At 72.4% G+C, this 56,086-nt stretch carries 55 protein-coding genes (2 of these 55 running past the window's edge); 27 read left to right on the top strand and 28 right to left on the bottom strand.

From position 1 onward, the window contains the following. The 11 genes from KDN32_RS01630 to KDN32_RS01680 form a co-directional block, all read right to left on the bottom strand. Nucleotides 1–280: the 5' end (the start) of a sugar transferase gene (locus KDN32_RS01630; RefSeq protein WP_307853985.1), read on the bottom strand. 1,133 nt of this gene lie to the left of the window's left edge; only the first 280 of its 1,413 coding nucleotides appear in the window; the start codon lies at nucleotides 278–280; the stop codon falls past the left edge of the window. 2 nt (nucleotides 281–282) lie between these two features. Beyond that, entirely contained in the window at nucleotides 283–1,398 is a 1,116-nt protein-coding gene (locus tag KDN32_RS01635) for a glycosyltransferase (protein ID WP_211730380.1), read from the bottom strand. Next, nucleotides 1,395–2,405, bottom strand: coding sequence for a glycosyltransferase family 4 protein (locus KDN32_RS01640; protein ID WP_211730381.1), 1,011 nt, complete (start codon nucleotides 2,403–2,405; stop codon nucleotides 1,395–1,397). The genes KDN32_RS01635 and KDN32_RS01640 overlap by 4 nt, the downstream gene beginning before the upstream one ends. Then, complete coding sequence (locus KDN32_RS01645) at nucleotides 2,398–3,543, bottom strand: O-antigen ligase family protein (RefSeq protein ID WP_211730382.1); 1,146 nt, start codon at nucleotides 3,541–3,543, stop codon at nucleotides 2,398–2,400. Before KDN32_RS01645 ends, KDN32_RS01640 begins: the two co-directional genes overlap by 8 nt. Beyond that, a complete protein-coding gene (locus KDN32_RS01650) occupies nucleotides 3,540–4,601 on the bottom strand; it encodes a glycosyltransferase family 4 protein (protein WP_249216333.1) in 1,062 nt (353 codons plus the stop codon). The genes KDN32_RS01645 and KDN32_RS01650 overlap by 4 nt, the downstream gene beginning before the upstream one ends. After that, a complete protein-coding gene (locus tag KDN32_RS01655; RefSeq protein WP_211730383.1) occupies nucleotides 4,592–6,865 on the bottom strand; it encodes an N-acetylneuraminate synthase family protein in 2,274 nt (757 codons plus the stop codon). Before KDN32_RS01655 ends, KDN32_RS01650 begins: the two co-directional genes overlap by 10 nt. An 84-nt stretch (nucleotides 6,866–6,949) precedes the next feature. Next, entirely contained in the window at nucleotides 6,950–7,618 is a 669-nt protein-coding gene (locus KDN32_RS01660) for an acylneuraminate cytidylyltransferase family protein (protein ID WP_211730384.1), read from the bottom strand. Beyond that, nucleotides 7,615–8,754 (bottom strand): hypothetical protein, encoded by a 1,140-nt coding sequence (locus tag KDN32_RS01665; protein WP_211730385.1) that lies wholly within the window; start codon nucleotides 8,752–8,754, stop codon nucleotides 7,615–7,617. Before KDN32_RS01665 ends, KDN32_RS01660 begins: the two co-directional genes overlap by 4 nt. Further along, nucleotides 8,739–9,743 (bottom strand): glycosyltransferase family protein, encoded by a 1,005-nt coding sequence (locus tag KDN32_RS23135; protein ID WP_211730386.1) that lies wholly within the window; start codon nucleotides 9,741–9,743, stop codon nucleotides 8,739–8,741. Before KDN32_RS23135 ends, KDN32_RS01665 begins: the two co-directional genes overlap by 16 nt. A 2-nt stretch (nucleotides 9,744–9,745) precedes the next feature. After that, a complete protein-coding gene (locus KDN32_RS01675; protein ID WP_211730387.1) occupies nucleotides 9,746–10,288 on the bottom strand; it encodes an acyltransferase in 543 nt (180 codons plus the stop codon). 28 nt (nucleotides 10,289–10,316) lie between these two features. Further along, the gene (locus KDN32_RS01680; protein WP_211730388.1) at nucleotides 10,317–11,189 is read right to left on the bottom strand and encodes a glycosyltransferase family 2 protein; all 873 of its coding nucleotides are present in this window, start codon (nucleotides 11,187–11,189) and stop codon (nucleotides 10,317–10,319) included. Between the two features lie 36 nt (nucleotides 11,190–11,225). Between KDN32_RS01680 and KDN32_RS01685 the strand changes: the two genes are divergently transcribed. Together KDN32_RS01685 and KDN32_RS01690 are read left to right on the top strand one after the other, a co-directional pair. Next, entirely contained in the window at nucleotides 11,226–12,089 is an 864-nt protein-coding gene (locus tag KDN32_RS01685; RefSeq protein WP_211730389.1) for a glycosyltransferase family 32 protein, read from the top strand. Further along, the gene (locus tag KDN32_RS01690; RefSeq protein ID WP_211730390.1) at nucleotides 12,086–12,985 is read left to right on the top strand and encodes a capsular polysaccharide synthesis protein; all 900 of its coding nucleotides are present in this window, start codon (nucleotides 12,086–12,088) and stop codon (nucleotides 12,983–12,985) included. The genes KDN32_RS01685 and KDN32_RS01690 overlap by 4 nt, the downstream gene beginning before the upstream one ends. Here the strand turns inward: KDN32_RS01690 and KDN32_RS23140 are convergent. Next, nucleotides 12,976–14,871 (bottom strand): ABC transporter ATP-binding protein, encoded by a 1,896-nt coding sequence (locus tag KDN32_RS23140; RefSeq protein WP_211730391.1) that lies wholly within the window; start codon nucleotides 14,869–14,871, stop codon nucleotides 12,976–12,978. The two genes, KDN32_RS01690 and KDN32_RS23140, sit on opposite strands and share 10 nt — an antisense overlap. Before the next feature lie 70 nt (nucleotides 14,872–14,941). Between KDN32_RS23140 and KDN32_RS01700 the strand changes: the two genes are divergently transcribed. Further along, nucleotides 14,942–16,027 (top strand): glycosyltransferase, encoded by a 1,086-nt coding sequence (locus tag KDN32_RS01700; protein ID WP_211730392.1) that lies wholly within the window; start codon nucleotides 14,942–14,944, stop codon nucleotides 16,025–16,027. A gap of 28 nt (nucleotides 16,028–16,055) precedes the next feature. Here KDN32_RS01700 and KDN32_RS01705 read toward each other — a convergent pair whose 3' ends face one another. From KDN32_RS01705 to KDN32_RS01715, 3 genes are read right to left on the bottom strand one after another with little or no spacing between them, the layout of a single operon-like run. Next, on the bottom strand, nucleotides 16,056–16,910 hold the full coding sequence (locus KDN32_RS01705) for a glycosyltransferase family 2 protein (protein WP_211730393.1): 855 nt from the start codon (nucleotides 16,908–16,910) through the stop codon (nucleotides 16,056–16,058). After that, nucleotides 16,907–17,554, bottom strand: a complete 648-nt coding sequence (locus KDN32_RS01710; RefSeq protein ID WP_211730394.1) for a WbqC family protein — start codon at nucleotides 17,552–17,554, stop codon at nucleotides 16,907–16,909. Before KDN32_RS01710 ends, KDN32_RS01705 begins: the two co-directional genes overlap by 4 nt. Beyond that, on the bottom strand, nucleotides 17,551–18,174 hold the full coding sequence (locus tag KDN32_RS01715; RefSeq protein WP_211730395.1) for a PIG-L deacetylase family protein: 624 nt from the start codon (nucleotides 18,172–18,174) through the stop codon (nucleotides 17,551–17,553). The genes KDN32_RS01710 and KDN32_RS01715 overlap by 4 nt, the downstream gene beginning before the upstream one ends. Nucleotides 18,175–18,262: 88 nt before the next feature. Here KDN32_RS01715 and KDN32_RS23145 point away from each other — a divergent pair, with 88 nt between their 5' ends. Next, nucleotides 18,263–19,474 carry a glycosyltransferase gene (locus KDN32_RS23145; protein ID WP_211730396.1) on the top strand — a complete coding sequence of 404 codons (1,212 nt, stop codon included), beginning with the start codon at nucleotides 18,263–18,265 and terminating at the stop codon, nucleotides 19,472–19,474. Here KDN32_RS23145 and KDN32_RS01725 read toward each other — a convergent pair. The 4 genes from KDN32_RS01725 to KDN32_RS01740 are packed head-to-tail and all read right to left on the bottom strand — an operon-like array spanning nucleotide 19,467 to nucleotide 23,355. After that, nucleotides 19,467–20,531, bottom strand: coding sequence for a glycosyltransferase family 4 protein (locus tag KDN32_RS01725; protein ID WP_211730397.1), 1,065 nt, complete (start codon nucleotides 20,529–20,531; stop codon nucleotides 19,467–19,469). The genes KDN32_RS23145 and KDN32_RS01725 overlap by 8 nt on opposite strands. Next, nucleotides 20,528–21,415 carry a glycosyltransferase family 2 protein gene (locus tag KDN32_RS01730; protein WP_211730398.1) on the bottom strand — a complete coding sequence of 296 codons (888 nt, stop codon included), beginning with the start codon at nucleotides 21,413–21,415 and terminating at the stop codon, nucleotides 20,528–20,530. Before KDN32_RS01730 ends, KDN32_RS01725 begins: the two co-directional genes overlap by 4 nt. Further along, a complete protein-coding gene (locus tag KDN32_RS01735) occupies nucleotides 21,415–22,344 on the bottom strand; it encodes a glycosyltransferase family 2 protein (protein ID WP_211730399.1) in 930 nt (309 codons plus the stop codon). The genes KDN32_RS01730 and KDN32_RS01735 overlap by 1 nt, the downstream gene beginning before the upstream one ends. 9 nt (nucleotides 22,345–22,353) lie before the next feature. Then, on the bottom strand, nucleotides 22,354–23,355 hold the full coding sequence (locus KDN32_RS01740; RefSeq protein ID WP_211730400.1) for a TlpA family protein disulfide reductase: 1,002 nt from the start codon (nucleotides 23,353–23,355) through the stop codon (nucleotides 22,354–22,356). A gap of 222 nt (nucleotides 23,356–23,577) precedes the next feature. Here KDN32_RS01740 and KDN32_RS01745 point away from each other — a divergent pair, with 222 nt between their 5' ends. The 5 genes from KDN32_RS01745 to KDN32_RS01765 all read left to right on the top strand — a co-directional run bounded on the left by KDN32_RS01745 (nucleotide 23,578) and on the right by KDN32_RS01765 (nucleotide 28,955). Further along, a complete protein-coding gene (locus KDN32_RS01745; RefSeq protein ID WP_211730401.1) occupies nucleotides 23,578–24,321 on the top strand; it encodes a hypothetical protein in 744 nt (247 codons plus the stop codon). A 100-nt stretch (nucleotides 24,322–24,421) separates the two neighbouring features. Continuing rightward, a complete protein-coding gene (locus tag KDN32_RS01750) occupies nucleotides 24,422–25,099 on the top strand; it encodes a hypothetical protein (RefSeq protein WP_211730402.1) in 678 nt (225 codons plus the stop codon). A 41-nt stretch (nucleotides 25,100–25,140) separates the two neighbouring features. After that, the gene (locus KDN32_RS01755; RefSeq protein WP_211730403.1) at nucleotides 25,141–26,484 is read left to right on the top strand and encodes an MFS transporter; all 1,344 of its coding nucleotides are present in this window, start codon (nucleotides 25,141–25,143) and stop codon (nucleotides 26,482–26,484) included. Nucleotides 26,485–26,566: 82 nt separating this feature from the next. Continuing rightward, nucleotides 26,567–27,328: a hypothetical protein gene (locus tag KDN32_RS01760; RefSeq protein ID WP_211730404.1), complete on the top strand. Its 762-nt coding sequence runs from the start codon at nucleotides 26,567–26,569 to the stop codon at nucleotides 27,326–27,328. A 55-nt stretch (nucleotides 27,329–27,383) separates the two neighbouring features. Next, nucleotides 27,384–28,955, top strand: a complete 1,572-nt coding sequence (locus tag KDN32_RS01765) for a hypothetical protein (protein ID WP_211730405.1) — start codon at nucleotides 27,384–27,386, stop codon at nucleotides 28,953–28,955. A gap of 21 nt (nucleotides 28,956–28,976) precedes the next feature. Here the strand turns inward: KDN32_RS01765 and KDN32_RS01770 are convergent, their stop codons facing one another. Continuing rightward, the gene (locus tag KDN32_RS01770; RefSeq protein ID WP_211730406.1) at nucleotides 28,977–29,471 is read right to left on the bottom strand and encodes a hypothetical protein; all 495 of its coding nucleotides are present in this window, start codon (nucleotides 29,469–29,471) and stop codon (nucleotides 28,977–28,979) included. Nucleotides 29,472–29,627: 156 nt separating this feature from the next. On the opposite strand from KDN32_RS01770, the gene KDN32_RS01775 reads away from it, so the two are divergent. Genes KDN32_RS01775 through KDN32_RS01785 form a run of 3 tightly spaced genes read left to right on the top strand, consistent with a single transcriptional unit; the run spans nucleotide 29,628 to nucleotide 32,716 of the window. Then, on the top strand, nucleotides 29,628–31,325 hold the full coding sequence (locus KDN32_RS01775; protein ID WP_211730407.1) for a sensor histidine kinase: 1,698 nt from the start codon (nucleotides 29,628–29,630) through the stop codon (nucleotides 31,323–31,325). Then, nucleotides 31,322–31,969: a response regulator gene (locus KDN32_RS23150; RefSeq protein WP_211730408.1), complete on the top strand. Its 648-nt coding sequence runs from the start codon at nucleotides 31,322–31,324 to the stop codon at nucleotides 31,967–31,969. The genes KDN32_RS01775 and KDN32_RS23150 overlap by 4 nt, the downstream gene beginning before the upstream one ends. Before the next feature lie 48 nt (nucleotides 31,970–32,017). Then, complete coding sequence (locus KDN32_RS01785; protein WP_211730409.1) at nucleotides 32,018–32,716, top strand: hypothetical protein; 699 nt, start codon at nucleotides 32,018–32,020, stop codon at nucleotides 32,714–32,716. A gap of 12 nt (nucleotides 32,717–32,728) precedes the next feature. Here the strand turns inward: KDN32_RS01785 and KDN32_RS01790 are convergent, their stop codons facing one another. Both KDN32_RS01790 and typA read right to left on the bottom strand, forming a co-directional pair. Further along, a complete protein-coding gene (locus tag KDN32_RS01790) occupies nucleotides 32,729–33,391 on the bottom strand; it encodes a hypothetical protein (protein WP_211730410.1) in 663 nt (220 codons plus the stop codon). A gap of 4 nt (nucleotides 33,392–33,395) precedes the next feature. After that, entirely contained in the window at nucleotides 33,396–35,288 is a 1,893-nt protein-coding gene (typA, locus tag KDN32_RS01795; protein ID WP_211730411.1) for a translational GTPase TypA, read from the bottom strand. Nucleotides 35,289–35,559: 271 nt separating this feature from the next. Between typA and KDN32_RS01800 the strand changes: the two genes are divergently transcribed. Together KDN32_RS01800 and KDN32_RS01805 are read left to right on the top strand one after the other, a co-directional pair. Next, entirely contained in the window at nucleotides 35,560–36,327 is a 768-nt protein-coding gene (locus KDN32_RS01800; RefSeq protein WP_211730412.1) for a hypothetical protein, read from the top strand. Between the two features lie 138 nt (nucleotides 36,328–36,465). After that, nucleotides 36,466–37,257: a hypothetical protein gene (locus tag KDN32_RS01805; protein ID WP_211730413.1), complete on the top strand. Its 792-nt coding sequence runs from the start codon at nucleotides 36,466–36,468 to the stop codon at nucleotides 37,255–37,257. A 16-nt stretch (nucleotides 37,258–37,273) separates the two neighbouring features. Here the strand turns inward: KDN32_RS01805 and KDN32_RS01810 are convergent, their stop codons facing one another. Together KDN32_RS01810 and KDN32_RS01815 are read right to left on the bottom strand one after the other, a co-directional pair. Next, a complete protein-coding gene (locus KDN32_RS01810; RefSeq protein ID WP_211730414.1) occupies nucleotides 37,274–37,597 on the bottom strand; it encodes a hypothetical protein in 324 nt (107 codons plus the stop codon). Nucleotides 37,598–37,620: 23 nt separating this feature from the next. Continuing rightward, nucleotides 37,621–38,175, bottom strand: coding sequence for a class I SAM-dependent methyltransferase (locus KDN32_RS01815; RefSeq protein WP_211730415.1), 555 nt, complete (start codon nucleotides 38,173–38,175; stop codon nucleotides 37,621–37,623). A 76-nt stretch (nucleotides 38,176–38,251) separates the two neighbouring features. On the opposite strand from KDN32_RS01815, the gene KDN32_RS01820 reads away from it, so the two are divergent. From KDN32_RS01820 to KDN32_RS01830, 3 genes are read left to right on the top strand one after another with little or no spacing between them, the layout of a single operon-like run. Beyond that, nucleotides 38,252–39,559 (top strand): protealysin inhibitor emfourin, encoded by a 1,308-nt coding sequence (locus KDN32_RS01820; RefSeq protein WP_211730416.1) that lies wholly within the window; start codon nucleotides 38,252–38,254, stop codon nucleotides 39,557–39,559. After that, nucleotides 39,556–40,059 (top strand): O-acetyl-ADP-ribose deacetylase, encoded by a 504-nt coding sequence (locus KDN32_RS01825; RefSeq protein WP_211730417.1) that lies wholly within the window; start codon nucleotides 39,556–39,558, stop codon nucleotides 40,057–40,059. Before KDN32_RS01820 ends, KDN32_RS01825 begins: the two co-directional genes overlap by 4 nt. 51 nt (nucleotides 40,060–40,110) lie before the next feature. Continuing rightward, the gene (locus KDN32_RS01830) at nucleotides 40,111–41,106 is read left to right on the top strand and encodes a DNA topoisomerase IB (RefSeq protein ID WP_211730418.1); all 996 of its coding nucleotides are present in this window, start codon (nucleotides 40,111–40,113) and stop codon (nucleotides 41,104–41,106) included. Between the two features lie 44 nt (nucleotides 41,107–41,150). Here the strand turns inward: KDN32_RS01830 and serC are convergent, their stop codons facing one another. Further along, the gene (gene serC / locus KDN32_RS01835; protein ID WP_211730419.1) at nucleotides 41,151–42,272 is read right to left on the bottom strand and encodes a phosphoserine transaminase; all 1,122 of its coding nucleotides are present in this window, start codon (nucleotides 42,270–42,272) and stop codon (nucleotides 41,151–41,153) included. 110 nt (nucleotides 42,273–42,382) lie between these two features. Here serC and KDN32_RS01840 point away from each other — a divergent pair, with 110 nt between their 5' ends. From KDN32_RS01840 to KDN32_RS01855, 4 genes are all read left to right on the top strand, one after another. Beyond that, nucleotides 42,383–42,814: a zinc ribbon domain-containing protein gene (locus tag KDN32_RS01840; RefSeq protein WP_211730420.1), complete on the top strand. Its 432-nt coding sequence runs from the start codon at nucleotides 42,383–42,385 to the stop codon at nucleotides 42,812–42,814. Then, on the top strand, nucleotides 42,807–43,292 hold the full coding sequence (locus KDN32_RS01845) for a GNAT family N-acetyltransferase (protein WP_211730421.1): 486 nt from the start codon (nucleotides 42,807–42,809) through the stop codon (nucleotides 43,290–43,292). Before KDN32_RS01840 ends, KDN32_RS01845 begins: the two co-directional genes overlap by 8 nt. A 121-nt stretch (nucleotides 43,293–43,413) precedes the next feature. Continuing rightward, nucleotides 43,414–44,034, top strand: coding sequence for a VldE C-terminal domain-containing protein (locus tag KDN32_RS01850; protein WP_211730422.1), 621 nt, complete (start codon nucleotides 43,414–43,416; stop codon nucleotides 44,032–44,034). Between the two features lie 35 nt (nucleotides 44,035–44,069). Beyond that, on the top strand, nucleotides 44,070–44,525 hold the full coding sequence (locus KDN32_RS01855; protein ID WP_211730423.1) for a thiol-disulfide oxidoreductase DCC family protein: 456 nt from the start codon (nucleotides 44,070–44,072) through the stop codon (nucleotides 44,523–44,525). A 37-nt stretch (nucleotides 44,526–44,562) separates the two neighbouring features. On the opposite strand, the gene KDN32_RS01860 is transcribed toward KDN32_RS01855, so the two are convergent. Continuing rightward, entirely contained in the window at nucleotides 44,563–45,666 is a 1,104-nt protein-coding gene (locus KDN32_RS01860; protein ID WP_211730424.1) for a citrate synthase 2, read from the bottom strand. 88 nt (nucleotides 45,667–45,754) lie between these two features. Between KDN32_RS01860 and pdxH the strand changes: the two genes are divergently transcribed. The 6 genes from pdxH to KDN32_RS01890 all read left to right on the top strand — a co-directional run bounded on the left by pdxH (nucleotide 45,755) and on the right by KDN32_RS01890 (nucleotide 53,752). After that, entirely contained in the window at nucleotides 45,755–46,402 is a 648-nt protein-coding gene (gene pdxH / locus KDN32_RS01865) for a pyridoxamine 5'-phosphate oxidase (protein WP_211730425.1), read from the top strand. 506 nt (nucleotides 46,403–46,908) lie between these two features. Beyond that, on the top strand, nucleotides 46,909–47,487 hold the full coding sequence (locus KDN32_RS01870; protein ID WP_211730426.1) for a TetR/AcrR family transcriptional regulator: 579 nt from the start codon (nucleotides 46,909–46,911) through the stop codon (nucleotides 47,485–47,487). After that, nucleotides 47,488–49,221 (top strand): ABC transporter ATP-binding protein, encoded by a 1,734-nt coding sequence (locus tag KDN32_RS01875; protein WP_211730427.1) that lies wholly within the window; start codon nucleotides 47,488–47,490, stop codon nucleotides 49,219–49,221. After that, on the top strand, nucleotides 49,221–51,209 hold the full coding sequence (locus KDN32_RS01880; protein WP_283093352.1) for an ABC transporter ATP-binding protein: 1,989 nt from the start codon (nucleotides 49,221–49,223) through the stop codon (nucleotides 51,207–51,209). The genes KDN32_RS01875 and KDN32_RS01880 overlap by 1 nt, the downstream gene beginning before the upstream one ends. Before the next feature lie 486 nt (nucleotides 51,210–51,695). Further along, nucleotides 51,696–53,297 (top strand): MDR family MFS transporter, encoded by a 1,602-nt coding sequence (locus tag KDN32_RS01885; RefSeq protein ID WP_307853613.1) that lies wholly within the window; start codon nucleotides 51,696–51,698, stop codon nucleotides 53,295–53,297. Between the two features lie 11 nt (nucleotides 53,298–53,308). Further along, the gene (locus KDN32_RS01890; RefSeq protein WP_211730428.1) at nucleotides 53,309–53,752 is read left to right on the top strand and encodes a MarR family winged helix-turn-helix transcriptional regulator; all 444 of its coding nucleotides are present in this window, start codon (nucleotides 53,309–53,311) and stop codon (nucleotides 53,750–53,752) included. A 158-nt stretch (nucleotides 53,753–53,910) separates the two neighbouring features. Here the strand turns inward: KDN32_RS01890 and KDN32_RS01895 are convergent, their stop codons facing one another. Continuing rightward, nucleotides 53,911–55,506, bottom strand: a complete 1,596-nt coding sequence (locus KDN32_RS01895; protein WP_211730429.1) for a glycoside hydrolase family 13 protein — start codon at nucleotides 55,504–55,506, stop codon at nucleotides 53,911–53,913. Between the two features lie 34 nt (nucleotides 55,507–55,540). Continuing rightward, nucleotides 55,541–56,086 carry the 3' portion of a hypothetical protein gene (locus tag KDN32_RS01900; RefSeq protein ID WP_211730430.1) on the bottom strand. Its footprint extends 255 nt past the window's final position, so the window shows 546 of its 801 coding nt (coding positions 256–801); its start codon lies beyond the right edge, outside the window; its stop codon occupies nucleotides 55,541–55,543.

The raw sequence follows: 56,086 nt of genomic DNA on the forward strand, positions 1-56,086 counted from the left end.
GCGCGCCGGTGAAGAAGGACGCGTTGACGACGAGCTTGAACTCCTCGGTGCCGGCACCGAAGACGTCGCGCTCGTAAGCGCCGAAGAAGGCGAGCATCACCAGCCACGTCGCGACGAAGAACACGCTCGCCAGCGCGGTGTTGGTGAGCACGTCGCCGGCCGCGTCGAAGACCGACAGCGTCAGGCGGAAGCGCAGCGCGAGCACCGTGGCGACGCTGATCATCACGAGGTCGACGCCACCGACCAGCCAGGGGAGCAGCCGCTTGCCCTCCGGTCGCACGCTCAACCGACTCTGCCTTCCTGGAACGCCACGGCGCGGATCCGCTCGATGAAGCGCCGCTCGCCGAACTCCTCTGCCCGAGCCCGCAGTCTTGCACCGTCCCACGTCTCGGCGTCGGACCGCTCGAGCCCGGCGGCGATGAGGTCGGGGTCCGGGCGGTCGACGAAGACGCCGGTCTCACCCTCGAGGACGGTCTCGAGGAAGCCGCCGCCGCGCAGCGCGACCGCGGGCACCCCGAAGGCGGCGGCCTCGAGCGGCGCCAGTCCGAAGTCCTCGTGGCTGACCGCGACCAGCACGCCGGCGTCGCCGTAGACCTGCCGCAGCTGGGCGTCGGGCAGTCCGCCGAGCAGGCGTACGTTGTCGGGCAGGGTGGCGCGCAGCCGCGCCTCCTCGGGGCCGCGGCCGACGACGACGAGCCGGCGTCCGGTGCCGCGCACCGCCTCGATCACGGCGTCGACGTTCTTGTAGGGCAGCAGCCGGGAGACGACGAGGGCGTAGCCGGGCTCCCAGCCGTCGAGCTCGGGGACCGGCTCGCGGGGTGCGTCGGCGTCCATCCCGTGCGGCGGCGGCAGCAGCTCGGCGTCGCGGCCGTAGGTCTCGCGGATCCGACGCTGCACGACGCGGCTGTTGGCGAGGTAGACGTCGACCCGGTCGGCGCGGGCGCGGTCCCAGCGCTTGAGCATCGGGCGCAGCGCGAGGACCGGCGGCCCGAGCGGCGAGCGCCACGCGGGCCCGCCGAGGTACTCGTCGGTCTGGTAGAGCCAGCGGGCCGGGTTGTGGCAGTAGACGACGGTGCGGGCGCCCTCGGGCGTGTCGAAGCCGTGGGCCCAGCCGCTGCTCGACGCGACGACGACGTCGGCGTCGACGCGCAGCCGCGACGCGGCCGGGGCGAGCAGGGGGAGCGCGAGGCGGTGGTCGCGCCGGAACGAGCTCACCCGGTTGAGCGGCGAGACGCGGACGTCGGCGCTGGCGAACTCCGGGTAGGTGCCCTCGGGGTCGTAGAGCGTGGTGTGCACCGCGGCCTCGGGGAAGGCCCGCATGAGCGTCAGCACGACCCGCTCGGCGCCGCCGCGCTGCGTCAGGTAGTCGTGGGCGATCGCCACCTCGGCGCGGGTCATCGGTCGAGCTCCTCGAGCAGTCGGCGTACGCGCTCCCGGCCGGCCTGCGGGGAGTACTCGGCCTCCCAACGCGCGCGGGCGCGGTCGGTCACGGCGCGCACGACGTCGGGCTCGGCGGTCAGCGCCAGCTCGAGCACACGGGCGAGGTCGTCGACGTCGCCGGCCCGCGCCACCCACGGGTGGTCGGGCCCCGCGACCTCGGGCATCGCACCGGCGTCGGACACCACGAAGGGGACCCCCGCGGCCATCGCCTCGGCGACGACCAGGCCGAAGGACTCCGGCACCCGGCTCGGGAACGCGACCACGTCGCAGCGGTCGAGGAGGTCGGCGGGCGCGACCCGGCCGAGCAGCTCGACGCGACCGCACAGCGCGGCGAGGGCGGCGCGCACCGGTGCCCGCTGGTCCTCGGGGACCCAGCGGTCGTCGCCGCCGACGACGAGGGTGCCACCACCCGCGGCGACCGCGCGGGCGAGCACGTCGAGCCCCTTGTCGGAGGACAGGCGTCCCAGGAAGCCCACGCGCCGTCCGGCTGCGGGCCGGGGGCGGAGCGCGACGTCGTCGGTCCAGTTCGCGAGGACCTCGGCGCCGCTGACGCGACCGGCGAGGTACGCCGACGGGACCAGGACGCGGTCGCTGCGGGTGCGGGCGACGCGCAGCGCGGCCCACTGCTGCGGCGAGCGCGGCAGCTGGTGGAGGTGGACCAGCCGTCGGCGGTGGCCGGCGGTGGCGAGCGCCGGCACCAGGCCGTGGCACCACAGGACCCCGTCACGTCCGGTGCGGTCCCAGGCGCGCAGCCGTCGCAGGTGGTCGCGGCGTCCGTCGGCGCGGATCGCGACGACGTCGGCCCCGACCGCGGCCGCTGCGTCGAGGACGTCGGTGGGGGAGTCGGGCGCGACGACGGTGACCGGACGTCCGAGGTCGACGAGCGCCGCGGCCGTGCGGACCAGCACCTGCTCGCCGCCGCCGAGGTCGGCGTTGTTGGCGGCCAGGAAGACCCGCTCAGCCATCGGGTGCCTCCCGTGGCTGCAGCGCGCGGCCGAGGGCGAACCCCACCGCGATCGCCATCGGGGTGTCGAGCAGCACCTCGCCGAGCGTGACCGCCATGACCGCGACGCCGAGGATCGCGGCCTGGGCTCCGGCGGCGGAGAGGTCGCCGCGGCGCGACTGCGCGGAGATCCGCAGGAACGCGAAGACGAGCAGGCCGAGCACCAGCAGCAGCGCGGCCCAACCGCCCTCCTGCCGGGTGGCGAGATAGCTGTTGTGGAAGAAGAACTCGAGGTCCTTGATGTTGACCTTCGCGGTGCCCGGTCCGTGGCCGTACCACGGTGCGTCCGAGAGCTGGACGCGCTCCTGGGCGATGATCCGGTCGCGCAGCTTGTCGCTGCCGGAGCGGTCGGAGAAGGGCCCGAAGGTGGTGAGGGACTTCGGGATGTTGCCGACGATCCAGACCAGCCCGCCCGCGGCCGCGGCGCCGCCGACGATGCCGAGGCGACGGCCGAGCAGCACCCAGACGAGCACGAACGCACCGGCGAGCAGGCCGGTGCGCGAATAGCTCAGCACCAGGCCGGCCACGACCGGGACGGCCAGCGCGAGGCGGACCTTCCAGCGCTCGTCGGCGAAGAAGACAGCCAGCGTGCCGAGCACGGCGATGAAGTACGCCCCAGCGTTCGGGTCACCGAGGAAGCCGGTGAGCCGGCCCTCGTAGGCGCTGCCACCGATGCCGACGAGCGCCAGACCGATCACCCCGACCAGCCCGGTCGCCAGGCCCAGCCCGGCCGAGCGCAGCGACACCCGTCCGGTGCCGAACGCCCACACCAGCCCGGCGAGGATCGCGACGTGGCCCATCCGCCGGGTCCAGTCGACCTGGTTGGCGATGCCCGACCAGAGCAGCACCGCGACCAGTGCGCCACCCAGGATCACCACGGGCGACGGCAGCTTCGCGCCCGCGCGGGCGGGACGCAGCAGGCACAGGCCGACGAGCGCCGCCATGGTGAGCTCGTTGAGCGGGTAGCCGGCGACCTCGACGGTCCGGAACGGCAGGCTGGCCAGCAGCACGAAGTCGGTGATCCGGACCTCGCGGTCGGCCTCGTCGGCCCGGTCGGCGGTCCGGTCGGGCAGGTTCCACGGCGACTCGACGCGGCTCATCGGCCCGCTCCCGCCGCGGCGTAGACCTCCGCCGTCCGGGTGCACATCTCGGCCACCGTGGGCCAGCCGTCGAGCCCGGGGCGTACGCCGGGCTCCAGCCCCTGCGCAGCCAGCGCCGCCGCGACCCCGGCAGCGTCGTCGGCGCGCACCAGCGACCGCTCGGGCAGGATCTCGGGGTTGCCGCCGACGTCGCTGGCGACGACGCCCATCCCTCGCACGGCGGCGTCGAGGAGGGCGTAGGAGCAGTTCTCCCAGACCGACAGCATCGCCAGCACGTCGTGCTCGGCCATCGCCCGGTCGGGGTCCACGAACCCGGGCAGGCGTACGGCGTCGCCGAGCCCGAGGCGCTCGACCTGCGCCCGCAGCACCGGCTCCTCGGGCCCCGTGCCGGCGAGGGTCAGCGTGGCGTCGGGGTGGTCACGGTGCAGCGCGGCGAATCCGTCGACGAGGGCCGGCAGCCGCTTCTCCGGGGACAGCCGGGCGAGCGACAGCACCCGCAGCCCGGGCTCCCTCGCCGGTCGAGGTGCGAGCGGGTCCACCCCGTTCGGCACCACCGTCACCGGCACTCGCGGTCGCCACTTCTCGGCCATCGCCTCGGCGGTCGCGCGGCTGACCGCGATCGCGCCGTGGAAGCGACGCATCCGTGCGGTGTGGGCCGCTGCCATCAGCCGGGTCTTCGCCCCCGAGCGGTGGTAGACCACGTCGTCGCGCGCGATCCCGTGCTCGGTGGTCATGAGCCGCGGGCCGCGACCGACGGCGAGGGCGGCCACGATGTCGGCGTGGGCGAGGTGGGTGTGGACGACGGCGGGCCGCTCGCGGCGCACGGCGTCACGCAGGGTGGAGACCGAGGCGCGCAGGCCGTGGTCGGGGCCGAAGGGGCCCTCGACCACCGTCGCGCCGAGATCGCGCAGCCGCTCCGGCAGGGCGCCGGGAGGTGCGAGGAACACCAGCCGCCATCCCGGGATGCCCTCCCGGGCCACGTCCAGCACGTGGCGCGCGACCCCGGCGAGGTCGCTGACCGGGATCGCCCACAGCGCGGTGGGTGGGGTCAGAACCATTGCTCCAACCGCTCCAGGGCGATCCAGAAGCCCTCGCCGTCGTTGACGTGGCCCTGCCAGATCTCGGGGATGAAGCTGACCCCGGGCGCGAGCGCGTCGAGCTGCTGGGCGAGCACGGCCCAGTCGATCTCGCCGTCGCCGACCTGCACGCCCTCGCCGTCGACGCCGGTCGCGTCGACGAGGTGGAGGTGCTCGGTGTGGGGCGCGAGCAGGTCGGTGGCCTCGGCGAAGGACATGCCGAGGTAGTTGGCCGACAGCTTGGAGTGGGAGACGTCGAAGCAGAGGCGGCGGTCGTAGGTCTCGGCGAACGCGGCGGTGTCGCGCGGGTCGACGAAGAGGTTGCAGTAGAGCTGGCCGCCCATGTACCACGGGTAGGGCGGCAGCGTCTGCGCGCAGAGCCGCACGCCGGAGTCGTCCACGCGCGCGAGGCCCTCGGCCACGCGGGCGTACATCCGCTCCCGCTCGGCCGGGGCGACGAACGCGTCGGTGGTGAAGCCGCCGAGACTCGCCACGATCACCGGACCCTCGGTCTCGCCCTTGGCATCGGCGTGCTTCGCGAAGTGCTGCTGCATCTCGCGGGTGGTGTCGACGACGCGCTGGAGCTCCCGGATCGAGCGCTCCCAGTGGGCGTCGTCCTCGGACGCGAGGTTGAGCAGGAAGTCGCCGGCGAAGAGGTCGGGCGAGTGGGTGGTGAAGCCCATCGGCAGCGCGCCGTCGTAGGCGGCGAAGACGTCGGCGACGGGGAGGTCGAGGTCCTTGTAGGAGAAGTGGAACTCGAGGAAGTCGGGGGTCGTGTCCTTCGTCATCGCGACCACGTCGTGGTAGCGCACGGCGAGGCCCCACGGGCGACGGAAGTCGTAGGCGCGGCCCTTCGGCGCGGCGTCGCCGAGGTCGGTGGCGTAGAAGAAGTCACCCGCCTCCAGCACGCGGGTCGTGGTGCGGCCGACCAGCTTGTCGAAGGCGTTGGGCTGCAGGCCGCGCCCGGGGCTCTTGATGTCGACGTCGGCGGCGGTGAGGACCTCACCGACCTCGATGCGGCGGGCGGCGACGAGCGACTTGGCGAGGTTGACCCGGTTCATCATCTCGCCGGTGGAGACCGCGCGCGGAGCGGCGGTGCCGAGCGCCTCCTCGACCTCGCGGACGCGCTGGACCATCTCCTTGAACTCCCCGGGGAGCAGGCTGACCTTGTGGTCGTTGCCCTCGAGGTCGCGGTCGATCGTGAAGTGCTTCTCGATGATCCGCGCGCCGAGGGCGACCGCGGCGACGGGGACGTGGAAGCCGCGCTCGTGGCCAGAGTAGCCGACCGGCGCCTGGGTGAGCTCGGCGAGGCGGGTCAGGTAGGCCAGGTTGACGTCCTTGAAGGGCGCCGGATAGGTCGACTGGCAGTGCAGGAAGGCGTGCGGGACGCCGGTGGCGCGGACCACGTCGACGGTCTCGCGGATCTCGCCCTCGGTGGACATGCCGGTCGAGATCACCATCGGGGTGCCGCTGGCGGCCATGTGGCGCAGCAGCGCGTGGTTGGTCATGTCGGCCGACGCGACCTTCAGCGACGGCACGCCGTAGTCGACGAGCCGGTCGACGCTGACCGGGTCCCACGCGGTGCACATGACGTCGACGCCGACGTCGCGGCAGTGGTCGAAGACCTCGAAGAGCTGGTCGGCCTCGAGGTTGTACTTGGCGAGCAGGTCGAGGGTGTACTGCGGGCCGAGGTCCTCCCCGCCGGACCCGGAGGACCCCTGGCGGTAGACCGACTCCATGTCGCGCAGCTGGAACTTCACCACGTCGGCGCCGGCCTCGACGGAGAGGTCGACGAGCTGCTTGGCGAGCGAGACGTCGCCCTGGTGGTTGATGCCGATCTCGGAGATCAGCAGCGTCGGGGCGTCGGCGGCCACGACGTGGCGCCCGATCCGCAGCTCGTCGGCGCGGTTGATCGCGACGGCGACGAGGTGGCCGCGGTCGTCGACGAGCGCGACGTGGTCGATGCCGGAGCCGAAGGCGTGCGAGATCTCCGCCGGGCTGCTGCCGATCGGCAGGCTGCGCGGCGAGGTGTTGGCGGCCTCGATCGCCGGGACGTCGACGGTCAGGCTCGCGGCCGTGCTCACCCAGCGGCGGAAGTCGCCGTCGGACAGGACGCCGTCGAGGTGCCCGTGGGAGTCGACGAGGAAGATCACCCGCGCCTTGTTGGCGGTGATCTTCTCCAGTGCGCGCAGGACCGGGTCGCCCGAGTAGACGACGTACGGCGTGAGGTCACGCTCGATGATCAAGGCGGCTGCCTTCCTTCGGTGTACGTACGTGTCCCACGGTATCCAGCACGGGCACGACGCGCGGGGACTTGGCCGGGAAGGGGCTCAACGTCCCAGCAGGCGAGCGGCCAGGGCGACGTCGAGCTCGGTGTCGATGTCGATCCCCTCGTCCTCGGCCATCACGAACAGCCCGATCCGGCCGCCGAGGCGGTTGTCGTGCTGTTCGTAGACCTCGGTGCGGGTGAGGTAGAGCGATCCGGTCTCGCGGTAGCGCCGGCCCTCGGGGGTCAGGTCCTGGCGGCGCGGACGGGCGGTGACGTCGTACGCCGCGGTCGGCGGGTCGCCGGCCTGCCAGACGAACGGCGGCTGCTCCACGACCCCGACCATCGAGTCGACGCCGGTGGCGGCGAACTCGGTCAGCGCGCGGGCGAGGGTGTCGTCGTGGCGCACCGGCGAGGTGGCCTGCAGCAGCATCACCGCGTCCGGCCGCCCCCGCTCGGCCGTGACCTGCTCGATCGCGTGCCGCACGACCGGCTCGGTGGGGGTGGTGTCCTGGGCGAGCTCGTCGGGCCGCAGCCACGGGACGCGGGCGCCGGCGTCCCGTGCGACGGCCGCGATCTCCTCGTCGTCGGTGGAGACGAGGACGTCGAGACCGGGGGTCGCGAGCGCCTGCTCGATGGTCCAGACGATGAGCGGCTTGCCGCCGACGTCGAGCAGGTTCTTGCGCGGCACGCCCTTCGAGCCGCCGCGGGCAGGGATCACGCAGAGCGTCACGACGCGGCCTCCTGCACGACCTCGGCGACGCGCCGGGCCGGCTGCACGGCGGGACGGTCGGGGGCGGGCGTGGGGGAGTCTCCGAGACGGTGCATGCGATAACGCTCCCAGAACTCGCCGAGCCACGCGGGCGGACGCGGCAGGTCGACCCAGGCGTCGCGGCCCCGCGCGGCCGCCTCCAGGACGCCGGTGGAGAAGACGCTGACGATCGGCGCGTCGAGATCGACCAGCGGCGGCCCGTCGGTCACGACCCGCACACCGGCACGCTCGAGGGTGCGGAGGACCGCGCGCGAGGTGACGTCGCGCTCGGAGGGGTGCGGGCGGTAGACGGCGCCGTGCGCGCGACAGGTGGTGAGGGCCGCGTGCGCGAGCCGGGCTCGGGAGATCTCGGCGGCGTGCCCCTGGCCGAGGTAGGTCAGTGGTCCGCTGCTCCCGCTGGACGTCGCGCCGACGCCTCCGTTGGTCGAGGAAGGCGCTCTGGCCGAACCGCTGGTCGAGGAAGGCGCTCTGGCCGAACCGCTGGTCGAGGAAGGCGCTCTGGCGCCTGTCACGAGACCCGCCCGCCACAGCAGCTCGCTGCCGACCACCGTCACGTCGACGTCCCGCCGGCCGGCCGTCCAGAACGCGCCGTCCTGCTCGCTCCACGCGAGCAGCCGCGCGACCCGGGGCAGTGGCGGGGCGTAGGGCGTCAGTGCGCCGTGCTGGGAGACGTGGAACGGGACGTCCCGCTCGTCCGCCAGCGCGAAGGCGGCCGCGCCGATGGGCGTGTAGTGGCCGGCGGCGAGCACGGCGCGCGGCGAGAGGTGGGCGCCGAGGTCGTCGAGCGCGACCGAGGTGCGGCGGTGACTCGCGTACGCGGCGGGCGGCTGCCACCCGGCCGGCGCGACGACCGCCGTGGTGGCGGCCGCCAGGTGGTCGAGCGGGGCGATGACCGCGCGGTCGACGCTGGCGTGGGTCGCCTCGACGGCCACGAGCACTGCGACGTCGCCGTCGGGCAACAGCAGGTCGGCGACGTCCGGCGCCACGGGGCGTACGCGCGACCGTGCGGTGCGCGCCGCCCACCGCACCGGGTGGCGCGACTCGTGCCACCGGCGCCAGGCGACGAGGTCGGCGGGGTGCCTCAGACCGTGTCCCACGAGGCCTCCAGGACGGCCGCGCGTCGGTCGAAGGTGTGGTCCGCGAGCGTGCGTGCGCGGGCCGCGCGGCGGATCCCGTCGGCCCAGTCGCGGTCGCGCTGCACGCGGCGGCACAGCTCGACGAGCTCGTCGCCGGTGGTCCAGGTGAGGACCTCGGTGCCGGGCTCGTAGAGGTCGCCGACGTCGTCACGGTCGATCAGCTCGACGCCGCCGACCCCGGCGGCCTCGAAGGTGCGCATGGTGAAGCCGTCCTGGTCGCCGTGCAGGTTGAGGGTCGCGGCAGACGAGGCCATCACGTCGTAGGCGCGGGCGCGCGACAGGTCACGCTCGGCCGGCACCGTCGGCGCGCCGAACCGCCACGTGCGGAGCCGGTCGACGGGGTGTCCCGACCAGTCTCGGCCGTAGGCGCGCACCGGCACACCCTGCTCGTGGAGCAGGGTCAGCACGGCTTCGCGGGAGGCGTAGCGCGCGCCGACGAAGCTGACCTGCGCGGTGCGCAGCGTCGTGGGCTCCGGCACCAGCCGGTGGTCGAAGGCGAGCGGCAGGTGGCGCACCACGTGTCCGCGGGCGGCGAGGTGGGAGGCGTCCCTCATCGAGTACGAGGCGAGCGGGCCGGCGGCCAGGAGCCGCTCGGGCGTCCAGCGGGTGCGGCGGACCTCGTCGTAGAGCCAGGTCACGCGCGGCAGGCCGGCGAGGGCGTCCCAGAAGTCGTCGCCGAGGGTGTCGCCCTTGACCACCACGACCGCCTGCGGGCGGGTCCGTCCGACCGCGGCCACCGCGCCGGCGGTCTGCTCGCGGCCCAGGCTGCGCAGGCTGCCGGCGCCGATCTTGTGCGGCAGCTGGTGGCGCAGCTGGTGCCAGCTGCGTCCCGCGATCCCGCCGTTGTCGTCGTAGAGGTGGGTGGTGACGAGGTGGCCGCGCTCGGCCAGCGAGGTCGCGATCGCGGCGTGGTAGCCGTGGAAGCGCGGGCTGACCAGGAGGACCCGCACGCTCAGCCGCCGACCGGGCGCGCCGGCACGCCCACCACGGTCTGGCCGGGCGCGACGTCGCGGGTGACGACCGCGTGCGCTCCGACGGTGGCGCCGTCGCCGATGGTGACGCCGCCGAGCACGACGCAGCGCTGGCCGAGGAAGACGCGGTCGCCGATGGTGATGGGACCGGAGCCGTGCACCTGGTGCCGGTCGTCCCGGTCGTGGTCGGAGGACGCGACGAAGGCGCCGTCAGCGATCACGCAGTCCGAGCCGATGGTGACCGGGTCGAGGGCGTGGAGGTGGACGCCGTGGCCGAGGTAGGTGCGGTCGCCGATCCTGAGCTCGCCACCGCCGGGCTCGCTGGCGAGCCACGCGTCCTCGAAGATCGAGCAGCCGTCGCCGATGTGGATCCGCTCGACGCCCTGGAGCTTGTGGGGCCGGACGATGACGGTCCCGGAGCCGAGGCTGCCGAAGGCGCGGCGGTGGACCAGGTCGGTCACGGCCCTGCCCGCGTGCCAGCGCAGGCGCGGCCTGGCCTCCGAGAGCCTGCGGGCGATGGTCACAGGCGTCACTCTAGTGAGGCTCGGGCATTCACGGAGCCGGACTGCCCAGGCGTCTGGCCTCGACGAGCTTGCCGGCCTCGAAGGCCATCACGGTGAGCCAGCTGCGGCGCTGGTCGCCCGTGCCGCGCCACGGGAAGCCCTTGAGCAGGAGCAGCTCGTGGTGGAGGCGGCGAGGGACCGACTTGGGGACGACCTCGGCGGGGCGGAACTTCGCGTAGAGCGTGGCGGTGCCTCGCCCGGAGTCGTACTGCTGGCGCAGCACCCCGCGCAGGTCGGTGCGGATCCGGTAGTGCACGAGGGCGTCGGGGACGTAGACCGGCGTGTATCCGTGGTCGATGGCACGCCAGGCGAAGTCGATCTCCTCCGCCCCGGCCGGATAGTTCTCGTCGTAGCCGCCCACGGCGTCGAAGACCTCGCGCCGGAGAGCCGTGTTGCCGCCGAAGGTGTAAGGCCGGTTCCCCCACGTCGTCAGGAGGTGGGTGGTCTGCGTGTCGATCGGGCTCCAGTTCGCGGACGCACCCGAGAGCCGGGCCGTCTCGACCGGACCGCCCGCCATGGTGTGCGTGTCGAGGGCCTTCACGAGGGCAGCGACCCATCCCGGACAGACCACGTCGTCCGCGTCGCAGATCAGGATCCGGTCCGTGCGGGCGTGCTCGATGCCGACGTTGCGCGCCACCGACACGCCTTGGGCGCGCGAGGCGTCGACGACGCGGAGGTCGAGCCGGTCGGCCCACGCGCCCGCGGCCGCGGCGAGGTCGTCGGTCGAGTTGTTGTCGGCGACCACGACCTCGAAGGGAGGCGCGTCGACCTGGGTCGCGAGGGCCTCCAGCTGCTGGCCGATCAGGTGCGCGGCGTTGTAGGTGGGGATGACCACCGAGCACACGACATCCCCAGGCGGCATGCTGCCTACTGTATGGGGGTCCGCGAGGATGTGGGCATGGATCCGCTCCGGGCTGCGCGCCAGGCCAAGCACCTCGCCTTCGTCGCCGACAAACGATCGCGCAGAGCGCTGAAGAAGGCGAAGTTCGACCTCGCGACCCTGGCCTTTCGTCAGACGGAGCGAATACGTCCCTTCTCGTATGACCCATCGCGTTATGCAGACACGTTCCTCGCCCGCTCGGTGCTCCCTGATCGGCCGAGCGCATTTCCCGAACGTGTCTTCGCAATATGGGCTGGCGAGAACGAGCTGACCGACAACAGGAAGCGCAACCTCGAGCTCGTCCGGAGTCGCATCGGGTTGCCGGTGGAGCTCGTCACTCCCGCATCCTTGGGGCGGTGGCTTGTTCCCGGACATCTTCTCCACCCGGCGTACGAGCACCTCTCGCTGATCCATCGCTCCGACTACCTGCGTGGCTACCTGATGCATCACCACGGTGGCGCCTATGTGGACATCAAGCGGCCGCTCGACTCATGGTCCGTGCCGTTCTCGGTGATGGAGCGTGATCCGCATGCCTGGGTGACGAGCTACTCAGCGGCGCACGCCAATTGGATCGGGAAGCTCCCAGGCCGGATGGGCAGGGACATCCTGATCCACTACCGAGTCACCTTCGGCAAGAGTGGCTTCATGATGCGATCGCAGACACCGCTCACGTCAGAGTGGATGGCGGAGATGGATCTACGTCTGGACGCGGCACGCAGCGCGCTCGCCGCGCATCCGGGCGGAGTCTTTGGGGACGACCCGGAGTACCCGCTGTCCTGGACGGATCTGCTCGGCCGCATCCTCGATCCCCTGACCTTGAAGTACCTGGCGCATGTCCGACTCGACGACCGCCTGCTGCTTGACTTCGAGGACTACCGATGACCGATTCCATCCCTCGGGGAGTCCTCCCACGGCTCGTCCACGGGCTCCGGCAGGTCAAGCTGTTCCTCTTCGTGGCGAAGAAGCGCGCAGGCTGGCGATGGCACATGGCGTGGGTTCGTCCCGCGGACCCGCCGTGGCGGCTCTACCAGCGCCTGCGCCCATTCCGCTACGACCCGTCCCGCTACGAGGACACCTTCCTGGCTCACACCTCGGACGCGGCCGCCGACACGGAGGCAGATGTCCCGCGGCGGATCTTCGTGGTGTGGACCGGTCCTCACGCGTTGACGCCCAATCGCCAACGCGGCTTGGACAGCATCAGAGGCATGAACGCGGACCTCGAGGTCGTGCTCGTCACCGACGACAACCTGAGCGACTGGTTGGTCGACGGGCATCCGTTGCACCCGTCGTACGAGCACTTGTCCCTCAATCACAGGTCGGACCACCTCCGCGCCTACCTGCTCCACCACCACGGTGGCGGCTACAGCGACGTGAAGCCCGTGCGAGAGCCGTGGGCACCCGCGTTCGACAGGTTGGACGCCTCACCGGCTTGGCTCGTCGGGTACACGGAACACCGCTTCGACATGGTGGCCAAGGTCCCAGGCGTGCTGGGACGGGACCTGGTGCGCGCATCAACACAGGTGTTCGGGTGCGGCTCGTTCATCTCGCGTCCCCGTACGGCATTCACCGACGAGCTGCTCGCCGAGCAGTACCGGCGGCTGGACGAGTGGGCTGACGACCTACGACGGACGCCAGGTGGTGACCGGGGCCAGGTCGATGGCTACGTCGTGCCCTGGCTCGGGCTCATGGGCAGCATCGTCGGGCCCCTGTGCCTGAAGTACCAGTCCCACCTGATCCACGACAACACCATCAAGGTGGTCTTCGAGGACTACCGCTGAGCTTCCTCGGTGGGCTGTCCGTGAACAGGTACGTCGAGCGAGCCGAGCCGCACCATGTGAGCGAAGCTGGGGTTGCTCTCGCGCACCTCGTCGAACGTCCCGAAACCCTCGATCCGACCTCCCTCGAGGTACGCGAGCCGGTCGCAGTGGCGGACCGTGGAGAGTCGGTGGGCAACGATGACGAGGGTGATCTCCCCCTGCAGCGCCCCAACGACGTCGCTGATCTTGCGCTCTGTCACGTTGTCGAGGGCCGAGGTCGCCTCGTCGAGCACGAGCACGCGCGGTCGTCGGTAGAGAGCACGCGCGATGCCCACCCGCTGCCGCTGCCCGCCGCTGAGCCGAACACCGTCCCCGTTGAGCTCCGTCATCAGACCATCGGGCAGGCGAGCGACGAGATCGCCCAGCTGAGCCTGCTCAACAGCCGCCGCGAGCCGAGCGTCATCGATCTCCGGACCGCGCGCGTCGAAGGCGATGTTGGCAGCCAAGGTCCCGTTGAACAGCACCACCTCCTGCGGGACCATCGCGAGGTTGTCCTGCCAGTCGAGCATGTGGTCCGAGATGTCGACGCCGTCGACCGTGATTCGACCGGAGGTGGGAGCGAGCAGGCCGAGCACCAGATCGACGAGTGTCGACTTGCCGGCGCCCGATGGACCGACCAGCGCCAAGCTGGTGCCGGGGCTGATCGATAGATCGACGCCGCGCACGACCTCCGGTCCCGTCTCGTACCCGAAGCTCACGTGCTCGAGCTGCACAGCCTTCTCGAAGGGAAGTGGCACCCGGCTGCGGCGGGGGTCGGGCAGACGCTCCGTCGTGCGCGCTGCGATCGCGAGCTCTGGCAGGACGATGTCGAGTCCCTTGGCTCCTACCCTGATTCCTCCGGTGGCCTGGATGAGGCGGCCGAGGCTCGGCAGCATCCGGTAGCCGGCCACGGCGAAGAGTGCGAGCTTCGCCACAGCAGACTCGGCGCCCTCCTGGGAGATCAACAGCGCGGCGGAAGCGGCGACGCCGAGGATGAAGAGCACCTCCAGAGCCAGCCGCGGCAGCTCGGAGAAGAAGGTGCTCGAGCGGCGGCCCCGGATGCCGACCATGCGGGCCGCACCGAACTCGTCGACGAAGTGGCGGGCGGAGTCACGGATCTTGATTTCCTTGACGCCGGCGAGTGCGTTGTGTGCCATCACGTACGAGACCGCGCTGCTCGTGAGCATTGCCTCACCGCCCTGCGCCACGCGCCTCTGGGTGAATCGCAGGAGGACGGTCGCTGCGACGCCGAAGTAGGCGATCGCGGCAAGGGTCGGCACGGGCATGGTGATGAGGAGGCCGGTCAACAGAAGGGTCAGAGACACGGTCTCGGTCAGGAGGCTGATCGTTGCGGACACGGCGGCGTAGGACTGGCCGACAGCGTCGCCCACGATGCGGATGAGATCTCCCTGTGACCGCCGGAGGTGCACCGTGTAGGGGCCGCGGAGGAGGTGCGTGAGCAGCCGCTTCGACGTCCCCAGCTCTTGCGTCGCAATGAAGGTGAGAGACCACCAACGGTAGGCCGCGGTGACGACCGCCTTCAGCACGAATCCGACCACCACGAACAGTGCGAGGTAGACGGCCAGCTGTTCGCGGGAGGGGTTGCCGAGGAAGCTCGAGACCTTGCCGAGGGCGCCTGTGTCCTCCGGCGCGCCGGTCATGAGCTGGATGAGAGGGAGGATCGCGAGAACGCTTGCGACCTCCAGCAGCGCCACCGCGATCGATCCGAGCAGCGCGAGCAGAAGCTTGCGTCGCGTGCTTCGGTCGAACAAAAGGCCCAGCCCGTGCCGGCGACCGTTGAGCGAGGTGATGCGTTGCCAGCGGCTTGTCGGCGTGGCATCCACGACTGGCTCAGTGGAGTCGGTCACGGGCCAACTGTGCCACGCGAACCAGGGTGCGCTCGGCCAATCGCAGTGTGGACCGCCAGCCGATGCCAGTATGGGCCGAGTGATCCGCTTCATGGCGCCCGACCTGGCCTCCCCGAGTGGGGGCATCAAGGTGATCTACCGCTACGTCGAGCACCTGTGCGCCCTCGGCCACGACGCCCGCGTCTGGCACGGGACACCGGGCTTCGCCTACGAGTCGTGGGGCTCGACCGCACCGGTCGACACCGGCACCGAGCTCGACTTCGCGGCGGGCGACGTCTTGGTGATGCCCGAGACGGGCGGGTCCAAGTGGAGCTTCCTGTCGCAGGGCCAGCCGGTGGTGATGCTGTGCCAGGGCATGGACTTCGTCTTCTCCAACAGCGACTTCCTCACCGACGAGCCCGGCGCCTACCCGGGCTGGCCGCAGGCGACTGCCGCCCTCACGGTCTCGGACGCGATCCACACCTTCCTCGAGCGGGCGTGCCACGACGGTTTCCCGCTGCACAACGTGCCGGTCCAGATCGAGGACTGGTTCGAGCCCCGCCCCAAGGAGCGCCGGATCGCGCTGATGCCGCGTCGCCGGCGCGAGGACCTCCTCGGCGCGGTCCAGCTCGTACGTCGCTCCGGTCGCCTCGACGGGTGGGAGATCGTGCTCATCGACGGCATGACCCAGCAGCAGGTGGCCGAGGAGCTCGGACGGGCCGCGGTCTTCCTCTTCGGCGCCGAGCGGGAGGGCGTCGGGCTGCCGGGCGCGGAGGCGATGGCGTCGGGCTGCTACGTCGTCGGCTTCACCGGTGACGGCGCCAAGGAGTACATGCTCCCGGAGCACTCGTCGGTCATCGCCGACTCCGACGTCGTGGGCATGTGCGACCGGACCCTCGAGGCGATGGACTGGTTCGACCACGACCGCGAAACCTTCGATGCGAGGGCCGAGGCCGGGCGCACGTGGGTGCGCTCGCGGCACAGTGCCGAGCTGGTCCGTACGCGGCTCGACGAGGCGTTCACCGCCATCACCGCCGAGGGCTCGCCGTCAAGGCTCCCGCACGACGTGCGGATGCAGCACTACCAGGCGCACGCACCGCGCTACGGCGCCGCCGGACGCGCGTACGTCTCCGCGAGGCGCGTCGCGCGTCGGGCCGTGGACCGCGCCCGGGGTTGAGGCGCAGGCGATCGGTCGCGGGGGCCTCTCAGCCTCGTCGCACGTGACCGCGAAGTCGCGCCCGGAGCGCGAGCACCAAGTCAATCGCCTGCTTCTTCACGTCATTGATGCGTCCGTATCGCTTGGTGAAGTAGTTGAGCTCCACCTGCTGGCGCCACAGCCGCTCCATCACCACGTCGAGGTGCGCGGCCCAGACGTCGGGGTTGCGGCGCACGATCTCGAGCTGCTGGGCCAGCTTGTCCTCCCAGGTCGTCGTGGCCGTGGCCTGCGCGGCATGGATCCGGTAGTGGTACTGGATCGCGTCCAGCGTCACCGTCACCCCGCCGAGCGCCAGCACGCGCAGCCAGAAGTCGTAGTCCTCGAACCAGCGCAGGTCGCCGAAGCCGCCGACCTCGACCCAGTCCCGTCGGCGGAACACCGAGATCCCGGGGACGACGTTGTAGAAGAGCATGTCCACCAGGCCGTTCGGGGCCCCGCTCGCGGAGTCGACCGCGTCGCTCGCCCCGAAGCACTGGATGTCGGTCGTCACGATGCTCACGTCGTCCCGCTCGTCGAGCACCTCGGTCGCGAGCGCGGCGTAGGTCGGCTCCACCCGGTCGTCGCTGCCCATCGCGAAGACGTAGTCGGTGTCGAGGGCCTCGATCCCGGTGTTGAGCGCCAGGCCGGGCCCGCGGTTGACCTCGTGGCGCAGGAGACGGGCCGACGTGGTGGCGGCAATCTCCTCGAGCGCCGCCACGGTCGCCGGCGACGTCGAGCAGTCGTCGACCAGGACCACGTCCACGGGGACGGTCTGGGCGAGCGCGGAGGCGAGGGCCTCGCTGAGGTAGCCGGGGTCGGTGTCGAAGACCGGCACGACGATGCTGACCCGTGGCCCGGTCGTCACCGGTCGGTCACCGCCCGCGAGACGACCTCCATGGGGTCGTCGTGGTCCATCAGGACGGTGACGATCGAGTCGCCGGTGGTCTTGAGGTGGTCGGAGAACTCCAGGCCGATGCCGAGCTCGCGGAACTTCGCCTGCGCCTCCTCGCCGAGGTAGTCCTTTGCTCCCGTCCCGGACAGGTACGACGTCGCGCCGACCATCTGCAGCTGCTCGAGCACCCGGTCGGCCGCCTTCTCGGTCGGCGGCTCGGTGACGACGACCTCGGTGGTGATGCCGAGGTAGTCGCGCATCGCGAGGATCAGCTGGTGGTTGATGTCGGCGAGGTTGTGGGAGTCGACGGCGTGGACCATCGCGAGCACGTCGCCGCCCCGGTCCTTCCAGTGCCGCGCGCCGCGGTAGCGACCGGTGATGGAGCTCTCGAGGTGGTCCTGCCAGCCCGGCTTCACGATCGTCTCGTTGATCGGGATGAGGTGCGGCTTGGTCTCCAGCGGCAGCGTGACCCACGACCCGCGCATCATCACCCGGCGCTGCACCCAGTGCTTCTGCAGCTGGTCGTGCACGGCGAGCACGAAGCGGTCGCTGTGGAGCATCTTGAACCAGAAGCCGGGCCAGGGGAGCAGGTCGGGCTGGTGGATGGCGACCTTCACCGGCGCACCGTCCGCACGAGGGCGTACTGCTCGGCGTAGGGCACGAGCCGCACCTGGCCGAGGGCGCCGGCGATCTGGCGCACGCTGTTGATCGGGTGCACCTCGGTGGGGATCTCCGACTGGTAGGCCTGGCAGGCGGCCTCCTTGGCGGTGATGTGCTCCTCGGTGAGGGCCTCGAAGACGTTCCACCGCAGGTCGGTGGGGTAGAGGTTCACGTCGTAGACGGCGATGTCGTAGACGTAGACGCTCGGCGGGAACCAGTGGTCGAGCGACATCGACACCCGGCACGAGCGCATCCCCGCCTCGTAGACCGCGATGTGGTCCTGGTGGAGCGAGGGGTAGGGGAGGTAGAGCTCGTCGGGCTTGAGCTCGGCCATGATCGCGTCGATGGCGCCGACCATCTCGGTCATGTGCTGCGGCGTCTCGCCGTCGGGGAAGCCGAGCACCTTCGACTCGCCCACCCCGAGGATCCGCATCGCCTCCGCGTGCTCGCGGGCGCGGACCTCGCCGCTGTCGGTCATCACCACGACGACGCACTCGTCGGGGTGCTTGGCCATCAGGCCCCCGCAGCCCATGGCCTCGTCGTCCATGTGGGGGGCCAGGATCAGCCGAGTCGTCATCTGAGCTCCTCCGGTCGCATCGCCGGAAGTCTAGGTGGCGCGGGCGTCCCGGCGACGCGGATCACGCCGGTCTGGGAGGATGCGACCCGTGGGCAGGCCTCGGGTGGTGCTGATCAGCATGTACGTCGGCCACGAGGGCGTGCCGCACGCGGGCGGTCGCTACCTCCTCGAGCTCCAGCGACTCCTCGACGCCGAGACCGACCTGACCATGCTCACCGTCGGCAACAGGCTCAACCGCGAGGTCGTGACGAAGCCGGGCGTGCCGCGTCGCACGCTGCTGCTCGGGCACGAGACGGGGCTGGGCCTCGTGGGGCGCGGGCTGAACCGGCTGGCTGTCCTCGTCGAGGGCGCGTGGCGCCACCGTCGCGACCCGGGCATGCCCTTCGTCGCGTTCGTGCTGGGCCTGGCCCGTTCGCGGGAGGCCCGGCGGGCACTCCGCGAGGCCGACGTCATCGACCTGCAGTACTCCGAGTCGATCCGCCTGGTGCGGCTGCTGCGCCGGCTCAACCCACGCGCGCGGATCACCGGCACCTTCCACGACGTGATGAGCCAGTCGTTCTCCCGCGAGCCGCAGGACACCCCCGAGGAGCGGGCCTACTGGCAGGGCGTCGCGCAGCGCTCGCGCCGGCACGAGGCCGCGATGGTGCGCGCGCTGGACGAGGTGCTGGTGTTCAGCGAGAAGGACGCCGAGCTGCTGGGCAGTCCGCCGCACACCGTCGTGCACCCACCGCTCTCGGACGGATCGGAGCCGCGCCACGCGACGGCCGCCCGACCGGTCGTGGTCGTCGTGTCCTACCTCGCGCGCGACGAGAACGACAAGGCGGCGCTCTGGACCCTGGACCACGTGTGGCCGCAGGTGCTCGAGCAGCGACCTGACGCCGAGCTGCGCCTCGTCGGCGGCGGCGCCACCGAGCGGCTCCGCGCACGGGTCGCCGCGCTGCCGGCGGGCAGCGGCGTGGTGCTCACCGGCTTCGTCGACGACCTCGACGCGGAGTACGACGCGGCCGCCGTGTCGCTCGTACCGGTCCTCCAGGGGGCCGGCGTGAAGTTCAAGACCGTCGAGGCGCTCTGCCACGGCGTCCCGGTGGTCACCACCACGGTCGGTGCGGAGGGCATCGACGGCGACGACCTCTACGCCGGGCTGGGCGACGACCCGACGCACCTCGCCGATGCGCTCGTCGAGGCTCTCCGCGACCCGTCAGCGGCGCAGTCGCGGTCGGACCGCGTGCAGGGCTGGGCGAAGCAGACCTACGGCCGCGCACGGTTCGAGGAGACGATCCGCGGCACCTGGGTCAGATGAGGCCCCGCTCGACCATCACGCCGGCGAGCTCGGTCCACATGTGGCGGGCGTTGAACCGGGTCTCGACGCTGCGCCGGGCGGCGGCGCCCAGTCGCTCGCGCTGGGCCGCGTCGTCGCGCAGCTCGGTGAGCACGGCGCGCCAGCCGGCCACGTCCCCCTCGTCGACGAGCCGCGAGTCGACGCCGTCGGTGAAGTAGTCGCGCATCGCGCGGGTGCCGGTGACGGCGACGCAGGCGCCGGACGACGCCGACTCCAGTGCCACGCTCGACCCGGTCGGGTACGCCAGGTCGCGGGTCGGCACCACGACGACCTGGGCCCGCTGCAGCAGCCGGCGGTAGTCGGTCAGCGGCACGGTGCCGTGGACGCGCACGTTGTCGGGGACGTCGAGGTCCGCGAGGTTCTCCGGCTTGCAGACCACGTCGAGGACCAGGTCGGTGCCGCGGACGGCGTCGAGGAGGGTGCGGTAGTCGCGACCCCGGTCCTGCCCGACCGCGAGCAGCGCGATGTCGCGCGGTCCGTCGCCCGGGACGTAGAACTCGTGGCTGACCCCGTAGGTCACCGGGAACAGGCGTGACTCGTCGATCCCGAGGTCGGTGAAGATCTCGGTCTCGTGACGCGAGAGGTGGGTGATCAGGTCGGCGCCGTCGAAGCGGCGCGCGAGCCGACGGCGCTGCTCGGGCGTCGCGGAACGGAGGTCGTCGGCCAGCCAGCACGACCACACGACGAGGGGTGTCGAGCCGTAGGGCGGCACCTTCGCCCGCCGCAGCAGCGCGGCGGCGGCACCCTGCTGCTCCAGCAGCGCCAGGACCACGTCGGCGCGGCGTGCCTCGCCGGAGCCGCGCAGGGCCCGCTCGACCGGGAACCCGGCGCGGTGCTCGACGAGGTCGCGCCAGCGCGACCACCGCGGGTCGACCGCGCGCGGGGCGCCGTGCAGCGTCCAGCCGAGGTCGGTCAGTGCGTCGACCCCGTACGGCAGGGGAGCCGGCACCTCACCGGCACGGAACCGCTCGCCCCACGACCCGAGGTCGTGCTCGGACAGGACCAGTGCGCGCGTCATCGTCGTCCCCGGATCATCGACAGCTCGGTGCGGGCGACCTCGAGGGGGCGGACGTCCCGACCGGCCGCCCGGCGCCCGGCGTTGACGAGGAGGTTGACCCCGGTCGCTGCGGCGAGACCGGCCTGGAGGCGCCGCCGGGCGCCCCACTTGTCGGCGTAACGCAGCTCGCCGTCGACCAGCCAGCGCCGGCGCGACGCGGACGGCGACGAGCCGCCGCCGGCGTGCACGACGGTCGGGGCGCGCAGCGCGACCGAGCGCACGCCCCGCGCGCGGAGCCGGCGCTGGAGGTCGATCTCCTCGGAGTTCATGAAGAACCGCTCGTCGAAGCCGCCCGCCGCGCGGAAGTCGGCGAGCGGGATCCACATCGCGGCGCCGACGACCCAGTCGACCTCGACCTCGCCTCCCGCCCCGTGCGCGCGGACGTCGTGACCGACCGCGCGGTGCCAGGCCGTCGTGCCGCGCCACCGGGCGAGCGGCGTGAGCCACGCCGCGACCTGGTGGCGCACGCGTGGGAAGGCGCGGCCGGTCCACGCCTCGCGCCCTGCCTCGTCGACCACCCGCGGCGACAGCACGCGGCGCGGGTGGCGCTGCGCGGCGGCGACCATGTCGGCGACGAAGGTCGGCTCGACGGTGAGGTCGCTGTTGAGGACCAGGATCGCGTCGCCGGACGCGACGGCGGCGCCGCTGTTGACGTTGGCCCCGAAGCCGCCGTTGGTGGAACGGCGCACGACCTCGACGCCGTCGACGTCGGGGAACGGGATAGGGGAGGCGTCGTCGGCGACGACCAGCCGCGCGGGATGGGTCTGCGCGGCCAGCTGGGCGAGCAGCGCTTGCGTGGGTGCGGGGTCGCCGTGGTGCGGGACGACGACCGTCACGTCGACCATCAGATCGCCCCGTCGGTGACACCGGTGCGGTGCCCGGCGCGGGCGGCGGCATCGATGGAGAGGGCCACGGCGCGCGACGACACCGCGGCCGGGACGACGCGCGCGACCGCGTCGATCGCCGCTCCCAGTGCCCGGGCACTGCGCTCGCCGAGCGTGCCGGCCAGCAGTGCGACCAGCCGCTCCCAGGCGCTTGCGGGCGGCCGGGGGCCGACGGGCAGGCCGTGCTTGGCCTCGAACCGACGCCGCGCCGCGCCGGAGTAGAAGGCGCGCTGCAGGCGCATCGCCGTCGTCGTCGCCGCGATCCGGTGCTCGGTCTCCAGCGCCGGCACGAGAGTGATCGCGACGCCCGACTGCTGGAGCCGGTAGCCCCAGTCGACGTCCTCCCACCCGTAGGCGCGGAACCCCTCGTCGTAGGGGCCGACCCGCTCCCAGTCGACCCTGCCGACCGAGACGTTGCCCGCCCAGTAGCGCCACGCCTGGTCGGCCGGCACGGCGTACGCCTCCTCGCGGAACCGGCGGTCCCACGCGCGCCCGTAGACCCGGGCGTAGGTCGTCTCGGGGTAGACGTTGCGGTAGAGCCCGACGACACCGACGGCCGCGTCCGCGTGGGCCGCGGCATGGGTGGCGAGGTAGTCGGGCGCGGGGACGAGGTCGTCGTCGCAGCGCACCAGCACCGTGCCGCGGGCGGCGTCGAACCCGGCGTTGAGGGCGGCCGACCGCCCGCGGTTCTCGGGGAACGTGACCACGCGGACCGGCAGGTCGCCGGCGACCGAGGCGACGACGTCCGCCGAGCCGTCGACGTCCCCGTCGAGGACCACCACGGCCTCCCAGTCGACGCCACGCTGGGCCCGCAGCGCCCGCAGGAGCACCGGCAGCCGGTCCGCTCCGCCGCGCGAGGGCACGACGACCGAGACGAGGGGGGAGCTCACCCGACGATCCTAGGAGCCGACGGTGTCGTCGGGTGCGGGTTCGCCGGTGAGCTCGACGATGACGTCCTGGACGAACTCCTCGATGTGGCGCTCGCCGGCGACCGGGCCGCCGGCCATCAGTCCGTCGGCGCCGAGCAGGACAGCGCCGGGGGTCCCGACCGAGAAGACCCGCCGCACGTTGAGCTCCGGCTCCCATGCGGCGAGGGCCGGAGCGTGCTCGGTCTGTGCGCTCGCGGACTCGTGGTCGGGGTAGACCGCCACCACGCCGACCGCGGGCGCCAGGCGGGTCGCCCATCCGTCGAGCTTCTCGGCGGTGCGGACGCACGGGCCGCAGCCCGGGTTGAGCACGACCACGAGCCTCGCCTGGCTCCGCCCGAGCTCGACCAGGGTGGTGGCCGTGCCGTCGGCGAGGGTCAGCGCGCCGAACGGGATCGCCTGGCGCTCGTAGTCGAGCAGCTCGACGTCCGGAGACGCCTCTTCAGCGCGCGGACCGCCGACGACCAGGGCCGCCACGACGGCCGCGGCTGCCGACGCGACGAGCGTCCACCACCCCTCGGCGTCGAGGTCGGAGACCGCGGACGGCACCGATCCGCCGGCGAGGGCTGACCACAGGACGACGGCCGCCACGGCACTGAGCAGGACGTTGCGCGCAGCCGTGGTGCGGTCGACGTCGTGCCGACCGATGCTGCCGAAGCAGGAGCATCGGACCGGCTGGTCGAACCCCAGCGCCCGCACGACCAGCGCCGTGTAGGTCAGCATCAGGACGAGTGCTGCTGCAGCCACCGGGACCAGCCAGCCGGTCGGCGCCAGGAGCAGGAGCACGGCGAGCACCAGCTCGGCCCACGGCAGCGCCCCGGCCGCGAGGTCGGCCGGCACGACCCGCGGCACGCGGAGCGCCGTGAACGCGTCACGCGTCGCCTGGCGGTCACGCGCCTTGGCGACCCCGCTGGTGGCGAGCACGCCCGCCAGCGTCAGGGTCGCCACGAGCGCGGCGACCGGTGCGGAGGACATGGCCCGCATCGTAGGCGGCGTCGGAGCGCGTCGTCGGGCGCACGGCGACCTCGGCCGCCCATCGGTAAAATCTTTGGATCGCTACCACAAAGAGTCGTTCTGTAACTGATCCGTGGTTTTCTCCCCCCTACCTTGGAGGAAGTTCGCGTGGGGCGAGCACCTTGGGGGGACAGCATGACCGAGACCATCGACCGGAACCTGACGACGAGTCGTCGCACGCTGGTGCGCGGCGCCGCCTGGAGCGTGCCCGTCGTGGCCGCCGCTACCGCTGCGCCGGCCTACGCCGCGTCGCCGTGCGACTCGATCGCCGGCACCGTCGACTGGGGCAACACGGGGCGCTACACCCGCTCGGGCGCCACCAGCGCCTCCTACGCCATCCCCGACCCCGACGGTTCGGGCCCCGGTCAGCCCCTCACGTTGACCGTCTCGGTCGTCGAGACCGGTTCGAACACGCAGCTCGGCTCGCAGGCCGGGGCGAACGACAACCTGAAGACCGACACTGGCGTGGGTGGTTCCTCGAACACCGTGGCCAGCCTGACGCTTCACCAGTCACCGGTGAGGGACCGCAACAAGGTCAACACCTGGACGACCACGTCCAACCGGTCCATCACCCGTTTCACCTTCTCGCGCCCGGTCACCAACCTGGTCTTCACCTTGCGCGACATCGACTCCGCCGCGCAGGACTTCCTGGACGCCATCGCGATCGTCGGGGCGGCGTTCACGCCCACCATCGCCAACCCGACGCTGATCACGGGAGACGGCTCGACTGGCAATCCCCTGCGGTCCGCGGGTGCCAACGCGCCGGTCGACAACAGTTCCGCCGACGGCAACGTGACCATCTCCATGCCGAGCGTCACGTCGTTCGACCTCTACTACTGGAACCTCTCGGACACCTCCAACAACCAGATCGACGGCGACCAGAAGGTGTTCCTGTCCGCAATGTCGTTCGGTTGGAAGCCCTGCTGATCTTCGGGGTGGGTAGCCACGCTCGGTGACTCGACGCGGCCAACCGTCGAGCCTCTACCCTGATCGGTGAAGGAATTCCCTCACCGCTCGGAGTGGTGGCATGGACGAGGTCATCAGCACGTCACGTCGGACACTCGTGCGCGGCGCCGCCTGGAGCGTCCCGGTGATCGCGGCCACCACGGCGGCGCCCGCCTTCGCCGCCTCGCCGTGCCCGGCGGTGACCCTCAGCTGGGCGTCGCTCGGCAACGGGACGACGTTCAGCAGCACGACGGTCGGCGGCGTGCTGGTCACCCTGACGGTGTCGGGGCAGACCGGCGCCGCCAACAACCGGACCGTCTCCACCACGCAGACCGGTGGCCAGACCAGCAACCTGCGGTTCTACAGCACGAACGCCCTCAACAGCTCCCAGACCGCGACGATCAGCTTCACGCGGGACGGCCAGCCGGTCAGCGTGCTCAACCTCGCCTTCTCCTTCCTCGACATCGATTCCGGCGGGACCGCCTGGAACGACAACGTGTCGGTCGCCACCGGCGGCTTCGCCTACGTGATCGCGAACACCACCTACGTCCGCGGCGCCGGGACCACGGCGAACGCGTTCCGCGCCAACGGCAACGACACCTCGTCCAGCACGCAGGGCACCTCCACCAACGGCAACGTCGCGGTCAGCTGGTCGTCCGCGGTGTCGTCGGTGTCGTTCACCTACGCCCAGTCGCTGGCCGCCACCGGCTCGCCGTTCATCGGCATCTCGAACCTGTCGTTCCAGCCCGTCATCTGCTGACGCAGGAATGAGTCGCCCGGGCGGGTGGTTGTCACTCCTCGATGACCTCCACCAGCGCCGCCCACCCCGCGACCACCCTCCCGGCTGACGACTCCCGCCGGGTGGCGACGCTGCTCGGGCTGCTGTTCGGCCTCGCCGGCATGGGGTCCTCGAGCGCCGCGGTGACGCTGCCGCTCCTCGGTCCGGACCTCGGCGTCGGGTCCGGCCTCGCGGCCTGGACGATCAGCCTGTACGTCCTCATGCTGGCCGTCACCACGGCGCTCTACGGCCGGATCTCCGACCTGGTGGGCGTGCGCGGACCGCTCCTGGCCGGGCTGGTGCTGATGTCGGTCGGCGCGCTCGTCGCCGCCGTCGCGCCGACGTTCGAGGTGCTCCTCGGTGCCCGCGTCGTGCAGGGCGCCGGCGCCGCGGCTGTGCCCACCCTCGGCGTCGCGATCCTCTCGGCACGCTACGAGGGCTCCGTGCGGGGCCTGGCCTTCGGCCGGCTGGCCGGGACGGCGGCGGCGGTGAGCTGCCTGGGGCCGCTGGTCGGGGGACTGGTCGAGTCCGTCGGGGGCTGGCGTGCGGTGATGGCGCTGCCGGTGCTCGGCGCCCTCGTCGTGCCGTTCCTCTGGAGCGCGCTGCACACCGGCGGCAGCGGTGCCCGCCTCGACGTGGTCGGCGCGGTCCTCGTCGCCCTCACGGCGTCCGGGATGGTGCTGCTCGTGCAGTCGCCGTCCGCGGGACTGCTCGTCGCCGGCATCGGCGCGGTCCTGCTGGTGGCCGGCGTCCCCGCCGTCCGCGCGTCGGTGCGCCGGCGCCCGGACGGGTTCCTCCCGGTCGAGGTGATCCGTAACCCGGTGGTGATCCGCAGCGCGGTCGCCGCCGCAGCCGTCCCTGCGTCGTGGTTCGCGATGCTGATCGCGATGCCCGCCGTGCTGCTCTCGCACGGCTGGGAGGCGTGGCAGGTTGGCCTCGCCATGGTGCCGAGCGCTCTCGTCGCGCTGCTCGTGCCGCAGGTCACCGGCCCCCTGCTCGACCGGGTCGGCGCCGCACGCGCGCTCGCCGTGGCCGGGCTGGTGGCATCCGCGGCCCTGCTGGTCGCCGCGCTCGGCGCCGGCCTGGTCAGCGCACCCGTGCTCGTCGTCGCGATCATCTTCGTGACCTTCGCCTTCGGCCTGGGGCAGCCCGCCCTCAGCGCGGCCGTCGGCGACGCCGTGCACGAGGAGGTGCGGGGCGTGTCGCTGGGCGTCTCCACCCTGCTCTTCCTCGTCGGCGGCAGCATCGGGTCGGCCGTCGTCGCCGGCCTCGGCGGGACCGTGGGGATGGCGGGAGCGCTCGTGGTGCTGGCGGTCCTGCCGCTGCTCGGGCTGCTGGTGCTGACGCCCACGCTGCGTCGCGGCTGACCCTCACGGCTCGTGGTTGTCCTGGCGCTCTAAAGTAAAGACGTTCTCACTTAGGTACTCGGGACCCTTCGAGGAGATCGTCATGACGTCGCCGGACGCCACCCACGTCAGCACCAGCCGCCGCAGCCTCGTCCGCGGCGCCGCATGGAGCGTGCCCACCATCTCGATGGTGGCCGCGGCGCCGGCGTTCGCCGCGTCGCCGTGCGACCCCCAGACCTACCGCATCGACTGGGGCACCACGCCGTACACCCCGCCGGGAAGCCTCACCGCGAGCCCCAACGTCGGCACCGCCGTCGTCGCGGGCAGCGCGGGCGGCCAGTCGATGAACGTGACCTTCGCGAGCACGCTGGGCGGCACGGCGACCCGGTACGACGCGAACCTCACCGTGCTGTCGACGCTCAACATCGGCGGTCTCGGTGCCAACGAGCGCGGGCTCGCGGTCCGCTCGACCAACACCTCGCTCGTCAACGCGAACCGCCAGACGATCACGGTGACCTTCGGCCGCGCCGTCAGTGCCCTGAGCTTCACCGTCGTCGACGTCGACCTCGCCGCGAACTTCGCCGACCGGGTCAGCTTCAGCCCGCTGCCGACCCGCTACACCCGCGCCGCCACCGTGGCCGGGGTCGGCAACTTCGGGCTCGAGACCACCACCAACGACGGTGCCTTCCGCTACACCGGGCCGTCGGGCGGCATCGACGACACCAGCGCGGCGGGGAACGTGACCATCACCTACGACGGCGGCCCGTCCTTCACCTCGTTCCAGCTCATCTACTGGAACGCCGGGACCCCCGGCCCGCAGGGCATCCTGCTGAGCGACTTCACGTTCACCGCCAACGGCTGCTGAGCCAGGCGCACGGATCGGCGGACGAGCCGCATCGACCGTGACAGACTCCGGGCCCGTGGGGGACACGGACACCGCGACGTCGTCGCGCGGGACGATGGGCACGCGTCGTGCCCGGCTGCTGGTCGTCGCCCTGTTCACCACCACCCTCGCCTTCTGGGGGCTCGTGCTCAGCCGGTCGATCCTGTCGCTCGACGACCTGTCCTTCATCCTCCGTGGAGGACGGCTCGCCACCCCCGGGGACGTCGCGGACATGCTGCGCCACGACCTGGTGGTGCAGAACGGCCGGATCGCCGACTCCGTGTTCTCGCTCGTCGCGTCGGCGGGGGAGCCCGCCGCCCGGGCCTACGTCGCTCTTGCCTGCGCGTCGCTGTTCCCCACGATCCTCGTCCTCCTGTCGCTGCTGGTGCCGGCGGCGGACCGCGCACGGCTGCCGTGGTACGTCCTCCCGGTGCTCGCAGCCGTGACGCCGTTCGTGCTGCTGGCGCTGGACCGCCGACTCATCGGCCAGCTGGTGCTGTTCGGGGCGGCCTCCTCCGGCTACCTGACGGGGCTCTTCCTCGTCACCGTCGGGCTGGTCCCGGTCCTGCGGGCGGCAGCCGGACGCCCGGTCGCACGTCGCTGGGCCGTTGCCGCGTCGGTCCCGCTGGTGGTGGGCTGCCTGTTCCACGAGGTGCTGGCCGGGGTCGTCGCGGGCGTCGCGGCAGCGACGGTGGTCGTCGCCGTGCGGCGGCCGGACCGCAGGCGCCACCTCGTGGCGCTGCTCGCGCCCCTGGCGGTCGCCGTCGGCCTCAAGCTGGCGACGCCCGGCCTGTGGTCCCGCGCGGCCGACTCCGACCAGCGCCAGGCCGGCGATCAGTCGCTCCTGGCCCGGGCCGACGTGGCCCTCGCGTTCATCGTGCTCGCCCTCGTCCCCCTGCTCGGGCTCGTCGTCGCCTCGGCGGTGCTGTGGTGCGCCCGGCGCGGGGTGCCGCCGCGGGCTCTCGTGCCCGCGGCCGGTGCGCTCGCGCTGCTCGGGGTGCTGGGCGTCGGCCACCGAGCCCTCGGCGGTCTCCCGCTCGACGGCCTTGTCGTGGCGGCCGGCCTCGCGGCGGCGGCCGCAGTGGCGATCGTGCTGTGGCGGGCACGGATCGAGCCGGTCGACATCGCGGTCCTCGGAGGTGTCGCCGGGGCGGTCGCCTTGCCGGTCGTCGGAGGCCTGCTCCCGGGACGGGGGTGGGCCTTCGGTGAGCTCCTGCTCCTCGTGTGGGCCGTGTCGCTGCTCGCGCGCGTCGTGGCGTCGGGACGGGTGTTGCTGGGCTCGTCGGTTGCTGCCGTGCCCGGGCCGTGGCTCGCTGCGGCCGCGCTGCTGGGGTCGGGTCTCGTGGTGGCCCCGGCCCTCGCGTTCGAGATGCTCGACAAGGTCGGGGACAACCACGCCTGGACCACCCACGTCGAGGCCGAGGTCGCTCGGCAGGAGGTCGACGGGGCCGTCGAGATCCCGTGGACCTATCCGTGGGACGACATGCGCCCGTCGTTCGCCTTCGACTCCGACCACGAGGAGTTCGAGGGACTCGCCCGGGACTACTACGACATCAGCGACGACGTGGACGTCGTGTGGACCTCGAGCGTCGACTGGGCGTCGCGCTGACGCCGGAGCCCCCGAGCTCGCTCAGGAGGTCGTGAGCCAGGAGATCGTCACCGCGAGGAAGTTGGCCAGCGGGTTGATGACCGCGAACGCCAGGCCGATGAGGCCGAACAGGCGCGCCGGGCCGGCGAGGGGGACGGTGCCGCGCGTCAGGCCGGCCAGCGCCGCGGCTGCCGCACCGAGGAGCGCCGGCATGCCGCACCAGAAGAAGGCGAGCGCGGGCACCGACAGCGCGCCGAGGGCGATCGCCCCGACCCGGCGCTGCCGCTCGGAGCGGAGGAGCCGCACGGCGGCCATCGCCACCACGAGGCCGAGCGTGCCGAACCCGAGCACGCCGGCGAGCTGCTCGCCGAGGGACCGCGGCTGGTCGCCGCTGCCGGTGTAGCCGAACACCATCTCGGCGACGATGCTCACGGACATGCCCACGACACAGATGCCGTAGGCGATGCCCACGAGGACGGGGAACGGAGGGACCCTGGTCCGGGTGGTGCTCGCTGAGCCGGCGTGGATGGTGCTCACTGGTTCCTCCTGCGGCGGTCCGGGTCTGGTGGTCCGTCCACTGTGCGGCCGACGGTGTCCCGCGGGCGAGGCCCGGGCGTCCCGCCGTGTCCCGAGGGCGTCCCGGGCCGTTCCCGACACCTTCCTGCCGCGGTCGGCGGCCCGGATACTGGGCGCATGACCGCGGTGCCGGCCGGAGCGACGGACGCCCGCCGGACGTCGCCGAGCCCGACGAGCGACGTACCGGGGGAGGTGCTGCTCGCCCTCGGCCTGCTGGCGCTCGGGGTGCTTCCCGCGCTGTTCGTGCTGCCCCACGACCGCCTCGCGGCCTCGGCCGACCTGCCGCTGCTCGCCTGGCTCCCGCTGGGCATCGCCGGCGTGGTGGCGATCGACCGCGTGCCGCGCGGGATGGTCGGCTGGACGGCCGTCGCGGTCGCCACCGCGACACCGGTCGCCGTGGTGGTGTCGACCCTGCCGGGCGTACGCGGCCCCGCCGGCGGACCGGGATGGGTGCTGCCCCTGCTCGCGGTCGCCGCGGCCACCGTCCCGGCCCGCTCCCGAGCGCAGCGCCGCTGGCGGACGTGGATCGCGCTGTCCGTCCTCGCGGGCGTCGTCGCCTCGTTCGCGGCGTGGGAGGTCGACGAGCACACGACGTTCGGCGTCGTGGCCAGCCTGGCGTTGCTCGGCGTCGCGGCGACGCTCGTGGCATCGGTCCTGGTCCGGCACCCGAGACCGGTCCGCGAGCCGCTCCTGGAGGCGGGTCTCGTGGTGGGGGTGCTCGCCGTGGGGGTCGCGGCCGGCGGTGCGACCTGGTCGTTCGCCGTCCACGAGCGGATCTTCGCGGCCGAGGTGGTCGGCGCCCTCGCCGCAGCGGTCTCGATCATGATGGCCACGCCGGCGGCGATCACGCTGCGGCGGCGCTACCTCGCCCGTCGCTACGGCACCGGCCTGCTGAGCGTCGCCGACCTCGCGACGCTGTCGGGCGACCTGGGGCGTGACGCGGATCCGCGCACGCTGCTCGCCACGGCAGGCGAGCTCGTCGGCGCGGCGAGCGGCGCGGAGGCCGTCGAGATCGTGCTGGACGAGGTCGACGGACGCCCCGGGTGGGCGGCCTTCCCCCTCGTCGTCGGGGACGAGAGGGTCGGCACGCTCTCCGTGCTCGCGTCCCACACCGAGGGGCTGGAGCCCAGGCAGGAGCGGGTGGTCCGCCAGCTCGCCCCGACCGTGGCGCTCGCGGCCCGCGCGGTGGACCTCGCCGTCGCGGCCCGGCATGCCCGTAGCGACGTGATCCACCAGCGCGACGCCGAGCGGGCGCGGATCCTCGCCGACCTGCACGACGACCTGGGCCCGGCGCTCGCGGGTATGGGCATGCGGGTCGAGGCGGCGCGTGCCAGCGGCGGCGACGTCGACCTCGCCGCGCTCGGCGCCGAGATCGCCGGGTGCCGGGCGGACCTGCGCCGCATCGTCTCGGCCCTGACGCCCCAGGTGCTGGTCGGCACCGACCTGCGGTCGGCCCTGACCAGCATGGTCGGCTCCTTCGCCACCGCTGACGGTCCCGGGGTCACGCTCGTCGGCACCGAGGTCGTGGAGGTCGAGGGGCCGCGCGCCATCGTCGCCTACCGCTTCGCGGCCGAGGCCGTCACCAACGCCGTGCGCCACGCCGACGCCAGCCGCGTGGAGGTCCGTGTCACGCGCTCGGCAGGCGGCGTGGTCGTCTCGGTCGAGGACGACGGCCGGGGCGGTCCCGTCGTCCCGGGGGTGGGGCTGACCTCGCTCGACGCCCGAGCCCGGGAGGTCGGGGGAAGCCTCGAGTCCGGTCCCTCCGAGCTCGGCGGGGTCGTCGTACGCCTGGTGCTCCCCGGCGCGGCCCCGTGATCGGGGTGGTCGTGGTCGACGACCACCCCGTCGTGCTCGCCGGCCTCTCGGCGCTCGTCGAGGCCGACCCCGGCATGCAGGTGACCGCGGTGGCCGGGTCCGTCACGGAGGCACTGGCGCTCCCCGCTGACCTCGCACCCGACGTGTGCGTGCTCGACCTCCACCTCCCGGACGGGGACGGCGTCGCGCTGGGTCGGGCCCTGCGCGAGCGGTGGCCGTCGACCCGGGTCGTGGTCCTGACCATGACGAGGGAGCCCGCGACGGTGCTGCGCAGCCTCGCCGAGGGGGCCGACAGCTACCTGCTCAAGGACGCACCGCCCGACGAGCTGGTCGGCGCGATCCGCGCGACGGCTGCCGGTGCGGTGGTGCTGAGCAGCGGCGCGAGCTCGTCCGTGCGTCTCGCCGCCAGGTCGCTGCCGGACGTCGACGGTCTGGCGGCACTCGACGCGCGCGACCGCGAGATCCTCGGGTTGCTCGCCGAGGGCCTCGGCACGCACCAGGTGGCCGCGCGCCTCTTCCTCGCGCCGAAGACGATCCGCAACCGGGTCTCGGAGATGCTCGCCAAGCTCGGCGTGGAGACGCGCGACGAGGCGATCCGGATGGCGCAGGCAGGGGGGTTGGCCGGGGGCGAGGGACCGACGTAACGTGGATCCCGATCCCCCGTGCCGTCCGGCAACCTGAGGGGATCGCGCATGCCCACCACCGACCAGCACCGTCCGTCCCGTCGCACCGTGGTCCGCGGAGTCGCGTGGAGCGCCCCCGTGGTGAGCACCGCGGCCGCGGCGCCCGCGTTCGCGGCGTCGCCGTGCCAGCGGACCGCGCTCCAGCCGGTCACGTGGACCGCCGGCACGACCACCAGCCTGACCGGTGCGGCCAGCGGCGGTGCCGGCGTGAGCGTCTCGGCGTCGTACACGGCCGGCCTGGGTGGCGGTCGGATCGACACCCCCAACCTGTCCGTGCAGTCCGTCGCGTCGACGAACGACGCGTTCCTGCTCGCCAACGTCGCGCCGACGCTGCTCGCGGACGCGAGCTATCAGACGGTGACCTTCACCTTCGCCCGCCCGGTCCACGAGCTCACCTTCGCCGTCGACGACGTCGATGCCGAGAACGGGTGCCTCGACTGCGTCGCCCTCGCCGCCACCCCGGCGGAGACGCCGGCCTCGACGCCCGGCTCGGCCATCACCGGGGCCGGCACGGTCGCGAACCCGTGGCGGACGACGGGCGGAGCCGGCGACAACGCTGCGACCCAGACGGTCGGCGTGACGTACGCCGACGGGCTGGCCGGGGTGACGTCGCTCCAGGTGCGCTACTGGAGCTCGACCGTGATCGGTCTGGGCACCGGGCGCCAGCAGGTCCGGGTGCGGCAGATGCGGTTCCGCACCTGCGTCTGATCGGTCAGGCCGTCAGCGCGTCGGGCGCGACCGCTCCGCGAGCGCGACGGCGGCGCGCTGCACGACCGGCTGCTCCTCGGGGTCGCGGGCGACCTCGTGCGGCACGTCCCCCGACAGGAGCGCGGCGGGGGAGGTGAGCCAGGTCCACACCCGCCACGGGTCCACGCGGGCGGCGAGCAGCGGCTCGAGGACGGTCAGCAGCTCGGCGCGCACCTCGCCGGCGTCGTCGAGCTGGAAGGTCGGCACGAGCACGCGGCCCTCGTGCGGCACCAGCAGCAGGGCCCGGCGCTCGGCAGCCTTGTGCACCGCGAACCGCGCGGCGTTCTCCGAGACGCCGCGCCTGGCCGCGACGCCGGCGTAGTCGAGCCAGCCGCCGTCGAGCAGCGCAGCCCGAAGTCGTCCCTCGCGGCGCAGCCGCACCAGCTCGACCGGCACGCCGTGCGCCGGGTCGTCGCCCACCGAGCGCAGCATCGCGTCGAGCTCGAGCAGCCGGTCGTCGGGCAGCGGCTCCCCGCTCAGCGGGTCGCGCCACGACACGGCGTCGCCGTCGCGGACGTAGGTCGGCAGGCCGGCCGCGGTGAGCTGCTCGGCGAGCCCGAGGTCCTCGAGCCAGGACGCGAGCGCCGCCCCGACCGACGCGGGGTCGGTGGGGGCGGCGGCGTCGTCGTGCGGCACGGGACTACTTGTTGGCCTTGCGGGCCCGCGAGGCCGTCTTGGCGCGCGCGTTGGCGTCGAGCACGACCTTGCGGATGCGGACGGTCTCCGGGGTGACCTCGACGCACTCGTCCTCGCGGCAGAACTCCAGGCACTGCTCGAGGGACAGCTTCTTCGGCGGGATCAGCTTCTCGAAGTTGTCGGAGGTGGCGGACCGGATGTTGGTCTGCTGCTTCTCCTTGGTGATGTTGACGTCCATGTCGTCGGCGCGGGAGTTCTCGCCGACGATCATGCCCTCGTAGACCTCGGTGGTCGGCTCGACGAAGAGCACGCCGCGCTCCTGAAGCGACGTCATCGCGTACGCCGTGGCCGCGCCGGCGCGGTCGGCGACCAGCGAGCCGTTGTTGCGCGAGCGGATCTCGCCGGCCCACGGGAAGTAGCCCTCGGAGATGTGGTGGGCGATGCCGGTGCCGCGGGTCTCGGTGAGGAAGTCGGTGCGGAAGCCGATCAGGCCGCGGGCCGGGACCACGAACTCCATCCGGACCCAGCCGGTGCCGTGGTTGGTCATGCCCTCCATGCGGCCCTTGCGGACGGCGAGGAGCTCGGTGATCGTGCCGAGGTACTCCTCCGGGGCGTCGATGGTGAGCCGCTCGAACGGCTCGTGGACCTTGCCGTCGACCTCGCGGGTGACGACCTGCGGCTTGCCGACGGTGAGCTCGAAGCCCTCGCGCCGCATCTGCTCGACGAGGATCGCCAGCGCCAGCTCGCCGCGGCCCTGGACCTCCCAGGCGTCGGGGCGCTCGGTGGGCAGGATGCGCAGCGACACGTTGCCGATGAGCTCGGAGTCGAGGCGGTCCTTGACCAGGCGGGCGGTGACCTTGGCGCCCTTGACCTTGCCGACCAGCGGCGAGGTGTTGGTGCCGATGGTCATCGAGATGGCCGGCTCGTCGACGTGGATGAGCGGCAGCGCGACCGGGTTCTCGGCGTCGGCGAGGGTCTCGCCGATGGTGATGTCGGGGATGCCGGCGATGGCGACGATGTCGCCCGGGCCGGCGGACTCGCCCGGCTTGCGCTCGAGGCCCTCGGTGACCAGCAGCTCGGTGATCCGGACGTTCTTGACGTCGCCGTTGCGCTGCATCCAGGCCACGGTCTGGCCCTTCTTCAGCGTGCCCTGGTGGATGCGCAGCAGCGCGAGGCGGCCGAGGAACGGCGAGGAGTCGAGGTTGGTGACGTGGGCCTGCAGCGGCGCGCCCTCGTCGTACTGCGGGGCCGGGATGGTCTCGAGGATCGTCTTGAACAGCGGCTCGAGGTCGGTGCCGTCGGGCATGGTGCCGTTCTCGGGCTGCTCGAGCGAGGCGATGCCGGCCTTGCCCGAGGCGTAGACGACCGGGAAGTCGAGCGCGTCCTGGCTGTGGCTGTCGTCGAGCAGGTCCATGAACAGCTCGTAGGACTCGTCGACGACCTCGCTGATGCGCGCGTCGCCACGGTCGGTCTTGTTGACCACGAGGATCACCGGCATGTCGGCGTTGAGCGCCTTGCGCAGCACGAAGCGGGTCTGGGGCAGCGGGCCCTCGGAGGCGTCGACGAGCAGCACGATGCCGTCGACCATCGACAGGCCGCGCTCGACCTCGCCACCGAAGTCGGCGTGGCCCGGGGTGTCGATGATGTTGATGACCATCGGCTCGCCGCCACCGGCAGGGCCGGCGTAGTGGACCGCGGTGTTCTTCGCGAGGATCGTGATGCCCTTCTCGCGCTCGAGGTCACCGGAGTCCATGACGCGGTCGGCGACGCTCTCGGCCTGGTGGGCGGTGAACGCACCGGCCTGGCGGAGCATCGCGTCGACGAGCGTGGTCTTGCCGTGGTCGACGTGGGCGACGATCGCGACGTTGCGCAGGTCGGAGCGGGACTTCGTGGACATGCAGGAGCCTTCCGGGCGGAGACGAGCGGCCGAGCGGCCGGGGGCGCGGCCGACACGGCCGCAGCGCGACCGAGTCTAGTGCGGGAGGGCGGAATCACGGATTTGGTGCGCGCCCGCACCCATCCGTCCGGCGGAGGTGGACGAAGAAGGTGTCGCACGTCTCACGCCGGTGCAACTCGTTGTTACCGGCGCGTGACCGAGCGCCGACTAGCGTTGTAGTAGAAGGCGCAACTACCCCCGCACGAGCGCCCATTCCCCCGGAGAACCTGCCTTGAAGTACGACGACGTCACCTCGAACGACCTGCGCCCGTCGCGCCGCACGGTCACCCGCGCCGCCGCGTGGAGCGTCCCCGTGGTCGCCGCGGCTGCCGCCGTTCCGGCGTATGCCGCATCGTGCACGCCGCTGACCAACGTCAGCATGCCGATCCCCGCGACCGGGACGGTCACCAACAACGGTCGTGACTACTCCCTGACCTACACGCCGCCCTCGGGGCAGTTCGCTGACCCGGTCACCATGACCATCAAGGCGAGCTACGTCGGTCGCATGGCGCCGGGCAGCGAGTCGCAGAACGTCCCGCTCTACACGACCTTCAACCCCGTCGGCGGGCTGGGCACGCGAGGGCTCGGACTGATCCAGACCGTGACCGGGAACTCGACGGTCCCCGGACGGAGCGCCCGCGGCATCTACACGATCGGGTTCACCAAGCCGGTGACCAACCTCCGGTTCTGGCTGACGGACATCGACGTGCTCGCCGGCGACTACGACGACCGGATCGAGCTCTCCAACAGTGGTTGGTCCGAGGTCGTCACGTCGCGCGGGAGCGGGATCTCCGGCCTCGGGACCGAGGCGTCCCCCTGGCGTGGAGCCGGCAGCTACAACGACAACACCAGCGGTGCAGGCAACGTGCGGGTGCAGTTTGCCGGCCCCGTCTCCAGCTTCGACCTCACCTACTGGAACAACATCGGTTCCTTCAGCGGCGTCGACCGCAACCAGGGCGTCTTCCTGACCGGCATCACCTTCGACTACCAGCCCTGCTGAGTCGCTCCGACCTACGGGCCGGAGCCGGTCTGGACCTGTCCTGGCGTTCCCTCAGGAACGGCGTACGCCGGCCGATGACCGCTCTAGCGCAGGCCGTGGAGGCCACCCCCGAGCACCGGGCCTGCGTCGGAGACAACGATGACGCTCGACCTCGACCACGACGCGCACCTGCGCCCCACACGCCGCACGATCACCCGCGCGGCCGCCTGGACCGTGCCCGTGATCGCCGCTGCTGCGACGGCGCCGGCGTACGCCGCGTCGCCGTGCGACGTGCGCATCGGCCAGGTCCTCGACTGGGACGGCGCCAACGCGTCGTTCAACCGGGCCAGCAACACCGCCGCGACGCTCACGCTCGACCCGGACGGCTCGGGTCCGGTGCTGCCGATGACCCTCGACGTCGCGGCCGCCTACACCGGCAACATGAAGCCCGGGTCGGAGACCGCGGGCTCCACCCCCAACCCGAACTTCCGCGTCACGCCGCGCGTCGGCGGGCTCGGCATCTCGGGCCTGAGCCTGTGGCAGGCGACGACGTCCAGCTCGCCGCAAGGGCTCAGCGACCTCGGCACCTACACGTTCACGTTCTCCAAGCCGGTGTCGAACCTCGAGTTCACCATCACCGACATCGACTCCCAGGACACCGACTTCCTGGACCTGCTGCGCATCAGCGCGAGCTACACCGTGCTCAGCAAGTCGTCGAGCATCCTCACGACCACCGACAGCCAGGGCCGCGAGTACTTCTACCAGAGCTACTACACCAACGCGGTGGACAACGCTGAGGGCTCCGGCGGCAACCTCACGCTCCGGCTCCCCGGGCCGCTGACATCGTTCCAGATCGCCTACAGCAACTACGCGCGCAGCTTCGACAACACCCTCGACCAGGACCAGGCGATCTACGTCAGCGACATGACGTTCGACTACAGCCCCTGCTGACGACGGTCGCGCGTCGTCAGCGCGCCCAGACGTCGACGTACGGGACAGTGACGTGCCCGTCGCGCTGCTCCAGCAGCCACTGGGTCAGAGCGGTCATCCCGTCACGCACCGCCTGTCCCGGGGCGAGGCGCACCATCTCCCGGCCCAGGTTGTCGAAGACCCGCAGCTCGCGACCGGAGGCGGCGAGCAGGTCGATGAGCCGCGCGACGTCGTCGCGGTCGCCCAGGGTGCCGGCCGGGTCGTACTCGAACCACAGCGTCTGGCACGCGGAGGCGATCACGTCCCAGTGCTCCACGAGGACGTGGACGTCGAAGCCGTCGATGTCGCTCTTCCAGACCACCTCGTCGAAGGCGTCCGCGTCCTTCAGCAGCGCCTCGGGCGTGATCCAGTCGGTGATCTCCGTCCCGTCGGCCTCGCTGCCCTGGAAGCTCCCGTGGAGTCGTTGGCCCGGAAGTGCACGCGGGAGCCGACCGGCCCCACGAAGCCCTCCAGCACCCGGCCGCGCGGGCCGAACTGCTCGAGGTTGTGCCGGGCGTAGGAGGCGAAGCCGGCGTCGCCCTCGACCGCGACCACCTCGATGTTGGGTGCAGCGGCGAGCACCTCGACCGCGGTGTCGCCCACGTTGGCGCCGACGTCGACCACGAACATGCGCTCGACCGGCTCGGCGAGCTCGCGCAGCACCGCGCCCGCGTAGGTGTCGTAGGTCGGGTCGCGCCGCTGGTAGAAGGGCAGGTCGTGGCCCGGGGGGAGCAGGACCGGGTGCCCGCCGATCACGTGGGACTGCTCCTGCCCGCGCACGACCCGCCAGCGTCGGCGGACCGGGTTCAGGCCGTATCCGGCCATGCGGGAGATGAAGCGTCGCTTGCGCATGCTGGCCATGCGGGAGATGAAGCGTCGCTTGCGCATGCTGAGGGCCACGACCGGCAGCCTAGGTGGTGGCGAGCGGCGGGGTACGGCCCTTGTCGATGTCGGTGCCGGGGAGTAGGACAGGCGCATGACCTCTCGGGAGCACACCCCCTGCACCTTCATCCCGCCCTGGCTGGCCGAGCGGGTCGGGCAGGCCCAGGCCGCCGACGACCGCGCGCTGCGCGAGCGGCGGGCCAGCGCCGACCGCGCCGTGCGCCCCGCGCTCGCGGCGGACGCCGCGGCCTGGACCGTGCACGACGCCGGCTCGACCACCGAGCTGCCGGGCTCGCCGGCGCGGCGGGCGGGCGAGGACGCCACCGGTGACGTCGCCGTCGACGAGGCGGCCGACGGCATCACCGCGACCCTCGCGATGTGGGCCGAGGGCTTCGGCCGCAGCTCCTTCGACGACGCGGGCGCCCCGGTCAGCCTGACCGTCCACTACGGCGTCGACTACGACAACGCCTTCTGGGACGGCACCCAGCTCGTCTTCGGCGACGGCGACGGGCGCGTGTTCGAGCGGTTCACCAAGCCCGTCGAGGTGCTGGCCCACGAGTTCGGCCACGCGGTCGTCGAGCACACCTGCGACCTCACCTACTCCGGCCAGTCCGGCGCGCTCAACGAGTCGGTCGCCGACGTGTTCGCCTCCTGCCTCAAGCAGCGGCTGCGCGGTCAGGACGCCGCCGAGGGCGACTGGCTGATCGGCGAGGGCATCTTCACGCCGTCCGTCCAGGCTCGTGCGCTGCGCGACATGGCCGCACCCGGCACGGCCTACGACGACCCGGAGCTCGGCGCCGACCCGCAGGTCGGGCACATGGACGACTACGTCGACACCACCGACGACAACGGCGGCGTCCACCTCAACTCCGGCATCCCCAACAAGGCCTTCCAGCTCGCTGCCGTCGCGATCGGCGGCAGCGCGGTCGAGGGAGCCGGCCGCATCTGGTACGCCGCGATCTCCGGCGGTGACGTGCCGTCCGACGCGGACTTCGCCCGCTTCGCCGCCGCCACCGTCGCGGCCGCCGGCGACCACGCCGACGCCGTCACCGGCGCGTGGGAGCAGGTCGGGGTCCGCCCCGGCGCCGCCGCTCCGGGGACGTCCCCCGGCACCGCTCCGGCCGGCCGCCGGCTGCGGGTCGAGCGCAGCGGCGGGTTCGCGGGCCGGACCGAGACTGCTGAGGTCGACCTCGACGACCCCGCGGTCGCGGACCTCCGCCCCTTGGTCGACGGGGCGGGCCTGACCGACCTCGGCGGCTCGGTCTCGCCGCCGAAGCCGGACATGTTCGTCTACAGCTTCCGCCTCGACGGCGGCGAGGCGGTCCGGGTGCCCGAGCACCTGCTCACCGCGAGCCAGTCCGAGCTCGCCCGGAGGATCCTGCGCGGAGGCGGGGAGTCGTGACCGCTCGGGTCACCCTCGTCGAGGGCGACATCACCGCCCAGCAGGTCGACGCCGTCGTCAACGCCGCCAACCGGTCGATGCGCGGCGGGCTCGGGGTCGACGGCGCGATCCACACCGCCGGCGGGCCGGACGTCCTCGCCGACTGCGTACGCCGCTTCCCGCACGGTCTCGAGACCGGACAGGCCGGCTGGACCACCGCGGGCCTGATGCCGGCGCGCTGGGTGATCCACGTCGTCGGTCCCGACTGGACGCGTGGCCAGCGCGACCGGGGCCTCCTGACGTCCTGCTACTCCGGCGCCCTGGCCGTCGCCGACGAGCTCGGCGCCCGCTCGGTGGCGTTCCCGCTGGTCAGCGCCGGGGTCTACGGCTGGCCGCGCGACGACGCGATCCGGGCCGCGGTCGACACCCTGCGCACGACTGCGACCGACGTGGAGGAGGCGCGCATCGTCGCGTTCGGCCGCCGGGCGCACGACGAGGTGGCCGCGGTGCTGGAGGCCTGACCCCTCCCTGTGGGTGTCCGGGGCGGCCGCGCGCCGCAGTACGTTCGCCGCATGCCCCGACTCCGGCGTACCTCTCCCGACCAGCCGGGCTGGACGCGGCGGCGCGCCGGCAGGGGTTTCACCTACCTCGACCAGGACGGTCAGCGCCTCGACGCGGAGCAGGTGCAGCGCTGCAAGGACCTCGTCATCCCGCCGGCCTGGCAGGACGTGTGGATCACGCCGCACCCCAACGGCCACCTCCAGGCCGTCGGCACCGACGACGCCGGCCGGCGCCAGTACCTGTACCACCCGCAGTGGCGCACCAGCCGCGACGCCGCGAAGTTCGACCGGATCCTCGGCTTCGGCAAGGCGCTGTCGAAGGCCCGCGAGCGGGTCCTGGCCGACATCGGCTCCGACGGGATGACCCTGGAGCGCGCGTGCGCCGTCGCGGTCCGCCTCCTCGACCTCGGCTACTTCCGCATCGGCAACGACGTCTACACCGACACCAACGGCTCGTTCGGGCTCACCACGATGCTCAAGGAGCACGTCTCGCGGCACCGGGGCGGGCTGCGCTTCTGCTTCGTCGGCAAGTCGGGCGTCGAGCACTGCATCGACATCGACGACCCGGCCGCGATCGACGCCCTCGACGTGATGCGCCGCCGGCGCGGGGGCGGCGACGAGCTGCTGGCGTGGAAGGACGGCACGACCTGGAAGGACCTGTCCTCCTCCGACGTCAACGACTACATCCGCTCCTGCTTCGGGATCGAGGCCACGGCGAAGGACTTCCGCACCTGGCACGCCACCGTCATCGCGGCGGCCGCACTCGCGGAGACCGACGAGCCGGGTGGGACCAAGGCGTCGCGCAAGCGGGCCGTCTCCGCAGCGATGAAGGAGGTGTCGGAGTTCCTCGGCAACACCCCGACCCTCGCGCGCACCTCCTACGTCGACCCCCGCGTCGTCGAGGCCTACGAGAAGGGGCGCACGATCACCGTGCGGACGACGTACGACTCGGTCGACGCCCGCCAGGCCGCGCTCGAGCGGGCGGTGCTCAAGCTGCTCAAGTCCTGACCGAGGAGCCCGCCGAGCCGGCAGGCTCCTCGACCGTCAGTGGCTCAGAGCTTGTCGACGACGAAGTCGATCGCCGCGGTCAGCTTCTCCACGTCGGAGGGGTCGATGGCGGGGTACATCGCGACCCGCAGCTGGTTGCGGCCGAGCTTGCGGTAGGGCTCGGTGTCGACGACGCCGTTGGCGCGCAGCGTGGCGGCGATCGCGGCGGCGTCGATCGAGTCGTCGAAGTCGATGGTGCCGATCACCAGCGAGCGGTCGACCGGGTCGGCGACGTACGGCGTCGTGTACGCGGTGCGCTCCGCCCAGCCGTAGAGCGCGTCGGAGGAGGCGGTGGTGCGCTCGACCATCGCCTTCAGCCCGCCCTGGCCGTTCATCCAGTCGAGCTGCTCGGCCATCAGGAAGAGCGTGGCGACCGACGGGGTGTTGTAGGTCTGGTTCTTCGAGGAGTTGTCGATCGCGGTCGGCAGGTCGAAGAACGGCGGGACGTAGCGGTCGGTGGCCGCGATCTCCTCGGCGCGGGCGAGCGCGCGCGGCGACATCAGCGCGACCCAGAGCCCGCCGTCGGAGGCGAAGCACTTCTGCGGCGCGAAGTAGTAGGCGTCGACCTCGTGCAGGTCGACCGGCAGGCCGCCGGCGCCGGACGTCGCGTCGACGAGGACGAGCGCGTCGTCGTCGATCCCGGCCGGTCGCCGCACGGGCGCCATGACGGCCGTCGAGGTCTCGTTGTGGGCCCAGGCGTACGCGTCGACGCCCTCCTCGGAGACCGCCTCGGGACGCGAGCCCGGCTCGCTGGTGATCACCGTCGGGTCGGCCAGCCACGGCGCCTTCTTCGCCGACGTGGCGAACTTGGAGGAGAACTCACCGAACGACAGGTGCTGGCTCTTCTCCCGGACCAGCCCGAAGCACGCGATGTCCCAGAAGGCCGTGGCGCCGCCGTTGCCGAGCACGACCTCGTAGCCCTCGGGCAGGTCGAAGAGCGCGGCGAGGCCCTCGCGGACCCGGCCGACCGTCTTCTTCACCGGCGCCTGCCGGTGGGAGGTGCCCATCAGGGTGTCGCCGGTGGCGGCGAGCGCGTCGAGGTGGCTGGTCTGGATCTTGGACGGGCCGGCTCCGAAGCGGCCGTCGGCCGGGAGCAGCTCGGCGGGGATCTGGATGGCGTCGGTCATCGATGAACCTCACGTGGATCACGGTGGATGCGGAAGGGCGGTCCTGACGACGCTGTCAGCGCGCCTATTCTGTCACCCGCGCGCACGCGCCGGACGACAGGGGACGAAGCATGGACGACCGCACCACACCGGGACTGGCGAACCAGTCGAGCGTACGCACGGCGTTCCGCGTCCTCGGCCCCGTGATCCTGCTCGTCGGGCTCGGCTTCGTCGTCGTCGGCTTCGTCGACTTCTTCGGGTCGATGAACTCCTTCCAGGGCCCGGACAAGTTCTGGATGCTCTTCGTCGGGCTGCCGGTCCTGTTCGTGGGCGGTGCCCTCACCCAGGCCGGCTACGCCGGCACCGCCGCGCGCTACGTCGCCGGCGAGACGATGCCGGTGGTCAAGGACTCCGCCACCTACCTCAGCGACGGTCGCGGCATCGCCGGGATCGGCCGCACCGAGGAGGCAGCCGCCGCCACCGGCCCGTACTGCCGCCAGTGCGGCACCCGCAACGACGCCGACGCACGCTTCTGCGACTCCTGCGGGCAGTCGCTTGCCTGAGACCGACGGCTGGGTCGTCGAGCGCCGGTCGATCACCCACCCCGACGCGGCCGCGCTCGTCGAGGCGGTCCAGCAGGAGTACGTCGCGCGCTACGGCGGGCGCGACGAGTCGCCCGTCGACCCGCGCGACTTCGAGGACCCGCTCGGCCGGTTCTTCGTCGGCTACCTCGACGGGGAGCCGGTCGCCACCGGGGCGTGGCGTCGCAGCCCGGTGCGGGCGCTCGGCGCCGACGTCACCGCCGAGGTGAAGCGGATGTACGTCGTCCCTGCGGCCCAGCGTCGCGGCCTCGCGCGCCGGATGCTCGCGCACCTCGAGGCGACCGCCGCCGCGGAGGGCATCGAGGCACTGGTCCTCGAGACTGGCATGAAGCAGCCGGAGGCGATCGAGCTCTACCTCTCCTCCGGCTACGAGCCGGTCCCGGGGTTCGGGCACTACTGCGGCTCCGAGCTGAGCCGCTGCTTCGGCCGCCGGATCTGACCTCCCTCGGGCCCCTTGCGAACTACACATCTGTACTTCTCGCGAACCCCGGACACCCCGTTTCCACCGCGCCTACGGTCGCTGAGGCACATGGGGTTGCCGGGGAAGGTGGGACGAGGTCATGGGTGTGGTCGGACGACTGGTCACGGTGATCGTCGCCGGCGTCGTGATGACGTCGGGCGCGGTCACGGCGGCCTCCGCCGCCGACGGCGGACCCGACCGGCGCACGGTCACCAGCTCCGCGCCGTACCTCATGCCGGTCGAGGACTACGCCTCCTACCAGCCGCAGACCAGGTGCCGGCAGACGCCGAAGCCGGGCATCCTGATGCTCGCCGACTGGCTCGTCGCCCGCGGCGGCGGCTACGGCCCGATCAGCCGGTCCTGCTCCGGCGGGGGCACCAGCGAGCACAAGGAGTCGCGCGCGTTCGACTGGCTGCTCGACGCCACCGACCCTGCCGACCAGGCGCTCGCCGCGGCGATGCTCGACGAGGTGTTCGCCCCGGACGACACCGGCGAGCCTGCCGCGCTCGCACGCCGGATGGGGATCATGTACGTCATCTGGGACGACACGATGTACGCCTCCTACGAGCAGTTCCGCGCCAAGCCGTACCTGAGCTCGAGCTGCCGGTCCAAGCGCCGCTGCTCTCCCACGCTGCGCCACCGCGACCACGTGCACGTCTCGCTCACCCGCCAGGGCGCCAAGGGCCTCCTGTCCTGGTACCTCGCCCAGCCCGTCGGCTGAAGGTCACGCTCCACCTGCCGACGTAGGCTCGTCGCATGGAGCGAGGCCTGATGCTCAACGACGGCGACTGCGGCTTCTGCATGCGCACCGCGGCGCTCGTGCCGCGCCTCGGGGTGGACATCGACGCCTCGACCATCCAGGCCGTCGATCTCGACGCGCTCGGCGTCGACCCGGCACGCGCCGAGGTGGAGATGCCCTACGTCCACCCCGACGGCCGCGTCGACTACGGCCACCGGGCGTTCGCCGCGATCCTGCGCACCGGCCCGCTGCCCTGGCGCCTCGTCGGGCGGCTCATGACGACCCGACCCGTCGACCCGGTGGCGCGGCGGGCGTACCACTGGATCGCCGCGAACCGCTCGCGCCTGCCGGGCGGCACGCCCAGCTGCGCGCTTCCTCCGGTGGTCGAGGAGGGACGGAGTCCCGTCACGAGACCCGCCCACCCCGGTGGTCGAGGAGGGACGAAGTCCCGTCACGAGACCCGGGTCTCGTGACGGCCGCTAGGCGACCTCCTCGACCAGCGAGGGCCGGTCAGGCGCCCCAGGCCTCGTCCCAGCCCTCGACCTCGCTGGCCTGACGGGTGGACGGGCCGGCGTAGACCGCGGACGGGCGGATCAGCCGGCCGGTGGTCTTCTGCTCGAGGATGTGCGCCGACCAGCCGCCCGTGCGCGCGCAGGTGAACATCGAGGTGAACATCGGCGCCGGCACCTCGGCGAAGTCGAGGACGATCGCCGCCCAGAACTCCACGTTGGTCTCCAGCACCCGGTCGGGACGGCGCTCGCGCAGCTCGGCGAGCGCGGCCTTCTCGAGCGCCTCGGCGACCTCGTAGCGCGGGGCGTCGAGCTCCTTCGCGGTGCGGCGCAGCACGCGGGCCCGGGGGTCCTCGGCGCGGTAGACCCGGTGACCGAAGCCCATCAGCCGCTCGCCGCCGTCGAGCAGCTCCTTGACGTACGACGTCGCGTCGCCGCGCTTCTCCACCTCCTCGATCATCCCGAGGACGCGCGAGGGGGCGCCGCCGTGGAGCGGGCCCGACATCGCGCCGATCGCGCCGGAGAACGCGGCGGCCACGTCGGCGCCGGTGGAGGTGATGACGCGCGCGGTGAAGGTGGAGGCGTTCATGCCGTGCTCGGCCGCCGACGACCAGTAGGCGTCGATCGCGTGGGCGTGCTTCGGGTCGGCCTCGCCGCGCCAGCGGATGAGGAAGCGCTCGGCGAGGGTCGTGCCCTGGTCGACGTCGGCCTGGGTGACGACCGGCTTGCCGAGGCCGCGCGCGGACTGGGCGGCGTAGGACAGGACCATGACCGCGACGCGGGAGAGGTCGAGGCGGGCCTGCTCGTCGGAGATGTCGTAGGTCTGCCCCATGCCCAGCATCGGCGCCAGCATCGCCACGCTGGCCTGCACGTCCGCGCGGACGTCGCCGGTGTGGATCGCGATGTTGTAGGGCTCGGCCGGGGGGAGGCCCGGCGTGTAGGAACCGTCCACCAGCAGGCCCCAGACGTTCTCGAACGGGACGCGGCCGACGAGGTCCTCGATGTCGACGCCGCGGTAGCGCAGGGCCGACCCCTCCTTGTCCGGCTCGGCGATCTGCGTCTCGAACGCGACGACACCTTCGAGGCCGTGGTGGATCTCGGTCATGGGCCACTCCTTCGTGGGCGAGGGTGTCCCGGGAAGCCGCACGGGACGGCTCATTGTGCACCCTGCGGCGCCGTCTACCCTCGGGACCATGGACCTCTCCAGCCTGCGCGAGGAGTACGGCCGCGGCGGCCTCGACCTCCCCGACCTCGCCGACGACCCGGTGACCATGTTCGAGCGCTGGTTCGAGCAGGCGGCGGCCGCGGGGGTCCACGAGCCCAACGCGATGGTGCTGGCGACCGCGACGCCGACCGGCGTCCCGTCGAGCCGGATGGTCCTCCTCAAGGAGGTCGGTGCAGACGGCTTCGTCTTCTTCACCAACCACGGCTCGCGCAAGGGCGAGGAGCTCGCCGCCAACCCGCGCTGCGCGCTGCTCTTCCCGTGGCACCCGCTCGAGCGGCAGGTCCGGGTCGAGGGCGCGGCCGTGCGCCTCGACGCCGAGCGGGTGGCGGCCTACTTCCACTCCCGCCCGCGCGGCGCCCAGCTCGGCGCCTGGTCGTCGCGCCAGTCGCGCCCGGTCGCCTCGCGTGCCGAGCTCGCCGCGGCGTACGCCTCGGTGCAGGAGCGCTTCGGCGCCGACGACGCGGACGGCGAGGTCCCGGTCCCGCCGGAGTGGGGCGGCTACCGCGTGGTGCCCGAGGCCGTGGAGTTCTGGCAGGGCCGGCCCGGCCGGATGCACGACCGGCTGGTCTACCGCCGCGATGGCGACGGCTGGACCACCGAGCGCCTCGCCCCCTGACGGCATCTGAGGACGACCTGCAGCTGGACGGGGGGCCGCGGGCTGCACCACGTCCTCAGATGTCCAGCGGTTGGCGGTGAGTCCCGCAGCCTCCAGCAGGCAGTTCGCGGCGCTCGGGCGCCGGCTGAGCGTGGGCAGAGCGGTCACTGCCGCGAACTGCCTACTGGGGTCCGCGGTTCCGCGCCTGTCCTCGCCCCGGATATCTGAGGACGACCTGCAGCTCGCGCGGGTCCTCCGGGCTGCACCCCGTCCTCAGACACGGGCTGCTGCACCATGCATGCAGTTCGCCGAGTTCGTACGTCGGCTGAGCGTGGCCGGGCCGGTCCTGCGAGCGAACTGCCTTCATGGTGCGTCGTCGCAGCGGTCCCGGCGTCGCCGCAGGCGCCCGCACGGCAGATATCTGGGGACGTCCTGGTGGGAGAAATCGCCCTACCGCCCACCATTCCGTCCCCAGATACCCGGGAAGCCCGGTTGTGAGTGAGCGCTCACTCACTTACGCTGGGCGGGTGACCCCCCGAGCGAAGCCGATGGCACCCGAGGACCGGCGCCAGGCGCTGGTCGACGTCACCATCCCGCTGCTGCTCGAGCACGGGCGTGCCGTGACGACCAAGCAGATCGCCGACGCCGCCGGGGTCGCCGAGGGCACGATCTTCCGGGTCTTCGAGACCAAGGACGACCTGGTCACCTCGGCGCTCGACGAGGCGCTCGACCTGGTGCCGTTCATCGCCCAGCTCGGCGCGGTCGACACCGACCAGCCGCTCGCCGCGATGCTGCTCGAGGTGGTCGAGCTGTTCCAGCAGCGCTTCGAGCGGGTCTTCGCACTGATGACGCGGATGGGCATGGTCGGCCCGCCGCGCGCCCGCCACCACATGGAGGCCGAGCGCGCCAAGGTCGCGCTCCTCCTCGAGACCATGGCCGAGCCGCACCGCGCCGAGCTGCGCGTGCCCCCGGCCCAGCTGATGCACATGGTGCGGCTGCTCACCTTCTCGGGCACCCATCCCCACATCTCCGACGGTCACCCGCTGACCGCGGAGGAGATCGTCGACGCGCTGCTCCACGGCGTGCTGAGGACAGAGGACCACTGAATGCTGCTGCGGATCGTCCGTACCTACCTGCGGCCCTACGCCGCCCCGCTCGCCGCCGTCGTCGCGCTCCAGTTCGTCGGCACGATGGCCGCGCTCTACCTGCCGAGCCTCAACGCCGACATCATCGACCGCGGCGTCGTCGTCGGCGACACGGCGTACATCCTGCGCCACGGCGGCCTCATGCTGCTCGTCTCGCTCGTCCAGATCATCTGCTCGATCGCGGCCGTGTGGTTCTCCGCGCGCAACGCGATGGGCTTCGGCCGTGACCTGCGCGCGGCGATCTTCCACCGCGTCGGGTCCTTCTCGACGCGCGAGGTCCAGCAGTTCGGCGCGCCGTCGCTCATCACCCGCGAGACCAACGACGTCCAGCAGGTGCAGATGCTGGTCCTGATGGCCGGCACGCTCATGGTCTCGGCCCCGATCATGATGGTCGGCGGCATCATCATGGCCGCCCGCGAGGACGTCGGGCTCTCGTGGCTGGTGCTGGCGGTGGTGCCGGTGCTGGCGGTCTCGATCGGCCTGATCGTGCGGCAGATGGTGCCGAGCTTCCGGCTGATGCAGGAGCGCATCGACGAGGTCAACCGGCTGCTGCGCGAGCAGATCACCGGCGTCCGCGTCGTACGTGCCTTCGTCCGCGAGGAGCACGAGACCGCGCGCTTCCGGGGCGCCAACGAGCAGCTGACCGAGGTCGCCGTACGCGCCGGGCGGTGGCAGTCGGCGATGTTCCCGACCGTGATGGTCGTGGCCAACACCGCGACCGTGGGCGTGCTGTGGTTCGGCGGCCACCGGGTCGAGGCCGGGCAGATGGAGGTCGGCGCCCTGACCGCCTACATCTCCTACCTGATGCAGATCGTCATGTCGGTCATGATGGCGATGTTCATGCTGATGATGGTGCCGCGCGCGTCGGTCTGCGCCGACCGGATCGCCGAGGTGCTCGACACGGAGTCCTCCGTCGTACCGCCCGCCGCGCCGGTCACCGAGCTCCCCGGTCGCGTCGACCTCGTGCTGGACGACGTCACCTTCGCCTACCCGGGCGCCGAGGAGCCCGTGCTGCGCGGCGTCGACCTGCGCGCGGCGCCGGGGGAGACGGTCGCGATCGTCGGCTCGACCGGCGCCGGCAAATCGACCCTCGTCAACCTCGTGCCGCGGCTCTTCGACGCCACCGGGGGAGCGGTCCGGGTGGGCGGCGTGGACGTGCGTGACCTCGACCCGGAGACGCTCTGGTCGCGCATCGGCCTGGTGCCGCAGAAGGCGTTCCTCTTCCGCGGCACCGTCGCCGACAACCTCCGCTACGGCAAGCCCGACGCCACGGAGGAGGAGATGTGGGCGGCGCTCGAGATCGCCCAGGCCAGGGAGTTCGTCGAGGCGATGCCCGACGGCCTCGACGCCGAGATCGCCCAGGGTGGCAGCAGCCTGAGCGGTGGCCAGCGGCAACGGATGGCCATCGCGCGCGCCGTCGTGCGGCGACCCGACCTCTACCTGTTCGACGACTCGTTCTCCGCGCTCGACCTCACCACCGACGCCCGGCTCCGGGCGGCGCTGCGGCCGGTCACCCGGGACGCGACGGTGGTGATCGTCGCCCAGCGGGTCGCGACCATCCGCCACGCCGACCGGATCGTGGCGATGGAGGACGGCGCGGTCGTCGGCACCGGCACCCACGACGAGCTGCTCGCCGGGTGCGAGACCTACCAGGAGATCGTCCGGTCCCAGCTGACCGCCGAGGAGGTGGCCTGATGAACACCACCGAGAAGGGCGGCCAGCTCAAGGAGACGGAGCGCGTCCAGTCCGGCCCCGGCGGCCCGGGCCGCGGCCCGATGGGCGGCGGGATGATCGGCCAGAAGGCTGACACGTTCTGGCCCTCGACCAGGCGGCTGCTGGCGCGGCTGCGCCCCGAGCGCCACAAGGCGTACGCCGTCGTCGCGCTGACCCTCGTCAGCGTCGTCGCGATGGCGGTCGGCCCCAAGATCCTGGGGCGCGCCACCGACCTGATCTTCGCCGGGCTGCTCGGCAAGCAGGTGCTCGGCAGCGGAGCGACGCAGGAGCAGGCCATCGAGGCGCTGCGCGCCAGCGGCGAGGACCGGCAGGCCGACATGCTGGCGTCGATGGACCTCACCGACGGGGTCGACTTCTCCGCGGTCGCCGACGTCCTGCTGCTGGTGCTCGCGGTCTACCTCGCCGCGTCCCTGCTCGCGTGGCTCAGCGGCTACCTGCTCAACGACGTGGTGCAGGGCACGGTGCTGCGGATGCGCGCCGAGGTCGAGGACAAGATCCACCGGCTGCCGCTGGGCTACTTCGACAAGCAGCCGCGCGGCGAGCTGCTCAGCCGGGTCACCAACGACATCGACAACATCAGCCAGACGCTCCAGCAGACGATGAGCCAGATGCTCAACTCGCTGCTGACGGTGCTGGCCGTGCTCGCGATGATGTTCTGGATCTCACCCGTGCTCGCGCTCGTCGCGCTGGTCTCGGTGCCGGTCACGATGGTCGTCACGGGCGCGGTGATGAAGCGCTCGCAGGGCATGTTCATCCAGCAGTGGCGACGCACCGGCACCCTCAACGCCCACATCGAGGAGACCTTCTCCGGCCACGCGGTCGTCAAGGTCTTCGGGCGCCAGGCCGAGGCCGAGCGGGTCTTCGCCGAGCAGAACGAGGAGCTCTACACCGCCTCGTACGGTGCGCAGTTCGTCAGCGGCCTGATCATGCCGATCATGATGTTCGTCGGGAACCTCAACTACGTCGTGATCGCGGTCCTCGGCGGCCTCCGCGTGGCCAGCGGCACGATGTCGCTCGGCGACGTGCAGGCGTTCATCCAGTACACCCGGCAGTTCACCCAGCCGCTGACCCAGGTCGCCTCGATGCTCAACCTCCTGCAGTCCGGCGTCGCGTCCGCCGAGCGGGTCTTCGAGCTGCTCGACGCGCCGGAGGAGTCGGCCGACGCCACCGGCCGCCCGGCGGCGGACGCTCGCGGTGAGGTGCGGTTCGAGGACGTGTCGTTCTCCTACGACCCCGAGCGCCCGCTCATCGAGGGCCTCTCGCTCGTCGCCCGCCCGGGCAGCACGGTCGCCATAGTCGGGCCCACCGGCGCCGGCAAGACCACGATGGTCAACCTGGTGATGCGGTTCTACGACCCGCAGTCGGGGCGGATCACGATCGACGGCGTCGACATCGCATCGGTCCCGCGCGGCGTCCTGCGCAGCCGGATCGGGATGGTGCTCCAGGACACCTGGCTGTTCGCCGGCACCATCCGCGACAACATCGCCTACGGCCGCCCGGACGCCAGCGAGGAGCAGGTCCTCGAGGCGGCCCGGGCGACGTTCGTCGACCGGTTCGTCCACTCGCTGCCCGACGGCTACGACACGGTCATCGACGAGGACGGCTCCAACCTCTCGGCCGGCGAGCGACAGCTGGTGACGATCGCCCGCGCGTTCCTCTCCGACCCGGCGCTGCTGATCCTCGACGAGGCCACCAGCTCGGTCGACACCCGCACCGAGCTGCTGCTCCAGCAGGCGATGGCGGCGCTGCGCTCGGACCGGACCTCGTTCGTGATCGCCCACCGGCTCTCCACGATCCGCGACGCCGACCTGATCCTGGTGATGGAGGACGGCTCGATCGTCGAGCAGGGCTCCCACGACGAGCTGCTCGCGGCGGACGGGGCGTACGCCCGGCTCCACCGCTCGCAGTTCGACGCCCCGGCCGACGAGGCTGCCGGCTTAACCCGTTGAGCGACCCCGGGCGCCGACGTACGGTGGGCGTACACGGAAAGGAGGTGATCCGAGGAATGAGTTCTTTTCGGATGAGTGAGGTGGCTGCCCGCTAGGCAGCCCGGTCCGCCGACAGCTGCCGGCGAATCCACTGCAGCCACCCGACCCGCAGGCCCCCGGTCACATCCGCCGGGGCCCCTCTCCGAGGGGCAGCAGGCCTGCGGGTCGCTGCATGTGCGGGGTCCTCCCGTACGCCGCGTCCCTCCGCCCGGCCACCCCTGCCCCCTCGGGGTAGTCCAGTGGCCAGCTGCTGCGCGCGTCGGGTAGTCCAGTGACGAGACGTCGTCCAGAGGCCTCTCGTACGACGTCTCGCCACTGGACTACCCGCGGTCGGGCGGGGGTGTGGCCCAGGTCTCACCGCCGACCGGTTGGGTCCGTCGTCCCGACGCGATATGGTTGTGGAGCACAACTATTGCGAAGCGCAACCGATCCGATCGAAGGAACGCAGTGACCCAGGCTCCCACCGTCTCCGCCGAGCAGGGCGGACAGATGACCCACCGCGAGGTGCTCGAGGCCCTCAGCGGCCTCCTCCTCGCGATGTTCGTCGCGATGCTGTCCAGCACGATCGTCAGCAACGCGCTGCCGACCATCGTCGACGACCTCGAGGGCAGCCAGACCGGCTACACCTGGGTCGTCGTCGCGACCATGCTCGCGATGACCGCGACCACGCCGATCTGGGGCAAGTTCGCCGACCTCTTCGACAAGAAGCTGCTCGTGCAGTCCGCGCTCGTGATCTTCTCCGCGGGCTCGCTCGTCGCCGGCTTCGCGCCGTCGATGGAGGTGCTGATCGGTGCCCGCGTGATCCAGGGCCTCGGCGTCGGCGGCCTCACCGCCCTCGTCCAGGTCGTGATCGCGACGATGGTCTCCCCCCGCGAGCGCGGCCGCTACAGCGGCTACATCGGCGCCGTCTTCGCCCTCGCCACCGTCAGCGGCCCGCTCGTCGGCGGCGTCCTGGTCGACACCGTCGGCTGGCGCTGGTGCTTCTTCGCCGGACTTCCGGTCGCGGCCCTCGCCTTCGTCGTGCTGCAGAAGACGCTGCGCCTGCCGGTGGTCAAGCGTGACGTCTCGATCGACTACCTCGGCGCCTTCCTGCTCGTCGGCGGCGTCTCGATCCTGCTGATCTGGGTGTCGCTCGGCGGCCAGAACTTCGACTGGATCTCCGCCACCAGCGGCCTGCTGGTCGTCGGCGCGATCGCGGTCATCGCCGCGGCGATCCACGTCGAGGCCAACGTCGCCAAGGACCCGGTCATCCCGCTGCGCCTGTTCAAGGACCGTACGCTGACCCTCGCGACCATCGCGTCGGTGCTGATCGGCGTCGCGATGTTCGGCTCGACGGTCTACCTCAGCCTCTACTTCCAGCGCGCCAAGGACATGAGCCCCACCGAGGCCGGCCTGATGTCGATCTGCATGGTCGGCGGCCTGCTCGTCTCGAGCATCCTCAGCGGCCGGATCATCTCCCGCACGGGTGTGTGGAAGCGCTGGCTGGTCGGCGGCATGGTGCTCGTCATCCTCGGCCTCGGCCTGCTGTCGACGATCGACGCCGGCACCCCGCTGTGGCGCACCGGCGCCTTCATGGCGGTCCTCGGCCTCGGCCTCGGTGCCACCATGCAGAACCTCGTGCTCGCGGTGCAGAACACCATCGCCCTCGCCGACATGGGCGCCGGGTCGTCGGTCGTCGCGTTCTTCCGCTCCCTCGGTGGTTCGGTCGGCATCGCCGCGCTGGGCGCCGTCCTGGCCCACCAGGTCTCCGACTCGGTGAAGACGGGCCTGACCGAGCTCGTCGCGAAGAACCCCGAGCTCGCGTCGGCCGTCGGCCACCAGACCGGCGGCATCCCCGACGTGTCGGGCATGCCGGCGCCGATCCGCGCGATCTTCGAGAGCGCCTTCGGTGACGCCACCGGCCACATCTTCCTCGTGGCCCTGCCGTTCGCGGTCGGCGCGCTCGTCGCGGTCCTGCTCATCAAGGAGGTCCCGCTGCGGACCTCGGTCAAGCGCGAGGACGAGCTGGTCGGCGAGGTGTCGCCGGCCACGCCGCAGCAGCAGAGATGATCGGCGCCACCATGAGCACGAGGAACGACGACCTGCGGGCGATCGAGTCCGAGGTCGGCAGCCTGATCCGTCGCGTCAAGCGGGTCATCGCCGAGCGGGCGCGCGAGGTGCACCCCGAGCTGCACCCGATGACGTACTTCATCCTCACCCACCTCGCGACCCACGGGCCGCAGCGGGGGGCTGACCTGTCCGACGCGTTCGGCATGGACAAGGGCGGCGTCAGCCGCCAGGTCCAGGCGCTGGTCGACCTCGGTCTGGTCGAGCGCAAGCCCGACGCCGAGGACCGGCGCGCGATCCTGCTCGACGCGACCGACGAGGGCCGCAAGCGGCTCGAGGTGATGAGCCAGAGCCGCCGCGACCGCTTCGACGAGCGGCTCGCCGACTGGTCCGACGAGGAGCTGCACACCTTCGCCGGCCAGCTCGCGGCGTACAACCTCGCCCTCGCCGACGACTGACCCCCCCGAGCGCCCGACAACAGACGTGCCCCCAGCCATCGGCTGGGGGCACAGCTGTTGCCGTGAAGGTGCGGTATCTGGGGACGTCCTGGTGGGAGATCCGACCGGAATCCCTACCAGGACGTCCCCAGGTGTCCGGGGTCAGCGGCTGGCCGGGGTCAGCTGCGCAGCCAGGCCGCGGTGTCGGCCGGCAGCTTGGCGCCCTCGAGCGGGCCGCTGGCGAGCACCAGCTCACCCGCGGGCAGCTCGACGGGCGCGTCGCCGCAGTTGAGCACCACGGTGAGCGGGCCGCGGGTGAAGGCCAGCACGTCCTCGCCCAGGTCGACCATCGTCACGTCGGCGCCGGCGGTCCAGGCGAACTCGCGGCGGGCGTGCAGCGCGGCGCGGTAGAACTCCAGGGTGGAGCCCTCGGCCCCGGTCTGCGCCTCGACGGTCAGGTCGGCCCAGCCCTCGGGCTGCGGCAGCCACGGCTGCTCGGCGCCCGGGCCGAAGGCGTACGGCGCGGCGTCGCCGCCCCACGGCATCGGCACGCGGCAGCCGTCGCGGCCTACCTCGCCGGTGCGGAGGTAGGACGGGTCCTGGCGGAACTCCGGCGCGACGTCGACCTGCTCCAGGCCGAGCTCCTCGCCCTGGTAGAGGTAGCTCGAGCCGGGCAGCGCGAGCATCGTCAGCGTCGCCGCGCGGCCGCGGGCCAGGCCCTGCGCGCCGCCGCCGTAGCGGGTGACGTGGCGGACCACGTCGTGGTTGCTGAGCACCCACGTCGGCGAGGCGCCGACCGGCTCGACGGCGGCGAGGGTGTCGGTGATGACCCCGGCGAACGCCTCGGCCGACCAGTCGGCCAGCAGCCAGGCGAAGTTGAAGGCCTGGTCGAGCTCGTCGGGGCGCACGAACTTCGCCATCGACTCCGGCGTCTGGGTCCACGCCTCGGCGACCGCCATCCGGTCCGGACCGGCCTCGTCGAGCACCCGGCTCCAGGCACGGTAGACGTCGTGGACCTCGGGCTGGTCCCACATCGGCTCGTCCTTGAGCTCGAGCGACACCATCGAGTGGTCGGTGTTGACCTGGCCCGACGAGGTCTTCTCGCCCTCCTCGACGACCTGGTCGCGCAGCGAGGCCTCCTTGAACAGCCCGTGCGCCACGTCGACGCGGAAGCCGTCGACGCCGCGGTCGAGCCAGAAGCGCAGCACGTCCTCGAACATCGCGGGGACCTCGGGGTTGCGCCAGTCGAGGTCGGGCTGGGTGGAGTCGAAGAGGTGGAGGTACCACTGGCCGTCGTCGACCTGGGTCCACGCCGGGCCGCCGAAGACCGAGCTCCAGTTGTTGGGCAGCTCGCCCTCGGGCGCGTCGCGGAACAGGTAGCGGGCGCGCTCGGGGCTGCCCGGGCCGGCGGCGAGCGCGGCCTGGAACCACGCGTGCTCGCTCGACGTGTGGTTGGGCACGAGGTCCACCACGACGCGCAGGCCGAGCTCGTGGGCCCGGGTGATGAGCTCGTCGGCGTCCGCGAGCCGGCCGAACAGCGGGTCGATGTCACGGTAGTCGGCGACGTCGTAGCCGTGGTCGTGCTGCGGCGAGGTGTAGAACGGCGTGATCCACAGCGCGTCGACGCCGAGGTCGGCGAGGTGCGGCAGCCGGGAGGTGATGCCGGGCAGGTCGCCGATGCCGTCGCCGTCGGCGTCCGCGAAGCTGCGGACGTAGATCTGGTAGACGACGGCGTTGCGCCACCAGTACGTCTTTGGATCGTTCAAATCAGCCATGGCGCCCATTCTTCCAACACCCCCGGGTGTGCGGTCAACCGGCGGTGGGCCGCTTGCCGCCGAAGAGGGCCGGGTCGACGGCGATCCACGTGTGCTCGGCGGTCGCGACCCCGCGTCCGTCGGCGTCGTAGAGGGTCGACGCGGTGAAGGTCTTGCGGCCGTCCTGGCCGCGGCCCTCGCCCACGACGACGTGCGGCTCGCCCACGACCGGGAGGTCGTCGACGCGGGCGGTCATCCGGCCGAGCACCATCAGCCGCTCGGTGAGGTCGCCGGCCCATCCGCCGATGCAGTCGAGGGCGGCCCACGTGGCGGCGACGGACGCGCGCCGCAGGTCGTCGGCGTACGCGTGCCAGTCCTCGGCGAGGCTCGCGTGGGGCGTCCAGGTCGCCGCGACGACCTCGCCGGCGTCGTCGTCCGCCTCACGGGCGACCGGCCCCGGGAAGATCCGCAGCCCGTCGCCGGGCTCGCGGTCGGTGCCGCACGCGAAGCAGGTCGGGAACGGGTGGAACCGCAGGCCCGGGTAGCCGGACTCCGCCCGCGCCGCCCGCTCCGGGTCGACCCGCTCGACCGTCGACGGGTC

Source organism: Nocardioides palaemonis (genome assembly GCF_018275325.1).
Taxonomy (GTDB): domain Bacteria; phylum Actinomycetota; class Actinomycetes; order Propionibacteriales; family Nocardioidaceae; genus Nocardioides; species Nocardioides palaemonis.

Excerpts from the sequence above, each read along its gene's own strand:
- KDN32_RS01755 (WP_211730403.1), top strand. The coding sequence starts at position 25,141 with ATGACCTCCACCAGCGCCGCCCACCCCGCGACCACCCTCCCGGCTGAC.
- KDN32_RS01880 (WP_283093352.1), top strand. The coding sequence starts at position 49,221 with ATGAACACCACCGAGAAGGGCGGCCAGCTCAAGGAGACGGAGCGCGTC.
- KDN32_RS01860 (WP_211730424.1), bottom strand. The coding sequence starts at position 45,666 with ATGACCGAGATCCACCACGGCCTCGAAGGTGTCGTCGCGTTCGAGACG.
- KDN32_RS01875 (WP_211730427.1), top strand. The coding sequence starts at position 47,488 with ATGCTGCTGCGGATCGTCCGTACCTACCTGCGGCCCTACGCCGCCCCG.
- KDN32_RS01830 (WP_211730418.1), top strand. The coding sequence starts at position 40,111 with ATGCCCCGACTCCGGCGTACCTCTCCCGACCAGCCGGGCTGGACGCGG.
- KDN32_RS01785 (WP_211730409.1), top strand. The coding sequence starts at position 32,018 with ATGCCCACCACCGACCAGCACCGTCCGTCCCGTCGCACCGTGGTCCGC.
- KDN32_RS01775 (WP_211730407.1), top strand. The coding sequence starts at position 29,628 with ATGACCGCGGTGCCGGCCGGAGCGACGGACGCCCGCCGGACGTCGCCG.
- serC (WP_211730419.1), bottom strand. The coding sequence starts at position 42,272 with ATGACCGACGCCATCCAGATCCCCGCCGAGCTGCTCCCGGCCGACGGC.
- KDN32_RS01680 (WP_211730388.1), bottom strand. The coding sequence starts at position 11,189 with ATGCCGCCTGGGGATGTCGTGTGCTCGGTGGTCATCCCCACCTACAAC.
- KDN32_RS01650 (WP_249216333.1), bottom strand. The coding sequence starts at position 4,601 with ATGGTTCTGACCCCACCCACCGCGCTGTGGGCGATCCCGGTCAGCGAC.
- KDN32_RS01895 (WP_211730429.1), bottom strand. The coding sequence starts at position 55,506 with ATGGCTGATTTGAACGATCCAAAGACGTACTGGTGGCGCAACGCCGTC.
- pdxH (WP_211730425.1), top strand. The coding sequence starts at position 45,755 with ATGGACCTCTCCAGCCTGCGCGAGGAGTACGGCCGCGGCGGCCTCGAC.
- KDN32_RS01700 (WP_211730392.1), top strand. The coding sequence starts at position 14,942 with ATGGGCCGAGTGATCCGCTTCATGGCGCCCGACCTGGCCTCCCCGAGT.
- KDN32_RS01715 (WP_211730395.1), bottom strand. The coding sequence starts at position 18,174 with ATGACGACTCGGCTGATCCTGGCCCCCCACATGGACGACGAGGCCATG.
- typA (WP_211730411.1), bottom strand. The coding sequence starts at position 35,288 with ATGTCCACGAAGTCCCGCTCCGACCTGCGCAACGTCGCGATCGTCGCC.
- KDN32_RS01685 (WP_211730389.1), top strand. The coding sequence starts at position 11,226 with ATGGATCCGCTCCGGGCTGCGCGCCAGGCCAAGCACCTCGCCTTCGTC.
- KDN32_RS01805 (WP_211730413.1), top strand. The coding sequence starts at position 36,466 with ATGACGCTCGACCTCGACCACGACGCGCACCTGCGCCCCACACGCCGC.
- KDN32_RS01890 (WP_211730428.1), top strand. The coding sequence starts at position 53,309 with ATGAGCACGAGGAACGACGACCTGCGGGCGATCGAGTCCGAGGTCGGC.
- KDN32_RS01855 (WP_211730423.1), top strand. The coding sequence starts at position 44,070 with ATGGAGCGAGGCCTGATGCTCAACGACGGCGACTGCGGCTTCTGCATG.
- KDN32_RS01750 (WP_211730402.1), top strand. The coding sequence starts at position 24,422 with ATGGACGAGGTCATCAGCACGTCACGTCGGACACTCGTGCGCGGCGCC.
- KDN32_RS01640 (WP_211730381.1), bottom strand. The coding sequence starts at position 2,405 with ATGGCTGAGCGGGTCTTCCTGGCCGCCAACAACGCCGACCTCGGCGGC.
- KDN32_RS01645 (WP_211730382.1), bottom strand. The coding sequence starts at position 3,543 with ATGAGCCGCGTCGAGTCGCCGTGGAACCTGCCCGACCGGACCGCCGAC.
- KDN32_RS01725 (WP_211730397.1), bottom strand. The coding sequence starts at position 20,531 with ATGACGCGCGCACTGGTCCTGTCCGAGCACGACCTCGGGTCGTGGGGC.
- KDN32_RS01760 (WP_211730404.1), top strand. The coding sequence starts at position 26,567 with ATGACGTCGCCGGACGCCACCCACGTCAGCACCAGCCGCCGCAGCCTC.
- KDN32_RS01740 (WP_211730400.1), bottom strand. The coding sequence starts at position 23,355 with ATGTCCTCCGCACCGGTCGCCGCGCTCGTGGCGACCCTGACGCTGGCG.
- KDN32_RS01840 (WP_211730420.1), top strand. The coding sequence starts at position 42,383 with ATGGACGACCGCACCACACCGGGACTGGCGAACCAGTCGAGCGTACGC.
- KDN32_RS01690 (WP_211730390.1), top strand. The coding sequence starts at position 12,086 with ATGACCGATTCCATCCCTCGGGGAGTCCTCCCACGGCTCGTCCACGGG.
- KDN32_RS01635 (WP_211730380.1), bottom strand. The coding sequence starts at position 1,398 with ATGACCCGCGCCGAGGTGGCGATCGCCCACGACTACCTGACGCAGCGC.
- KDN32_RS01730 (WP_211730398.1), bottom strand. The coding sequence starts at position 21,415 with ATGGTCGACGTGACGGTCGTCGTCCCGCACCACGGCGACCCCGCACCC.
- KDN32_RS01820 (WP_211730416.1), top strand. The coding sequence starts at position 38,252 with ATGACCTCTCGGGAGCACACCCCCTGCACCTTCATCCCGCCCTGGCTG.
- KDN32_RS01850 (WP_211730422.1), top strand. The coding sequence starts at position 43,414 with ATGGGTGTGGTCGGACGACTGGTCACGGTGATCGTCGCCGGCGTCGTG.